Origin of the sequence: Metapseudomonas phytobenefica, assembly GCF_043392685.1 — a bacterium.
Lineage (GTDB): Bacteria > Pseudomonadota > Gammaproteobacteria > Pseudomonadales > Pseudomonadaceae > Metapseudomonas.
On record NZ_JBHZGM010000019.1, the window covers coordinates 1 to 55,343 of the forward strand.

Annotated in this window: 54 protein-coding genes, 5 tRNA genes and 1 pseudogene (1 of these 60 running past the window's edge); 31 read left to right on the forward strand and 29 right to left on the reverse strand. The window is 63.0% G+C overall.

The features are described 5' to 3' along the window. The 8 genes from ACFW0B_RS15700 to ACFW0B_RS15735 form a co-directional block, all read left to right on the forward strand. Positions 1-118 (forward strand): transposase (locus ACFW0B_RS15700; protein ID WP_211168518.1); only part of this gene is annotated, 118 nt, incomplete at its 5' end. 155 nt (positions 119-273) lie between these two features. Further along, positions 274-1,224, forward strand: a complete 951-nt coding sequence (locus ACFW0B_RS15705; RefSeq protein WP_449149669.1) for a TAXI family TRAP transporter solute-binding subunit — start codon at positions 274-276, stop codon at positions 1,222-1,224. Positions 1,225-1,272: 48 nt separating this feature from the next. Next, positions 1,273-3,300, forward strand: a complete 2,028-nt coding sequence (locus ACFW0B_RS15710) for a TRAP transporter permease (RefSeq protein WP_449149671.1) — start codon at positions 1,273-1,275, stop codon at positions 3,298-3,300. After that, the gene (locus ACFW0B_RS15715; protein WP_449149673.1) at positions 3,297-3,707 is read left to right on the forward strand and encodes a DUF1850 domain-containing protein; all 411 of its coding nucleotides are present in this window, start codon (positions 3,297-3,299) and stop codon (positions 3,705-3,707) included. The genes ACFW0B_RS15710 and ACFW0B_RS15715 overlap by 4 nt, the downstream gene beginning before the upstream one ends. 174 nt (positions 3,708-3,881) lie before the next feature. Next, positions 3,882-5,150: a sensor histidine kinase gene (locus ACFW0B_RS15720; protein WP_449149675.1), complete on the forward strand. Its 1,269-nt coding sequence runs from the start codon at positions 3,882-3,884 to the stop codon at positions 5,148-5,150. Between the two features lie 238 nt (positions 5,151-5,388). Beyond that, positions 5,389-6,756 carry a Na+/H+ antiporter NhaA gene (gene nhaA / locus ACFW0B_RS15725; protein ID WP_449149677.1) on the forward strand — a complete coding sequence of 456 codons (1,368 nt, stop codon included), beginning with the start codon at positions 5,389-5,391 and terminating at the stop codon, positions 6,754-6,756. Positions 6,757-6,924: 168 nt separating this feature from the next. Then, entirely contained in the window at positions 6,925-7,254 is a 330-nt protein-coding gene (locus ACFW0B_RS15730; protein WP_449149679.1) for a hypothetical protein, read from the forward strand. A gap of 155 nt (positions 7,255-7,409) precedes the next feature. Beyond that, a complete protein-coding gene (locus ACFW0B_RS15735) occupies positions 7,410-7,886 on the forward strand; it encodes a 2,4'-dihydroxyacetophenone dioxygenase family protein (RefSeq protein ID WP_449149681.1) in 477 nt (158 codons plus the stop codon). Here ACFW0B_RS15735 and ACFW0B_RS15740 read toward each other — a convergent pair. The 6 genes and pseudogenes from ACFW0B_RS15740 to ACFW0B_RS15765 form a co-directional block, all read right to left on the reverse strand. Then, positions 7,884-8,309: pseudogene (locus tag ACFW0B_RS15740) on the reverse strand (tyrosine-type recombinase/integrase); the annotation flags it as partial. The gene ACFW0B_RS15735 and the pseudogene ACFW0B_RS15740 overlap by 3 nt on opposite strands. A gap of 201 nt (positions 8,310-8,510) precedes the next feature. Further along, positions 8,511-8,586: transfer RNA gene (locus ACFW0B_RS15745), tRNA-Gly, on the reverse strand. Positions 8,587-8,603: 17 nt separating this feature from the next. Then, positions 8,604-8,679, reverse strand: a tRNA-Glu gene (locus ACFW0B_RS15750). Positions 8,680-8,685: 6 nt separating this feature from the next. Next, a tRNA-Gly gene (locus ACFW0B_RS15755) sits at positions 8,686-8,761 on the reverse strand. Positions 8,762-8,846: 85 nt separating this feature from the next. Then, a tRNA-Gly gene (locus tag ACFW0B_RS15760) sits at positions 8,847-8,922 on the reverse strand. Between the two features lie 17 nt (positions 8,923-8,939). Continuing rightward, positions 8,940-9,015, reverse strand: a tRNA-Glu gene (locus ACFW0B_RS15765). Between the two features lie 230 nt (positions 9,016-9,245). Here ACFW0B_RS15765 and ACFW0B_RS15770 point away from each other — a divergent pair. Continuing rightward, positions 9,246-10,016, forward strand: a complete 771-nt coding sequence (locus ACFW0B_RS15770; RefSeq protein WP_449149683.1) for a hypothetical protein — start codon at positions 9,246-9,248, stop codon at positions 10,014-10,016. A gap of 23 nt (positions 10,017-10,039) precedes the next feature. Further along, complete coding sequence (locus ACFW0B_RS15775) at positions 10,040-10,702, forward strand: glutathione S-transferase family protein (protein WP_449149685.1); 663 nt, start codon at positions 10,040-10,042, stop codon at positions 10,700-10,702. Between the two features lie 89 nt (positions 10,703-10,791). Here the strand turns inward: ACFW0B_RS15775 and ACFW0B_RS15780 are convergent, their stop codons facing one another. Beyond that, the gene (locus ACFW0B_RS15780) at positions 10,792-11,274 is read right to left on the reverse strand and encodes a GAF domain-containing protein (protein ID WP_449149687.1); all 483 of its coding nucleotides are present in this window, start codon (positions 11,272-11,274) and stop codon (positions 10,792-10,794) included. Then, on the reverse strand, positions 11,271-12,161 hold the full coding sequence (locus tag ACFW0B_RS15785) for an ATP-binding protein (RefSeq protein WP_449149689.1): 891 nt from the start codon (positions 12,159-12,161) through the stop codon (positions 11,271-11,273). Before ACFW0B_RS15785 ends, ACFW0B_RS15780 begins: the two co-directional genes overlap by 4 nt. Positions 12,162-12,217: 56 nt before the next feature. On the opposite strand from ACFW0B_RS15785, the gene ACFW0B_RS15790 reads away from it, so the two are divergent. Beyond that, complete coding sequence (locus tag ACFW0B_RS15790) at positions 12,218-14,590, forward strand: response regulator (RefSeq protein ID WP_449149690.1); 2,373 nt, start codon at positions 12,218-12,220, stop codon at positions 14,588-14,590. On the opposite strand, the gene ACFW0B_RS15795 is transcribed toward ACFW0B_RS15790, so the two are convergent. From ACFW0B_RS15795 to msrB, 3 genes are all read right to left on the reverse strand, one after another. Further along, on the reverse strand, positions 14,571-15,038 hold the full coding sequence (locus tag ACFW0B_RS15795; protein WP_449149692.1) for a MarR family winged helix-turn-helix transcriptional regulator: 468 nt from the start codon (positions 15,036-15,038) through the stop codon (positions 14,571-14,573). The two genes, ACFW0B_RS15790 and ACFW0B_RS15795, sit on opposite strands and share 20 nt — an antisense overlap. Next, positions 15,035-15,520, reverse strand: a complete 486-nt coding sequence (locus ACFW0B_RS15800) for a glutathione peroxidase (protein WP_449149694.1) — start codon at positions 15,518-15,520, stop codon at positions 15,035-15,037. Before ACFW0B_RS15800 ends, ACFW0B_RS15795 begins: the two co-directional genes overlap by 4 nt. A 118-nt stretch (positions 15,521-15,638) precedes the next feature. Beyond that, complete coding sequence (gene msrB, locus ACFW0B_RS15805; protein ID WP_449149696.1) at positions 15,639-16,031, reverse strand: peptide-methionine (R)-S-oxide reductase MsrB; 393 nt, start codon at positions 16,029-16,031, stop codon at positions 15,639-15,641. Between the two features lie 173 nt (positions 16,032-16,204). Between msrB and ACFW0B_RS15810 the strand changes: the two genes are divergently transcribed. The 3 genes from ACFW0B_RS15810 (at position 16,205) to htpX (ending at position 18,835) form a co-directional block, all read left to right on the forward strand. Beyond that, positions 16,205-17,416, forward strand: a complete 1,212-nt coding sequence (locus ACFW0B_RS15810; RefSeq protein WP_449149698.1) for a pyridoxal phosphate-dependent aminotransferase — start codon at positions 16,205-16,207, stop codon at positions 17,414-17,416. Between the two features lie 6 nt (positions 17,417-17,422). Further along, on the forward strand, positions 17,423-17,875 hold the full coding sequence (locus ACFW0B_RS15815) for a hypothetical protein (protein WP_449149700.1): 453 nt from the start codon (positions 17,423-17,425) through the stop codon (positions 17,873-17,875). Between the two features lie 87 nt (positions 17,876-17,962). Next, positions 17,963-18,835, forward strand: coding sequence for a protease HtpX (gene htpX, locus ACFW0B_RS15820; RefSeq protein ID WP_449149702.1), 873 nt, complete (start codon positions 17,963-17,965; stop codon positions 18,833-18,835). Between the two features lie 88 nt (positions 18,836-18,923). Here htpX and ACFW0B_RS15825 read toward each other — a convergent pair whose 3' ends face one another. Continuing rightward, positions 18,924-19,580 carry a thiopurine S-methyltransferase gene (locus ACFW0B_RS15825; RefSeq protein WP_449149704.1) on the reverse strand — a complete coding sequence of 219 codons (657 nt, stop codon included), beginning with the start codon at positions 19,578-19,580 and terminating at the stop codon, positions 18,924-18,926. 99 nt (positions 19,581-19,679) lie between these two features. Between ACFW0B_RS15825 and ACFW0B_RS15830 the strand changes: the two genes are divergently transcribed. After that, complete coding sequence (locus tag ACFW0B_RS15830) at positions 19,680-20,447, forward strand: DODA-type extradiol aromatic ring-opening family dioxygenase (protein ID WP_449149706.1); 768 nt, start codon at positions 19,680-19,682, stop codon at positions 20,445-20,447. A 119-nt stretch (positions 20,448-20,566) separates the two neighbouring features. Here ACFW0B_RS15830 and ACFW0B_RS15835 read toward each other — a convergent pair whose 3' ends face one another. Then, positions 20,567-22,234, reverse strand: coding sequence for a DEAD/DEAH box helicase (locus tag ACFW0B_RS15835; RefSeq protein ID WP_449149708.1), 1,668 nt, complete (start codon positions 22,232-22,234; stop codon positions 20,567-20,569). Between the two features lie 368 nt (positions 22,235-22,602). Between ACFW0B_RS15835 and ACFW0B_RS15840 the strand changes: the two genes are divergently transcribed. Continuing rightward, the gene (locus ACFW0B_RS15840; protein ID WP_449149710.1) at positions 22,603-23,394 is read left to right on the forward strand and encodes a crotonase/enoyl-CoA hydratase family protein; all 792 of its coding nucleotides are present in this window, start codon (positions 22,603-22,605) and stop codon (positions 23,392-23,394) included. 98 nt (positions 23,395-23,492) lie between these two features. Here ACFW0B_RS15840 and ACFW0B_RS15845 read toward each other — a convergent pair whose 3' ends face one another. Next, positions 23,493-24,239: a spermidine synthase gene (locus tag ACFW0B_RS15845; RefSeq protein ID WP_449149712.1), complete on the reverse strand. Its 747-nt coding sequence runs from the start codon at positions 24,237-24,239 to the stop codon at positions 23,493-23,495. 166 nt (positions 24,240-24,405) lie between these two features. Here ACFW0B_RS15845 and ACFW0B_RS15850 point away from each other — a divergent pair, with 166 nt between their 5' ends. The 3 genes from ACFW0B_RS15850 (at position 24,406) to ACFW0B_RS15860 (ending at position 27,873) form a co-directional block, all read left to right on the forward strand. Beyond that, positions 24,406-25,740 (forward strand): flavin-containing monooxygenase, encoded by a 1,335-nt coding sequence (locus tag ACFW0B_RS15850; RefSeq protein ID WP_449149714.1) that lies wholly within the window; start codon positions 24,406-24,408, stop codon positions 25,738-25,740. Continuing rightward, the gene (locus ACFW0B_RS15855) at positions 25,737-26,459 is read left to right on the forward strand and encodes a sulfite exporter TauE/SafE family protein (RefSeq protein ID WP_449149716.1); all 723 of its coding nucleotides are present in this window, start codon (positions 25,737-25,739) and stop codon (positions 26,457-26,459) included. The genes ACFW0B_RS15850 and ACFW0B_RS15855 overlap by 4 nt, the downstream gene beginning before the upstream one ends. Positions 26,460-26,523: 64 nt before the next feature. Further along, entirely contained in the window at positions 26,524-27,873 is a 1,350-nt protein-coding gene (locus ACFW0B_RS15860) for a class II 3-deoxy-7-phosphoheptulonate synthase (protein WP_449149718.1), read from the forward strand. A 244-nt stretch (positions 27,874-28,117) separates the two neighbouring features. Here ACFW0B_RS15860 and ACFW0B_RS15865 read toward each other — a convergent pair whose 3' ends face one another. From ACFW0B_RS15865 to ACFW0B_RS15875, 3 genes are all read right to left on the reverse strand, one after another. Then, entirely contained in the window at positions 28,118-29,326 is a 1,209-nt protein-coding gene (locus ACFW0B_RS15865) for a winged helix-turn-helix domain-containing protein (RefSeq protein WP_449149720.1), read from the reverse strand. Positions 29,327-29,368: 42 nt separating this feature from the next. After that, positions 29,369-29,869 (reverse strand): DUF3291 domain-containing protein, encoded by a 501-nt coding sequence (locus ACFW0B_RS15870; protein ID WP_449149722.1) that lies wholly within the window; start codon positions 29,867-29,869, stop codon positions 29,369-29,371. Positions 29,870-29,945: 76 nt separating this feature from the next. Beyond that, complete coding sequence (locus ACFW0B_RS15875; protein WP_449149724.1) at positions 29,946-30,185, reverse strand: DUF1127 domain-containing protein; 240 nt, start codon at positions 30,183-30,185, stop codon at positions 29,946-29,948. A 97-nt stretch (positions 30,186-30,282) separates the two neighbouring features. Between ACFW0B_RS15875 and ACFW0B_RS15880 the strand changes: the two genes are divergently transcribed. After that, complete coding sequence (locus tag ACFW0B_RS15880) at positions 30,283-31,134, forward strand: LysR substrate-binding domain-containing protein (protein ID WP_449149726.1); 852 nt, start codon at positions 30,283-30,285, stop codon at positions 31,132-31,134. A 48-nt stretch (positions 31,135-31,182) separates the two neighbouring features. Here ACFW0B_RS15880 and ACFW0B_RS15885 read toward each other — a convergent pair whose 3' ends face one another. Then, positions 31,183-31,935, reverse strand: coding sequence for a sulfite exporter TauE/SafE family protein (locus ACFW0B_RS15885; RefSeq protein WP_449149728.1), 753 nt, complete (start codon positions 31,933-31,935; stop codon positions 31,183-31,185). Positions 31,936-32,036: 101 nt separating this feature from the next. Here ACFW0B_RS15885 and ACFW0B_RS15890 point away from each other — a divergent pair, with 101 nt between their 5' ends. Continuing rightward, a complete protein-coding gene (locus tag ACFW0B_RS15890; RefSeq protein WP_449149730.1) occupies positions 32,037-32,990 on the forward strand; it encodes a LysR family transcriptional regulator in 954 nt (317 codons plus the stop codon). Here the strand turns inward: ACFW0B_RS15890 and ACFW0B_RS15895 are convergent, their stop codons facing one another. Next, positions 32,991-33,500 carry an RDD family protein gene (locus ACFW0B_RS15895; RefSeq protein ID WP_449149732.1) on the reverse strand — a complete coding sequence of 170 codons (510 nt, stop codon included), beginning with the start codon at positions 33,498-33,500 and terminating at the stop codon, positions 32,991-32,993. It lies immediately after the preceding gene. A 149-nt stretch (positions 33,501-33,649) separates the two neighbouring features. Between ACFW0B_RS15895 and ACFW0B_RS15900 the strand changes: the two genes are divergently transcribed. Both ACFW0B_RS15900 and ACFW0B_RS15905 read left to right on the forward strand, forming a co-directional pair. Then, positions 33,650-34,096 carry a MarR family winged helix-turn-helix transcriptional regulator gene (locus ACFW0B_RS15900; RefSeq protein ID WP_449149734.1) on the forward strand — a complete coding sequence of 149 codons (447 nt, stop codon included), beginning with the start codon at positions 33,650-33,652 and terminating at the stop codon, positions 34,094-34,096. Between the two features lie 154 nt (positions 34,097-34,250). Next, positions 34,251-35,270, forward strand: a complete 1,020-nt coding sequence (locus tag ACFW0B_RS15905) for an alpha/beta hydrolase (protein ID WP_449149736.1) — start codon at positions 34,251-34,253, stop codon at positions 35,268-35,270. A 58-nt stretch (positions 35,271-35,328) separates the two neighbouring features. Here ACFW0B_RS15905 and efp read toward each other — a convergent pair whose 3' ends face one another. From efp to ACFW0B_RS15920, 3 genes are all read right to left on the reverse strand, one after another. Beyond that, complete coding sequence (gene efp / locus ACFW0B_RS15910) at positions 35,329-35,895, reverse strand: elongation factor P (protein WP_449149738.1); 567 nt, start codon at positions 35,893-35,895, stop codon at positions 35,329-35,331. 43 nt (positions 35,896-35,938) lie between these two features. After that, positions 35,939-37,069 carry an elongation factor P maturation arginine rhamnosyltransferase EarP gene (gene earP / locus ACFW0B_RS15915; protein ID WP_449149931.1) on the reverse strand — a complete coding sequence of 377 codons (1,131 nt, stop codon included), beginning with the start codon at positions 37,067-37,069 and terminating at the stop codon, positions 35,939-35,941. A 119-nt stretch (positions 37,070-37,188) separates the two neighbouring features. Next, positions 37,189-37,398, reverse strand: a complete 210-nt coding sequence (locus ACFW0B_RS15920; RefSeq protein ID WP_449149740.1) for a hypothetical protein — start codon at positions 37,396-37,398, stop codon at positions 37,189-37,191. 426 nt (positions 37,399-37,824) lie between these two features. On the opposite strand from ACFW0B_RS15920, the gene ACFW0B_RS15925 reads away from it, so the two are divergent. Continuing rightward, positions 37,825-38,199, forward strand: coding sequence for a helix-turn-helix domain-containing protein (locus ACFW0B_RS15925; protein ID WP_449149742.1), 375 nt, complete (start codon positions 37,825-37,827; stop codon positions 38,197-38,199). Between the two features lie 479 nt (positions 38,200-38,678). Further along, positions 38,679-39,344 (forward strand): YcbK family protein, encoded by a 666-nt coding sequence (locus ACFW0B_RS15930; RefSeq protein WP_449149744.1) that lies wholly within the window; start codon positions 38,679-38,681, stop codon positions 39,342-39,344. A gap of 2 nt (positions 39,345-39,346) precedes the next feature. On the opposite strand, the gene ACFW0B_RS15935 is transcribed toward ACFW0B_RS15930, so the two are convergent. Both ACFW0B_RS15935 and ACFW0B_RS15940 read right to left on the reverse strand, forming a co-directional pair. Further along, entirely contained in the window at positions 39,347-39,550 is a 204-nt protein-coding gene (locus tag ACFW0B_RS15935; protein WP_449149746.1) for a hypothetical protein, read from the reverse strand. A 256-nt stretch (positions 39,551-39,806) separates the two neighbouring features. Further along, the gene (locus ACFW0B_RS15940) at positions 39,807-40,016 is read right to left on the reverse strand and encodes a cold-shock protein (protein ID WP_449149748.1); all 210 of its coding nucleotides are present in this window, start codon (positions 40,014-40,016) and stop codon (positions 39,807-39,809) included. Between the two features lie 308 nt (positions 40,017-40,324). Between ACFW0B_RS15940 and ACFW0B_RS15945 the strand changes: the two genes are divergently transcribed. Beyond that, positions 40,325-40,492: a hypothetical protein gene (locus ACFW0B_RS15945; protein ID WP_449149750.1), complete on the forward strand. Its 168-nt coding sequence runs from the start codon at positions 40,325-40,327 to the stop codon at positions 40,490-40,492. Positions 40,493-40,614: 122 nt separating this feature from the next. Here ACFW0B_RS15945 and amaA read toward each other — a convergent pair whose 3' ends face one another. Both amaA and amaB read right to left on the reverse strand, forming a co-directional pair. Beyond that, positions 40,615-41,901, reverse strand: a complete 1,287-nt coding sequence (gene amaA, locus ACFW0B_RS15950; protein ID WP_449149752.1) for an L-pipecolate oxidase — start codon at positions 41,899-41,901, stop codon at positions 40,615-40,617. Between the two features lie 564 nt (positions 41,902-42,465). Further along, on the reverse strand, positions 42,466-43,956 hold the full coding sequence (gene amaB / locus ACFW0B_RS15955) for an L-piperidine-6-carboxylate dehydrogenase (RefSeq protein ID WP_449149754.1): 1,491 nt from the start codon (positions 43,954-43,956) through the stop codon (positions 42,466-42,468). A 144-nt stretch (positions 43,957-44,100) separates the two neighbouring features. Here amaB and ACFW0B_RS15960 point away from each other — a divergent pair, with 144 nt between their 5' ends. The 5 genes from ACFW0B_RS15960 to ACFW0B_RS15980 all read left to right on the forward strand — a co-directional run bounded on the left by ACFW0B_RS15960 (position 44,101) and on the right by ACFW0B_RS15980 (position 53,036). After that, positions 44,101-44,997, forward strand: coding sequence for a LysR substrate-binding domain-containing protein (locus ACFW0B_RS15960; protein WP_449149756.1), 897 nt, complete (start codon positions 44,101-44,103; stop codon positions 44,995-44,997). Between the two features lie 243 nt (positions 44,998-45,240). Further along, positions 45,241-46,491 carry a 2-aminoadipate transaminase gene (locus ACFW0B_RS15965; protein ID WP_449149758.1) on the forward strand — a complete coding sequence of 417 codons (1,251 nt, stop codon included), beginning with the start codon at positions 45,241-45,243 and terminating at the stop codon, positions 46,489-46,491. 4 nt (positions 46,492-46,495) lie between these two features. Continuing rightward, positions 46,496-49,540 (forward strand): D-2-hydroxyglutarate dehydrogenase YdiJ, encoded by a 3,045-nt coding sequence (gene ydiJ, locus ACFW0B_RS15970; RefSeq protein WP_449149760.1) that lies wholly within the window; start codon positions 46,496-46,498, stop codon positions 49,538-49,540. A gap of 294 nt (positions 49,541-49,834) precedes the next feature. Further along, positions 49,835-51,232, forward strand: coding sequence for a 2-oxoadipate dioxygenase/decarboxylase HglS (hglS, locus tag ACFW0B_RS15975; RefSeq protein WP_449149762.1), 1,398 nt, complete (start codon positions 49,835-49,837; stop codon positions 51,230-51,232). Positions 51,233-51,347: 115 nt separating this feature from the next. Beyond that, positions 51,348-53,036 (forward strand): thiamine pyrophosphate-binding protein, encoded by a 1,689-nt coding sequence (locus tag ACFW0B_RS15980; protein WP_449149764.1) that lies wholly within the window; start codon positions 51,348-51,350, stop codon positions 53,034-53,036. Here ACFW0B_RS15980 and ACFW0B_RS15985 read toward each other — a convergent pair. From ACFW0B_RS15985 to ACFW0B_RS15995, 3 genes are all read right to left on the reverse strand, one after another. Continuing rightward, a complete protein-coding gene (locus ACFW0B_RS15985; RefSeq protein WP_449149766.1) occupies positions 53,030-53,578 on the reverse strand; it encodes a PIN domain-containing protein in 549 nt (182 codons plus the stop codon). The two genes, ACFW0B_RS15980 and ACFW0B_RS15985, sit on opposite strands and share 7 nt — an antisense overlap. A 950-nt stretch (positions 53,579-54,528) precedes the next feature. Continuing rightward, complete coding sequence (locus ACFW0B_RS15990; protein ID WP_449149768.1) at positions 54,529-54,885, reverse strand: DUF1353 domain-containing protein; 357 nt, start codon at positions 54,883-54,885, stop codon at positions 54,529-54,531. Continuing rightward, positions 54,878-55,343: the 3' portion of a DUF4376 domain-containing protein gene (locus ACFW0B_RS15995; protein WP_449149770.1), read on the reverse strand. The gene runs 47 nt beyond the window's last position; only the last 466 of its 513 coding nucleotides appear in the window; its start codon lies beyond the right edge, outside the window; its stop codon occupies positions 54,878-54,880. The genes ACFW0B_RS15990 and ACFW0B_RS15995 overlap by 8 nt, the downstream gene beginning before the upstream one ends.

Here is a 55,343-nt window from a genome sequence, read left to right on the forward strand (position 1 = left end):
TGTCCTGGAGGGGGTGAACAACCGCATCAAGGTGATCAAACGCATGGCCTATGGCTTTCGGGACTCGGCCTACTTTTTCCTGAAAATCAAGGCCGCCTTCCCCGGGAAAGCGCGATGAACCTTTTTTGTGCCTGTGGGAGTGATTTCAATCGCGAATGAATTCGCCCCCACAGGCGATCCTTGCAGACTTTCGTCTAAATAATCGGGCGGCTCGCGATTTGGCCGTCTAGGTTTAGTCTTTCAGGCAAAACAACAAGATCAGGAGACCAAGCCATGCTTCAACGCACTCGCCTGGCACTGGCAGGCGCTGCCCTCGTCGCCTTCTGTGCCACCGCTCAGGCCGCTACTTTCATCAACATCCTCACCGGCGGCACCAGCGGGGTGTACTACCCGGTAGGCGTTGGCCTGTCGCAGATCTATAGCCACGGCATCGAAGGCAGCAAAACCTCGGTACAGGCCACCAAGGCCTCGGTGGAGAATCTAAATCTGCTGCAATCCGGGCGAGGCGAGCTGGCCCTGGCCCTTGGCGACTCGGTGGCCGATGCCTGGAACGGGGACGCCGAGGCCGGCTTCAAGGCGCCGCTGAAAAAACTGCGGGCCATCGCCGCCACCTACCCGAATTACATCCAGATCGTCGCCAGCAAGGAATCGGGCATTCGTTCACTGGCCGACCTCAAGGGCAAACGCATCTCGGTGGGGGCACCGAAATCCGGCACCGAGCTCAATGCCCGCGCTATTTTCAACGCGGCCGGCCTGACCTACGAGGACATGGGGAAAGTGGAATATCTGCCATTCGCCGAATCGGTGGAGCTGATCAAGAATCGCCAGCTTGACGCCACCTTGCAGTCGTCGGGGCTGGGCCAGGCATCGATCCGCGACCTGTCCGCCACCCTGCCGGTGCTTTTCGTGCCGATTCCCGCCGATGTAGTCGCGAAGATCGGCAACAACGCCTACCAGAGTGCGACCATCCCGGCCAACACCTATGACGGCCAGGACGCCGACGTCCCTACCGCGTCCATCACCAACCTGCTGGTGACTCACGAGGGCGTCAGTGACGATCTGGCCTATCAGATGACCCAGCTGCTGTTCGATAACCTGCCACGGCTGGTCACCGCCCACGCCGCCGTCAAGGACATCAAGCTGGAAAACGCGGCAAGCAACCTGCCGATTCCCCTGCACCCAGGCGCCGAGCGCTTCTACAAGGAAAAAGGTCTGCTTCCCTGAGCCATGGGCCTGCCCGCACCCGGGCAGGCCACCGCAGGAGACCCCCGCATGAATGAAACTTCCCATGGGCTGGGCGTCGAGACCGCGCGCTGGCCTGCCAGTCTGTTCGCAGTCGCCCTGGCATTCTCGGTGTTCCAGGTCGCCACTGCAGCCTTCCCGCTGATTTCCACCCAGATCCTGCGCGCAGTGCATGTGGGCTTCCTGCTGCTGGTGGTCTACCTGTGCTACCCCGCCCGAGGCTATCGACGCCCCTGGCAGCCGCTGGCCTGGCTGCTCGGTCTGGCCGGCATGGCCACAGCGGCCTACCAGTGGATCTTCGAGGGCGAACTGATCCAGCGCTCCGGCGAGCTTACCCAGGGCGACATGGTGGTCGGCGTACTGCTGATCGTGCTGGTATTCGAGGCCGCACGCCGTGTCATGGGTATCGCCCTGCCGATCATCTGCTCGCTGTTCCTGGCCTACGGCCTGCTCGGGGAATACCTGCCAGGTGATCTGGCGCACCGCGGCTACGGCGTCGACCAGATCGTCAACCAGCTGTCGTTCGGCACCGAAGGCCTGTACGGTACGCCCACCTACGTGTCCGCCACCTACATCTACCTGTTCATCCTGTTCGGCGCCTTCCTCGAGCAGGCCGGGATGATTCGCCTGTTCACCGATTTCGCCATGGGCCTGTTCGGTCACCGCAGTGGCGGCCCGGCCAAGGTATCGGTTTTCTCTTCGGCACTGATGGGCACCATTACCGGCTCCGGGGTGGCCAATGTGGTCACCACGGGGCAGTTCACCATCCCCCTGATGAAACGCTTCGGCTACGCGCCGGCCTTCGCCGGTGGCGTCGAGGCCACCTCCAGCATGGGAAGCCAGATCATGCCGCCGGTGATGGGGGCGGTGGCCTTCATCATGGCCGAAACCATCAACGTGCCTTACGCCGAGGTGGCCAAGGCCGCACTGATCCCTGCACTGCTGTATTTCGGCTCGGTGTACTGGATGGTGCACCTGGAGGCGCAGCGCAGCCGTCTGCACGGCCTGCCACGGGAGCAGTGCCCCAGCGCCATGGACGCGCTGCGCCAGCGCTGGTTTCTGCTGATTCCTCTGGTGGTGCTGATCGTCCTGCTGTTCTCCGGACGCACGCCACTGTATTCCGGCATGGTCGGGCTGGCCCTGACCGCCATCGTCATCCTCGGCTCGGCGATCATCCTGCGCGCCAGCAGTACCTGGCTTCGTGTCGCCTTCTGGGTGGCGCTCGGCGTGCTCTGTTCGGGGTTTTTCCGCCTGGGTATCGGGATCATCCTGCTGGTCATCGCCGCCCTCGCCCTGGCCTGCTTTTTCGTTCACGGCGGCCGCGAGACCCTGCGCGCCTGCGTCATGGCCCTGGCCGAGGGCGCGAGGCATGCGGTACCGGTAGGCATCGCCTGCACGCTGGTCGGAGTGATCATCGGCATCATCACGCTGACTGGCGTGGCCACCACCTTCGCCGGCTACATCCTCGACCTTGGCCGGGACAACCTGTTCCTTTCTCTGCTGCTGACCATGCTCACCTGCCTGGTATTGGGCATGGGCATTCCCACCATCCCCAACTACATCATCACCAGTTCCATCGCCGCCCCGGCCCTGCTGGAGCTGGGCGTACCGCTGATCGTTTCACACATGTTCGTGTTCTACTTCGGCATCCTCGCCGACCTCACCCCACCGGTGGCCCTGGCCTGCTTCGCCGCAGCCCCCATCGCCCAGGAGAAAGGGCTGAAGATCAGCTTCTGGGCGGTGCGCATCGCCCTGGCCGGCTTTGTCGTGCCGTTCATGGCGGTGTACGACCCGGCGCTGATGATGCAGGGCGACAGCTGGGCAGACACGCTGTACATGCTGGTCAAGGCGATGCTCGCGGTAGGGCTCTGGGGCATGGCCTCGGTCGGCCACTTCAGAGGCAGCATGCCCTGGTGGGAACGCGGCCTGGCGTTCGCCGCCGGGCTGCTGCTGATCCTCGCCGTGCCTATCAGCGATCAGGCCGGCTTCACCCTGGGTGCGGCGGTGATCGCCTGGCACCTCTGGCGGCATCGCGCGACCTCTGGGCAACCGGCATGACCGGCCTGTGCCTGGGGCTGGCCGGCGTGGTCTGGGCCAGTCTGCCGCTGCAGCAGTTCACCCTGGCGTGGAATCACAGCGTCGAGAAGATCCGTTGGGAGGAGGACTATCGGGTGACACCCGCCGGCCTGGTGCTCGGCGAGGCGCGGATACGCGGCAACGGTGCGGGGATGGAGATACCGGCCGACGCGGTGGCGCGCGACGGCGCCTGGCACTACCGCCGCCAGATGCCGCCCCTGCAGCCGCTGCATGCCGGGCGCACGCCCGAAGCCGGTGACTACGAGATCTGTAGCGCCAATGGCTGCAATACCCTGGCGTACTGGCTGGGCCCACCCACTGCCGCCCAGCCGGCCGTGGACCTGTGGGCCTGCGAAATGGCCTCGTCCGGCACCCGGGCGGCTCGCTGAGCACCAGCCTCCGGCTTGATGTCGCAATCGCCTGCGGGCCGCATCTACTTGCCAACCGTTGATCCTGCCCGAGCAGCACTGCGTCGCGCGGGCGTGCTCACTACGCGGCACGCCCCCGGCTCCGGCCTAAGCTAGGTAACACACCAGAAAGTGTCTGTTGCGTGGTGGCTGCCGATGAACAAACAACAATCGATACGCAGCCGCATGGTCGCTGCCTACATCCTGTTGGCGGCGATCATCGGCGGAGTGTTCGCCGCCTCGGCCTTTTTCGTCATGGCGGAGATCGAATACCAGCTGATCGACAAGCGTATCGCTCACATAGCCGAATTGTGGATCTCAGGCTCGAACAGCGCGGAGCAGCTGCGAGGAAGCAACCTGGATTTCTTCGTCGACCAGGAGATACCGGAGCCGTTGCAGCAACTGACTCCGGGGATCTACGCAATGCGTGTGAACGGTCGGGCGCTGCACACCTTGATCAGTGAGACGGACGGCCAACGCTACGCCGTGGTGGATGACGAGACCGACTACGAGGCGATAAAAGACCGTACCTACATTGCCTTGAGCCTGGCGTTCCTGGGCGGTCTTGCATTGGCTCTGCTGATCGGGCGGGCCAGCGCAAGTCGGGTGATTCTGCCGCTGACCCAGTTGGCCTCTGCCGTTCAGGACGAGCAGCGAGAGGAAACGCTTCCCGGCCTCGATGCAGCCGACGAGATCGGCGTATTGGCCCGCGCGATCGAGGATCGCACCAACCAGCTCAACCGCGCGCTCCAGCGTGAACGCTGGTTCACCGCCGACGTCAGTCATGAGCTGCGTACGCCACTGACGATAATGCTGGCCGCCGCAGAAGTGCTGGAACGGCGGTTGAAGAATCATCCCAGGCTGCTGACGATAACCGGGCGCATCCGGCACAACGCAGCGGATATCTCTCGGCAAATGAGTGCCCTGCTGGAACTGGCACGGGTGCCCGAGAATACCCAACCTTTCCGGGTCGCCCTGCGTCCGCTGATTGAACAGGAGCTGGAGCGTTGGCAAGAGTTGCTGGAAGGGAAACCGCTGGCAATCGAGTTGATCTCCACCGAAGACGTGCAGGTCCCCGCCATTCCGGAACTGGTTGCCATTGCGCTGAACCACCTCATACAAAATGCCTGCGTGCACGCTGAACGGGGCCTGATAACCGTCCATCTGGACGCCAACGGAATTGCAATCGAAGACACCAGATCCGGGAAGCCGGATGCCCTCGACAGGCGTCCCGCCGATCGGCCGGCATGTGCTCATGACAACACCTGCAACGAGCCCGGCTTGAGCCTGTCCATTGTCAAGCGCGTGGCCGATCACTTGGGTTGGGTGGTGCGCCATACATCCTCGACGAGCGGAAGCAGCCAATACATCCTGGAGTTCGACCATAAGCACAGCCGGGCATTCTCGGCGGCGTACGTGAGATGAAATTCTCGATGAGCGGTGGGCAGTCCAGGGCCGGCCTGGCTGCCAAGCCGCCCATCGGTTCTCCGCCGCACTTGAGCCGACGTATGCCGCCTCCACCGCCTTGCCAGACTGCCCGGACGTGGGAAAACTCGATTGCGAAGGGGGTAAGGTGCCTGCCGGGTGTCTAAGCTGTAATCGCAGCCGGACAGGTTTCAACTGTTGGTCGGGCCGCCACACAAGCTGCTGAGTATGAGCGACCATGAACCAAATCCCTTCTCCCAAGGGGGTGCCGGTTGCGCAGCGTATCGCCGACAAGGCAATTTCCGCCCTCGAACGATTCCTTCACATCGAAGCCGTCAGCGGCATCGTCCTGCTGATTGCGGCTGCCGCCGCGCTGATCTGGGCCAACTCCCCCTACGCCAGCAGCTACACGCATTTCTGGCATTTGCCGCTGTCCTTCGGGATCGGCGATCTGGTTATCTCTTACTCGCTGCACTTCTGGATCAACGACATCCTGATGACGGTGTTCTTCCTGGTGGTCGGCATGGAAATCCGCCGGGAGAGCCATGAAGGCGCACTGGCCAATCTCAAGCAGGCTGCCTTGCCGATAGTCGCCGCGTTCGGTGGCGTCATGGCCCCGGCATTGTTGTATCTCACGTTCAACAACACCGATGGACTGCGCCAGGGCTGGGCAATACCGACGGCCACGGACATCGCCTTCGCGGTTGGCGTGCTGGCCTTGCTCGGACGCTCGGTGCCGTCCTCGGTGCGGGTGTTCCTGCTGGCCCTGGCGATCATCGACGACATCGTTGCGGTGCTGATCATTGCGCTGTTCTATTCCGGCGGCCTGGATGCGATGGGTTTCCTGATCGCCGGACTGGGCATCCTGCTGGTGCTCGGCCTGCAATGGATCGGGGCAGGCTCGGCCTATGCGTACCTGCTCCCCGGAGCGCTGCTCTGGTTCGGCCTGCTGAAGACCGGTGCGCACCCGGCCCTGGCCGGCGTGGTACTCGGTCTGATGACACCGGTCCGCCCGGTGAAGGTCATAGAAGCACCGTTGCAACTGGCCACGCAGGCGATCCGGGATTTTGCCGAGCGCGAACGGGCCACCAATGGCGATGCCAACGCCCTGATGGCCCCCATCAAACGGCTTCGATGGGCGCAACGCGAGCTGTTGCCGCCCGTGGCACGTGTGCAACTGACGCTTCACCCCTGGGTCGCCTTTCTGGTGATGCCGCTGTTTGCGCTGGCCAATGCCGGCGTGAATCTCGACGGCGTGGACCTCGGCGGTGGCGCGTCCCTGGCGGTGATGTCCGGGGTGGCGATGGCCCTGTTCCTGGGCAAGCCGGTGGGCATCCTCTGCAGCAGCTGGCTGGTGGTGCGCCTGGGCTGGTGCAGCCTGCCACCGGGCGCAACCTGGCCCTGGATGGCCCTGATCGGCTGCCTGGGGGGGATCGGCTTCACCATGTCGATCTTCATCGCCAATCTCGCCTTCCCCCAACAGGACCTGTTGAGCGCCGCCAAACTGGGCGTACTGGTCGGTTCGGTGACCGCCGGGATTGTCGGGCTGGCCTATGGTCGCGTGCTGGCTGCCCGCGCGCAGTCGGCCGATAAGCCGGTGCGCTAGCCAGATCCTTGAGGCTCATTGAAGGCGACGCACGGGGCTGGCCCTTGCGAACGATGTTGCGCTTCGTGGGCCAGGCGGCCGCATCTGCCACCCGAACGACAAAATGGGAACAGCGATCTCGCCCTATAATTCATGACTCAACAGGGGCCAACCCGAAGAGGGTCAGCCATGCACATCACCAAAGTTCTCTGGCTATTGCCACTCTCTCTGCTGCTTCACCCGGACCTATCGGCGGCGCAAGGCGCTTCAGATACTGACGCGGACCATCAGAAGGCGATCGAAGCGCACATCCGGCACTCCAACCATCAACTCAGCTTGCTCCTGCGATCCGCCTCCATGGCGAATATCGACACAGTGCTCGACTCAATGGATGCAATACGGCAAGGCAATGAGGCTTGCATCCAGCATATGAAGCATTGCCACGGACCTGATGCGTCGACCCATACAGCGGGCGTTTCCGGCTCGATCCCGGCAGCCGGGGCCGACTCGAAGCTTTAGCGATTGGTGCACTTTCCCGGCGCCCCGGGGAACCCTTGCACAAACTGACTGCATCGCTTGATGCCCCCCCGACGGGAGTGGGGCTGACCTCGTCGCGCCTACCCAGAATCGTTCCAGCGACCTGAACAAGATCAACGCACGACAAGGAGCGAGCCATGCACTACGAAAATATCGATACCGCAGCGATCAACGATGAGGATCTGCCCTGGATTCCCTTCAGCCCCTACAGCAATGACGTACTGCTCAAGTACATCAAATGCGACCCAGTGCGCGGCGAAACCATCACCCTGCTCAAGGTGCCGGCAGGTGCCTCGATGCCGAAGCATCATCACTCCGGCACGGTGATCGTCTACACCATCAAGGGCGCCTGGAAATACATCGAGCATGACTGGATCTCCAGGGAAGGCGGCGTGGTCTTCGAAACGGCTGGCACCAGCCACACCCCCATCGCCCTGACCGATCACGGCGATGAGATCATCACCCTGAACATCACCCAGGGCGACCTGCTGTACTTCGACGAGAACGACAACCTCTGCGCCATCGAGAACTGGAAGTCCGGCGTCGAGCGCTACCTGGCCTTCTGCGAAGCGAATGGCATAGAAGCCAAGGACATCACCAGCTTCGCGGCCTGACATCGCGCCCAAGGCCGGCAAAACATCCCTGTCGAAGACGCGCTGGATCTGCGCGAGCGTGCTCTGCCGCCCCTCTTTGAGCTCCAACCTGCGGTGAGCCAGCCACTGCAGATACACCGCCTTGAAGCTGTTCTCTGTCGCCAAACGGACAGCCCAGAGCTTTTGCTTGCGGTCAATTTTGGGGTTGACGCCCTTCGCCAACTGGGCGCGAGCCTCATCGCGCTGCGCACGCGCCTCGCGGAGACTGACCTCCGGATAGGTGCCCAAGGACATCCGCTTCTGCTTGGCCGCCCAGTAGTACCTGAAGTGCCAGGACTTACCGCCGCTGGCGGACTCCGCCAACGACAGGCCATCGAAGTAAGGAAGGGTATAGTCTTTGCCAATGGTCCGGGCCTGCCGGACTGCAACGTCTGTGAGTGCCATGATCGAGTTCCTGCACAGGAGTCAGGACCAGATGCTTGTCTCGCCGGCCTCGCTCCTCCAGCAACAATCCGGCAACCATATCGGACTTGAAAGCCCTGGCAGGGAGTAGATTTCAGGAGAATTCGCTGGAACGAAAAAAGGGCCTTTCGGCCCTTTTTTCAACGACTTACAGACATCAGTGGACATCTGTAGATCATAATTTGGAGCGGGAAACGAGACTCGAACTCGCGACCCCGACCTTGGCAAGGTCGTGCTCTACCAACTGAGCTATTCCCGCGTACAGCATTTACAAAGTGGCGTCCCCTAGGGGACTCGAACCCCTGTTACCGCCGTGAAAGGGCGGTGTCCTAGGCCACTAGACGAAGGGGACTAAAATTGGAGCGGGAAACGAGACTCGAACTCGCGACCCCGACCTTGGCAAGGTCGTGCTCTACCAACTGAGCTATTCCCGCATACAACCTTTACAGCCCGCACTCTAGGTGCGCCCAGCCCCTCATCGGGACCGGACAAGCAAGGCCTTGGCCGTGCTTTTGAATCTGGAGCGGGAAACGAGACTCGAACTCGCGACCCCGACCTTGGCAAGGTCGTGCTCTACCAACTGAGCTATTCCCGCGTACAACATTTACAAATTGGCGTCCCCTAGGGGACTCGAACCCCTGTTACCGCCGTGAAAGGGCGGTGTCCTAGGCCACTAGACGAAGGGGACGCGGCCCGGAACTTACAACAGCTTTCATGCTTTCTTCCGGCTTCTCAGCGCTGTTTGGGCATCGCGTCGAAGTGGCGCGCATTCTAGGGACGCCTCGAACACCCGTCAACCCCCTATCAAAAACTTTTTAAAATCAAACACTTCTGCTCAAAAATTGAACCGCCTCTATGAGCGTGGAAGTCGAGGCTCTAAACTCAGCCGAATCTTACAAGAACCCCGGAGCCCTGCTGATGTCGCCACTCGTGATCACCCTGTTGATCGTCGTCGGTATCGTCATCCTCATTGTCATCGGCTACGTGAACCAGATGGTGGAGAACAGCAAACTGGAGAAGGCCCGACTCAAGGCCGATCTCGGTGACCGCCTCCGCCGCTGCACCGACCTCTCCGAAACCCTCCCCGGCCAGATGGTTTCCCCCGCTCTCAAGCTCCTGCTCACCCGCCTACAAGTACAGCTCGGCGAACGCCTGCTGCAGGTGGACAAGAATGACAACGCCCTCAAGACCCGCCTCGGACAACTCCGCCCGCTGGTCGGCCAGGGCGAATCCATTGCGGTGAACAATCCGCCGCAGAAGATCGCCAGCGAAGCCAAGGCCAAGGAAATCCGCTTCCAGCTGGAAAGCCTCCACGGCCAGATCACCCGCGCCGCCCAGGACGGCCTGTTGCCGGCCGACGAGGCCAAGAGCTGGGTGAAGGAAATCCGCGGCATGCTGGTCCAACTGCATGTGGAGTTCTTCACCAACCTCGGCCTGCAGGCCATGCAGGAGAACCAGCCGCGCCAGGCTCGCCTGGCCTTCGAGCGCGGCGTCCAGTACCTGCAGAAGCAGCCCGAACCCGCCCATTACCAGAATCAGCTGCAACAACTGAAAGCCCAGCTCGACCGCGCCAATGCCCTGGTGCTGGAAAAGGCCCAGCCGAGCGCGGACGAACCGAACGCGCTCACCGAGGGTCTGAAGTCACTGGAAGACGACGACACCTGGAAGAAGAAGAACATCTACGACTGATCCGCTCAGACGAGGACCTCCCGATGAGCCTGACCCTCTACGGCGCCCCGCTGTCCCCCTTTGTGCGCAAGGTGCGCCTCTACCTGCTGGAAAAGGGGCTGGATTACCAGCTGGAAATCGTCTCGCCCTTCAGCCAGCCGAGCTGGTTCCGCGAGCTGAGCCCCCTGGGCCGCATTCCCGCCCTGCGCGACGGCGACGTGACCCTCGCCGACTCCAGCGTGATCTGCCAGTACCTGGAAGAGAAATACCCACAACTCGCCCCGCTCTATGGCCATGGCGCCGAGGAGCGTGCGCGGGTCCGCTGGCTGGAGAAGTATTGCGACTACGAACTGGCCCCGCTGGCCACCTTCGGCGTGTTCCGCAACCGCACCCTGAAGCCGTCCATGGGCCAGCCCTGCGACGAAGCCATCGTCCAGGCGGCCCTGGTGGACAAGCTGCCGCCCCACTTCGACTACCTGGAGAAGACCCTGGGTAGTGCCGACTACTTCGTGGGCGAGTGCCTGACCCTCGCCGACCTCGCCTTCGCCACCCAGTTGATCAATATGGAGCACGGCGGCGAACGCCTCGATGCCAGGCGCTGGCCGCACCTGGCGGCCCACTACGCGCGCATGACCGCCCGTGAATCGGTGCAGGCGGTTCTGCCGGGCGAACACAAGATCCTCGCCAAGCTGGCCGGTCGCACCTGAACCTGCCGCCAGCGCCAGCCCATGAAAAAGCCCGCTCGAACAGCATTACGGACAAGTCCGGGCTTTTTCATTTCCGCTCGATCAGTCGATCAGCAGTCGGTCAGGCGCAGGAAGATCGCTACCAGTTGCTCGATGCCGGCCTGGTCCTCTGCGCTGAAGCGCGCCAGCCTGGGGCTGTCCAGGTCGAGCACGCCGATCAGGCGGCTGTCCTTCACCAGCGGCACCACCAGCTCACTGTTGGACGCGCTGTCGCACGCGATGTGGCCGGGGAATGCGTGCACATCTTCCACCCGCTGGGTTTCCCGGGTGCGCGCCGCAGCGCCGCAGACGCCCTTGCTGAAGGGGATGCGCACGCAGGCGACCTTGCCCTGGAACGGGCCGAGCACCAGCTCCTCGTTGCGATTGAGGTAGAAGCCGGCCCAGTTCAAGTCCGCCAGTTCGTTGAAGATAAAGGCGGAAAACTGCGAGCTGTTGGCGATGAAGTCGCGCTCATCGGCCAGCAGGGATTCCAGCTGGGCCGCCAGCAGCGCGTAGCCGGAGAGGCCCGCCCCGGCCTGTTGCAGATCGATCATTTGGAAGACTCCAGCAAAGCCAGCCCGACCCAGTGGCGGGCGAATTGATAGGCACAGCGGCCGTTGCGATTGCCACGCCCCAGGGCCCAGCGAATCGCCAGTTTTTCCAGTTCCTCGGTCCACTCCCAGTTCAGGCCCGCGGGTTCGGCCAGCACGCCGATCCAGTGACGGACAACGGCGAGGAAGTGGTCCTGGGTGAAGGGATAGAAGGACAGCCAGAGGCCGAAGCGGTCGGACAACGCAATCTTGTCTTCCACCGCCTCGTTGGGATGCAGCTCGCCATCGACCATCTGCCAGTGCTCGTTGTCGCTCTGCTTTTCCGGCACCAGGTGGCGGCGGTTGGAGGTGGCGTAGAGCAGCACATTGTCCGGGGCACGCTCCAGGGAGCCATCCAGCACGCTCTTGAGCACGCGGTAGTCGCCCTCGCCCGCCTCGAAGGACAGGTCGTCGCAGAACAGCACGAAGCGCTGTGGCAGACCGGCCAGTTGCTCCACCACCCGCGGCAGGTCGGCCAGATGGTCGCGCTCGATCTCGATCAGGCGCAGGCCGGCACCGGCATGCTCGGCCAGCAACGCGCGAACCAGGGACGATTTGCCGGTACCCCGGGCGCCCCAGAGCAGCGCATGGTTGGCCGGCAGCCCATCGACGAACTGGCGGGTGTTGCCGGCCAGTTGCTCGCGCTGCTTGTCGACACCGATAAGGTCGGCCAGGGACAGGTCCAGGCTGACCTCCAGCGGTTGCAGGTATCCGCTGCGGCCATCGCGATGCCAGCGGGCGGCCAGGCTTTTCTGCCAGTCGATCACCGGCCGGGGTACCGGCAACAGGGGTTCGAGACGGGCCAGCACCGCATCGGCGCGCTCGAGAAATTCATACAGGCGGGAATCCACGTTCAACTCCTTCTTCAGCCGCAGCCATCAGGCGCTGCCGGCAAACGGGATAGGCTATGCTTGGCAGGCCCTCGGAACAAGGCCAAATCCCAAGCCCCATGGATATTCCGCTGACACAACGGCTGTCGTTCAAGCAGGCCAGCCTCACGGTGCTGGTGGCGTTCCTCCTCGGCACCGTCCTCAGCGCCATCCAGGTCGCCAGCGACTATCTCAACGAAAATGCGTCGATCGACCGCGAGATCCAGGCACTCCTGGAAATCTCCCACAGCCCGGCAGCGCGCATCGCCTACAACATCGACGCCGAACTGGCCCAGGAGCTGGTCCTGGGCCTCCTGCGTTCACCGGCGGTGATCCGCGCGGAGATCATCGACAACAACGGCGCGGTGCTGGCCAGCGTCAGCCGCCCGCGTAGCGAAAGCGACTTCCGCATCTTCAGCGACTACCTGTTCGGCGAGCAGCGCGCATTCGAAGATCCGCTCTACATCATCCACTCTCCCAACGAAGCCCTGGGCGTGCTGCGCCTGGAAGTGGACACCTTCGCCTTCGGCAGCCACTTCCTGCGTCGCGCGATGATCACCCTGCTCAGCGGCTTCGTGCGCAGCCTGCTGCTGTCGCTGATCCTCCTGGTGCTGTTCTACAGCATGCTGACCAAGCCCCTGGTGGGGCTGATCCGCGGAATCAGCGAGCGCGACCCGCGCGCCGCGCCGGATGCCAGGCTGCCCTGCCCGCCTGGCCACGAACAGGACGAGATCGGCGTGCTGGTGGAAGTGATGAACCGCCAGCTGGCCAGCCTGGCCACCGAAATGCACCAACGCCGCGAGGCGGACGAGCGCCTCAACCAGTACCTGGCCGAGCTGGAGAACATCGTTTCGGCGCGCACCGCCGAGCTGAAGGCCGCCAACAGCCGCCTCAGCCGCTACAACCAGGAGCTGGAGGTGGCACGCAGCACCGCACTGGAGATGGCCAAGGCCCGCGCCGCCTTCCTCGCCAACATGAGCCACGAGATCCGCACGCCGCTCAACGGCCTGCTGGGGATGCTCGACCTGGCGCTGGACGGCCCGCTGAGCAGCGAACAGCGGCGCCAGCTGCAGATCGCCCATGATTCCGGCAGCGTGCTGGTGGAACTGCTCAACGACATCCTCGACCTGTCCAAGTTCGAAGCCGGCCAGCTGGAACTGGAGCAGATTCCCTTCGACCTGGGCACGCTGCTGGAAGACACCGCCAACCTGCTGTCGCAGAACACGGCGCCCGGCGTCGAGCTGACCTGCCTGATCGACCCGAAACTGCCATCACTGCTGGTGGGCGACCCGACACGGGTGCGCCAGGTGGTCAGCAACCTGCTGTCCAACGCCCTCAAGTTCACCCGTTCCGGCCGCGTCGACCTGCGCGCGGCACCCAGCCCGGGCGGCGTACTGATCACGGTCCGCGACACCGGCATCGGCATCTCCGCCGAAGCCCTGCCCAAACTGTTCCAGCCCTTCTCCCAGGGCAGCGCCGGCATCACCCGGCAATTCGGCGGAACCGGGCTTGGCCTGGCGCTGACGCGCCACCTGTGCGAAGCCATGCAGGGCCAGCTGGAGGTGAAATCCCAGGAAGGCCTGGGCAGCCTGTTCAGCGCGGAATTGCCGCTGGTGGAGCACAGCCCGGCGCAAGTGCGCGCGGCGATGCAGGGCAAGGTCATCGCCCTGTGCGGCGCCACCAGCGGCCTGGCCGAGATGCTGGGGACCTGGCTGCCGCTGTGGGGGCTGGAATTCGAACGCCGCGACGCGGGCACCGACCTCAGCGGCGTGCAGGCCGACCTGCTGATCAGCGACAACCCGGACTACCTGGAAAACCTGCGACGCACGGCCCACATGCCGATCCTGCTGGTCACCGGTTACGGCAGCTTCCTGCCGCCGCCACGGGTGGCGACCCTGACGCCCCTGCACCAGCTGGCCCGCCCGCTGTCCCGGGCGGCGCTGCACCAGGCCCTGCAGCGGGTGCTGTTGCAACTCCCGGAAGAACCGCCGGCGGCCGCACCGGCAGAAGCGGTCGAACCGCAGCAACGCCATGCACGGGTGCTGCTGGTGGAAGACAACGCGGTGAACCAACTGGTGGCCAAGGGCATGCTGGCCAAACTGGGCTGCGACGTACTGCTGGCGACCCACGGTGCCGAAGCCCTGAGCCGCCTGGAGCAAACGGCGGTCGACCTGGTGCTGATGGACTGCAACATGCCAGTGATGGACGGCTACGAAGCGACCCGGCGCATTCGCCAGAGCGGGCGCTGGCCGGACCTGCCGATCATCGCGCTGACCGCCAATGCCCTGCCGGACGAACGCGAACGCTGCCGCGCCGCCGGCATGGACGACTACCTGGCCAAGCCCTTCCGCCGCGAAGAGCTGGAGACCCTGCTCGATACCTGGCTGCCGGCTACCCAGGCAACCCGATGAGCTGACCCAGCAACTCGCCGAGGCGTGCGCGCAGTTCCGCCATTTCATTTAGATCCAGCCCGCTGGCGCAGATCAGCTCGCTGCGCAGCGGCATCACTCTGTCACGCATGGTGGCGCCCTCTTCCGTCAGCGCCAGGTGCACTTCGCGCTCGTCATGGGCCGCGCGCTTGCGGCGCACCAGGCCGAGCTGCTCCAGGCGCTTCAACAACGGCGTGAGGGTGCCCGAGTCCAGCAGCAGGCGCTCGCCCAGGGCTTTCACCGTAGGCTGCTCCGGCGCCCGCGCGTGCCACTCCCAGAGCACCAGCATGACCAGGTACTGCGGATAGGTCAGGCCAAGGGGCTCCAGCAGCGGCCGATAGCCGCGAATCACCGCGCGGGAGGCGGCGTAGAGCTTGAAACAGAGCTGGTTGTCCAGCAGCAGCTCCGGCTCGATCGATGGCGTATTCATTTCAGCAGGGCTTCGATCTCGGCGGTGATCTCTTCCGGTTTGGTGGTCGGCGCGAAGCGCTTGATGCGCTGGCCGTCCTGGCTGATCAGGAACTTGGTGAAGTTCCATTTGATGCGCTGGCTGCCCAGCAGGCCCGGTGCGCGCTTCTTCAGTTGCACGTAGAGCGGATGGGCCTGCGCGCCGTTGACGTCGATCTTCTTGAACAGCGGGAAGCTGACGCCGAAGTTCAGCTCACAGAACTCGCTGATGGCGCCTTCGTCACCCGGCTCCTGCTTGCCGAACTGGTTACAGGGGAAGCCCAGCACCACCAGGCCCCGCTCCTTGTATCGCTGCCAGAGCTGTTCCAGGCCCTTGTACTGCGGGGTGAAGCCGCATTTGCTGGCAGTGTTGACCACCAGCAGGGCCTTGCCGCCGAAGTCCGCAAGAGTCTTCTGCTCGCCTTTGATGGTGGTCACGGGGATATCGAGAATCTTGTCGCTCATGGTCGGAACCTGTTCGGGGAGGTCAGGCCCGGGAAAATAGCCCTCAATTAAATTGCGCGCAATTTAATTTTTCATAAAAAAGCCCGCCTGCTGGCGGGCCCGAGCGAAAGCTGTGCGCTCAACGCGGCTGGAGCTTGAGCGACACCGAGTTGATGCAGTAACGCAGACCGGTGGGACGCGGGCCGTCCGGGAAGACATGGCCCAGATGGGCGTCGCAGCGGGCGCAGCGCACCTCGATCCGGTGCATGCCGTGGCTGAAATCCTCGCGCTCGGCGATGACCTCCTTGCTCACCGGCTGGAAATAGCTCGGCCAGCCGCTGCCGGAATCGTACTTGGCATCGGAATCGAACAACGCCTCGCCGCAACAGGCGCAGTGGTAGGTGCCCGGCGTCTTGGTGGCGTAGTACTCGCCGGTGAAGGCGCGCTCAGTGCCACCCAGGCGGCAAACGTGGAACTGGGCGTCGGAAAGCTCCTCGCGCCAGCTCTCCAGGGGTTTCTCAAGCTTGTCCATGACAGACCTCGACATTAGTAAAAAAGCCCGGTCCCGACCTTTTCGGACCACCGGGCCGCACGTATCATGCGCGACTCATCAGACGCCAGTCTGGCAGTGGCGTTACAGGCTGCCAAGGCGCATCGCTCCCCGTCGCCTCGCGCGACTCTTTCCACTCGGGACACCCACGTATCATGCAGGTCAGCAAATCGAACAAGCTCGCCAATGTCTGCTACGACATCCGCGGACCGGTGCTCAGGCACGCCAAACGTCTGGAAGAGGAAGGCCATCGCATCCTCAAGCTGAACATCGGCAATCCGGCGCCGTTCGGTTTCGAAGCCCCGGAGGAAATCCTCCAGGATGTGATCCGCAACCTGCCCACCGCCCAGGGCTACAGTGATTCCAAGGGCCTGTTCAGCGCGCGCAAGGCGGTCATGCAGTACTGCCAGCAAAAGCAGATCGAAGGCGTGGGCATCGAGGACATCTACCTCGGTAACGGCGTCTCCGAGCTGATCGTGATGTCCATGCAGGCTCTGCTCAACAACGGCGACGAAGTGCTCATCCCGGCCCCGGACTACCCGCTGTGGACCGCCGCCGTGAGCCTGGCTGGCGGCAAGCCGGTGCACTACCTGTGCGACGAGCAGGCCGACTGGTTCCCCGACCTGGACGACATCAAGGCCAAGATCACCCCGAACACCAAGGCCCTGGTGATCATCAACCCGAACAACCCGACCGGTGCGGTGTACTCCAGGGAGCTGCTGCTGGGCATGCTCGAACTGGCCCGCCAGCACAACCTGGTGGTGTTCTCCGACGAGATCTACGACAAGATCCTCTACGACGGCGCCGTCCACGTCAGCACCGCATCCCTGGCTCCGGACCTGCTCTGCCTGACCTTCAACGGCCTGTCCAAATCCTACCGCGTGGCGGGTTTCCGCTCCGGCTGGCTGATCATCTCCGGGCCCAGGCAGCACGCCCAGAGCTACATCGAAGGCATCGACATGCTGGCCAACATGCGCCTGTGCGCCAACGTCCCGGCCCAGCATGCGATCCAGACTGCCCTGGGGGGCTACCAGAGCATCAATGACCTGGTCCTGCCGCCCGGCCGCCTGCTCGAACAGCGCAACCGCACCTACGAGCTGCTCAACGACATTCCGGGCGTGAGCTGCGTCAAGCCCATGGGCGCGCTGTACGCCTTCCCGAAGATCGACCCGAAAGTCTGCCCGATCCACAACGACGAGAAGTTCGTCCTCGACCTGCTGCTTTCCGAGAAGCTGCTGATCGTCCAGGGCACCGCCTTCAACTGGCCGTGGCCGGACCACTTCCGCGTGGTCACCCTGCCCCGCGTCGACGACCTCGAGCAGGCCATCGGCCGCATCGGCAACTTCCTCAAGTCGTATCGCCAGTAACGGCCAATGGACCTGCAGATCGACGACTTCTACAAGGACTGCGCCGCCGGCCTGCTGCAGCTCTATCAGGCCTTCCCGCGGCGCATTGCGCTCTACGTGGAAGACCTGATCGGCCCGTCCGAACCGGATGAGTTCGGCCTGCCCAGCAAGCGCCACGAAAGCTGCCTGGGCGCCCTGCTCTGGCTTGCCGACGAGGGCTACCTGCGCTTCGACAGCACCATCCATTTCGAAGCGCTGGACCAGGCAATCCTCACCGAGAAGGGCTTCCTGCGGATGTCGCGCACGCTGCCCGGCACACTGGCCAACCCCGAAGCCCTGCCCCCCAGCATCCTGCGGGTCCGCGCCAGCCTGGCGCAGCAACTGCGAGAAGCCCTGCGCAGCGCCGACAGCGAACGCCTCGTGCGCCTGACTCGGCTAATCTTCGATAGCAGTACGGACGCCGTGGGCGACATAGTTTGAAATAGTCCCTGGTTGAATACGCCAGGGGCGCCCCTTATATACCCCGCATACGAAACCGCTTTCCGCCGTGAGGAGACCGTTCCAATCATGATGCGCATTCTGTTGTTCCTGGCCACGAACCTTGCAGTCCTGGTGATTGCCAGCATCACCCTGAAACTGCTGGGCGTAGACCGTTTCACCGGCCAGAACTACGGCAGCCTGCTGGTTTTCTGTGCCGTGTTCGGCTTCGCCGGCTCCCTGGTTTCGCTGTTCATCTCCAAGTGGATGGCGAAGATGAGCACCGGTACCGAGATCATCACCCAGCCCCGCACCCGCCACGAGCAGTGGCTGCTGCAGACCGTCGAGCAACTGTCCCGCGAAGCCGGCATCAAGATGCCGGAAGTCGGCATCTTCCCCGCCTACGAGGCCAACGCCTTCGCCACCGGCTGGAACCGCAACGATGCACTGGTGGCCGTGAGCCAGGGCCTGCTGGAGCGCTTCTCCCCCGATGAAGTGAAAGCCGTGCTGGCCCACGAGATCGGCCACGTGGCCAACGGCGACATGGTCACCCTGGCGTTGATCCAGGGCGTGGTGAACACCTTCGTGATGTTCTTCGCGCGCATCTTCGGCAACTTCGTCGACAAGGTGATCCTGAAGAACGAGGAAGGCCCCGGCATCGGTTACTTCGTCGCGACCATCTTCGCCGAGCTGGTCCTGGGCATCCTCGCCAGCATCATCGTCATGTGGTTCTCGCGCCGCCGCGAATACCGCGCCGACGAAGCCGGCGCCAGCCTGGCCGGCACCAACGCCATGATCGGCGCCCTGCAACGCCTGCGTGCCGAGCAAGGCGTACCGGTGCAGATGCCCGACAGCCTGACCGCCTTCGGCATCAACGGCGGCCTCAAGCACGGCCTCGCCGGCCTGCTGATGAGCCACCCGCCGCTGGAAGACCGCATCGAGGCCCTGCGCCGCCGCGGCTGATACGACTCACACTGACTGGGCGGCCAATTGGCCGCCCTTTTTTTGCATGCGCGAAAGGTCTGGTGATTCGCAGCGAATCGCAGCCCAGCTACTTCCTGCGCAGGCGGAACACCGGCTCATGCAGGGCGTCCAGCCCGCGGGAGGCGAACTTCCAGTTATTCCCCAGCACGTCGTTACGCTCCAGCATCTCTACTTCCCAGCCGGCTTGCAGATGCCTGCACACTTCGGTTTCCGGCACCGAGAACGGCGGGCCGTCCATGCGTGCCTGTTCGTAGTCCAGGGTGACCATCAAACCAACGCAACGGGCCGGCAGAATGCGCTGCAAGTGCGCGACATAGTCATCGCGCATGGGCGGTGGCAGGGCGATCAGCGCAGCGCGGTCATAGAGCGCCTGGCACTGGGCGACATCCGCCGCAGTCACGGCGAAGAAATCACCCTGGAGAATCTCGATGGCACCCGCACTGTAGCGGCGCAGCACACCCTGCTGCGTCACCCGAGGCGTCAGCCCCTGCTCGGCGAAGAAGTCCTGCACCGCGCGCTCGGCCAGCTCCACGCCCAGGACCCGGTGCCCCTGCCCTGCCAGCCAGGCCATGTCCAGGGTCTTGCCACAGAGCGGCACCAGTACCTGGCAACCATGGGGCAGCGCCAGTTGTGGCCAGTAGCGTTGCAGATAGGGATTCACCTCGCTCTGGTGGAATCCGATCTGATTCTCCGCCCACCGCGACCGCCAGAATTGCTCGTCCATCACGCCTCCATGAATTCGATCAAACCGCTCAAATATTTATGCTGGAAATCGATATATACAGCCCGGATGATGCCGGAATCCTAGCGGAGGAATTCCGAAATGCTACCCAGCCTGTTCATCTCCCACGGCTCTCCCATGCTCGCCCTGGAGCCCGGCGCAAGCGGTCCGGCGCTCAGGGCCCTGGCTGACTCGCTGCCGCGTCCCAAGACCATCCTGGTGGTATCCGCCCACTGGGAAAGCCATCAGCTGCAGCTCAGCGGCAGCCCGCATCCGGAAACCTGGCACGACTTCTACGGCTTCCCGCCGCCGCTCTACGCCGTGCAATACCCGGCTCCCGGCGCCCCGCAGCTGGCCGAGGAAATCGCCGGCCTGCTGAACGAAGCCGGCTTTCCCGCCGGGGTCGACCCGGAGCGCCCATTCGACCATGGCACCTGGGTGCCGCTGACGCTGATGTACCCCGAGGCCGATATCCCGGTGGCCCAGCTGTCGCTGCCCAGCCGCCTCGGCCCCGCGTTCCAGACCCGTATCGGCCAGGCCCTGGCCAGCCTGCGTGAGCGCGACATCCTGCTGATCGGCTCGGGCAGCATCACCCACAATCTGGGTGAGCTGGACTGGCGCGCCGGCCCCGAGGTGGTCACCCCCTGGGCCAGGGAATTCCGCGACTGGATGGTGGAACGCCTGCAAGCCGACGACGAAGCCGCCCTGCACGACTATCGCAACCTGGCTCCCCATGCCGCACGCAGCCACCCACGGGATGAACATTTGCTGCCGCTGTACTTCGCCCGCGGCGCCGGCAAGCGTTTCGGCCTGGTGCACAGCGGCTTCACCCTGGGGGCGCTGGGGATGGATATTTACCGCTTCGACTGAAGGCTTGAGGGGGAGAATTCATTCGCGAATGAATTCTCCCCCACACAGCCCCCGACTCCCTTCCTCCAGTCGCAAAAAAGCCCCGACGTGCGGGGCTCTCTTGTTTACGGCATCGCGCTTCAGTCTTCGCGGTAACGGCGCAGTTTGAGCTGCTTGCCGGCCACGCGAGTGTCCTTGAGCTTGCCCAGCAGGCGGTCGAGGCCTTCTTCCGGCAGTTCGATCAGGCTGAAGGTTTCGCGAATCTGGATACGGCCGATGGCATCACGGGCAATGCCGCCCTCGTTGAGGATGGCGCCCAGCAGGTTCTTCGCGGCGATACCGTCGCGGGTACCCAGCGCGGTACGGCAGCGAACACGGCCCTCGGCCAGCGGCATCGGCGCACGGCGCTCGCGGTATTCACCACGCTCGCCACCCTCACGCTCGCGGCGCTCGCGGGGCTGGAAGCTCGGCGCCAGGGGCTGTTCGCGCTCCACGTCCGCCAGGTTCAGGGCCTGGCCGTTGGTGGCGCGCTGCAGCAGCGCAGCAGCCAGGGCGCGCGGGGTGCAACCGATATCGGCCACCAGGCGGTCCAGCAGCTCGCCGTACTTGGCATCGGCCTCGGCCACCAGCGGGGTGAGGCTGGTATTCAGTTTCCTGATGCGCGCGTCCAGCACTTGCTGGGCGTTGGGCAGGCGAACTTCCGCGACCTTCTGGCCGGTTACACGCTCGATCACCTGCAGCATGCGGCGCTCGCGCGGGGTCACCAGCAGCAGCGCACGACCATCGCGACCGGCACGGCCGGTACGGCCGATACGGTGCACGTAGGATTCCGGATCGTAGGGCATGTCCACGTTGAACACGTGGGTGATGCGCGGTACGTCGATACCACGGGCAGCCACGTCGGTGGCGACCACGATATCCAGGCGACCGTCCTTGAGCGACTCGATCACGCGCTCGCGCTGGTTCTGGGCGATGTCGCCGTTCAGCGCGGCGGCCTTGTAGCCCTTGGCTTCCAGGGCGCTGGCCAGGTCCAGGGTGGCCTGCTTGGTACGCACGAAGGCGATCAGCGCATCGAATTCCTCGACTTCCAGCAGACGCAGGACAGCCTGGGTCTTCTGGTCGGCGTGGACCATCAGGTGGGCCTGCTCGATGCGTGCCACGGTCTGGGTCTTGGCAGCGATCTTGACGTGCTGCGGGTTGCGCAGGTGGCGTTCGGCGATCGAGCGGATCGACGGCGGCAGCGTGGCGGAGAACAGCACGCTCTGGCGGCTTTCCGGGAGGGCTTCGAAGATCACTTCGAGGTCGTCCATGAAGCCGAGCTTGAGCATCTCGTCCGCTTCGTCCAGCACTAGTTGCTGCACGGTGGAGAGCATCTTGTCATCGCGACGCAGGTGGTCGCAGAGACGGCCGGGGGTGGCCACGATCACCTGGGCGCCCTGGCGCAGGGCCTTGAGCTGCGGCCCCATGGGCGCGCCGCCGTAAACGGCGACCACGTTCAGGCCGGGCATCTGCTTGGCGTAGGTTTCGAAGGCGGTAGCGACTTGCAGTGCGAGCTCGCGGGTCGGTGCCAGGATCAGCGCCTGCGGCTCTCGTCTGGCCGGATCGATGCGCGACAGGATCGGCAGCGCGAAGGCTGCGGTCTTGCCGGTACCGGTCTGGGCCTGGCCAATCATGTCGTGGCCGGCGAGGATCACCGGAATCGACTGGGCCTGGATGGGGGACGGCTCTTCATAGCCGACCGCAGTGATTGCGGCCAGTACATTGGGATGAATGCCGAGCGCGGCGAAAGTGCCGAGTTCCTGGGTCATGGGTCTGCCTCATGTGCATCCGCAAAGACCCTTGTTCCATGGCTGCACATGCCGTGAAGGACCTTGTGGGTCACCCTGGCAGCCTGGTAGAGAATTTGCGTGATCGCTTTATTGGGAATGGATGAAACGTCAAGGGTAGTCCGCAGGCCGGACTTGCAGCCGAAGGCGAAGCGCCTCGGGAAAACGCAGTACTTGAACGGGGCCGTCAATTGGCCGGCGCGCATAATACAGGAAAAATCCTGCTCGGGTGCAGCTTTTTCGGCGCCCCGGCTTCCTCTCCGCCAGACGGTGCGCGGCAATGGACAAGCCCATTGCGCGGGTCTATATCCCTCCTGCCCTCCTGCCATTGCCACGAAGGAAAGCCATCCATGCCCACCAGTTCCGCCGGTCGCGTCAGCCGTGAATTGCGCGGCCACATCATACTGATCGGCCTCGACCGCACGACCAAGCGCAATGCCTTCGACCAGGCGATGCTGGACGACCTGGTCCTGGCACTGGGCGAGTACGAACGGGACGACAACGCGCGCTGCGCCCTGGTCTTCGCCCACGGCGAGCACTTCACCGCCGGGCTTGACCTGGCCGGCATCGGGGACACCTTCAAACAAGGCTGGGAGATGCCACCCGGCTCCGTGGACCCCTGGCGCACCTTCGGCGGCCCGCATCTGACCAAGCCCTTGATGGTCGCCGTGCAGGGCTACTGCTACACGATCGGCATCGAACTGATGCTGGCGGCAGACATCAACCTCTGCGCCAGTAACACCCGCTTCGCGCAGCTGGAAGTGCAGCGCGGCATCCTCCCCTTCGGTGGCGCCACCCTGCGCCTGCACCAGATCGCCGGCTGGGGCAATGCCATGCGCTGGCTGCTCACCGGGGATGAGTTCGACGCCTATGAAGCCTATCGTCTGGGGCTGGTCCAGGAAGTGCTGCCACCCGAAGAGCTGCTGCCCCGCGCCATCTGGCTGGCAGAACGGGTAGCCGCCCAGGCGCCGCTGGGAGTCCGCGCCACGCTGGCCTCCGCGCGCCAGGCCCTCGACGAAGGCGAAAAGGCCGCTGCCGCAGCCTTGCCGGCCGTGGCCAAACGCCTGATGGAAACCGAGGATGCCAAGGAAGGTCTGCGGGCCATGCTGGAACGGCGCGACGGGCACTTCAAAGGAAAGTGACCAATCACCCAGTACCCAAGCGCTCCCACCGATGGGGCTGCTCCGCAGCCCTTGGCGAATGAATTCGCCCCCACAGGAAAGCGGACATCTGCTCCCCGTTAACTCGCCGGCCGTACCACGTCCAGCAGTGATTGCAGCGAATAGCCCAGCACGGGGGCCAGCGCATCAGCCCTGGCCTTGAGCGTGTCGAGATCCAGTGCCTGGTCGAGGTCCGCCGGGACGAAGAGCACCACGTTGCCCTCCTTCACCGGGCACTCCCAGTAGTGGCGGTGGAACAGCCCGCGCAACAGGGCGGCGCCCAGCGGCTTGCCGTCGTCCGCTGCCCACTGGTTGATCACCAGCCAGCCGCCGGGGCTGAGGCGCTTCTGGCAGGCGCCGAGGAAGTTCCAGGCCAGGTGGCCGACGCCCGGCCCCTGGTCGGTATAAAGATCGACGAAGATCAGGTCCGCAGGCTCGGCGCTGTCGAGCAGTTCCAGGGCGTCGCCAATGCGCACGTACAGCCGCGGGTCGTCGGTCAGCCCCAAGTACTCCATGGCCAGGCGCGGCACATCGGGGCGCAGCTCGATCACCTCCACGTCTTCCAGCGGCAGGAACTTCAGGCACGCCTGGGTCAGGGTGCCGGCGCCCAGGCCGAGGAACAGCGCGTTTTCCGGCGCCTCGTGGCACAGCGCCCCCAGCAGCATGGCGCGGGTGTAGTCGTATTCCAGCCATGCAGGATCGGCCACGAATACGCAGCTCTGCTCCACCGCCTCGCCGAATTCGAGGATGCGATAGGGGCCGACTTCGTAGACGCGGATCACGCCGAAATCATCATGCACTTCCGCGAGCAGGCGCTCCTCGGACATCAAGTCATCACTCCTTCAAGGCCGGCGCTGACATTTCGCACCAACCCGGCGCCGCACAGGCGCCTATTGCCATTGAAGCCGGAGCCTGTGCTCCCGGCATAATCCGATCCGCGCCCCAGGGGCGCAAAAACCGCACAAGAATAACAGCGCAGAGGTCGAATCCAGCATGTACGCCATCATCGGCGCGGGCCCCATGGGCCTGTGCAGTGCCCGCCAGTTGCAGAAACATGGCATTCCCTTCGTCGGCTTCGAGCTGAATGGCGATGTCGGCGGGCTATGGGACATCGACAATCCCCACAGCACCATGTACGACTCGGCGCATCTGATCTCGTCGAAGCGCACCACCGAGTTCAGCGAATTCCCCATGGATGCCGATGTAGCGCCCTACCCGCACCACAGCGAAATGCGCCGCTACTTCCGCGACTACGCCCGGCATTTCGATCTGTACAAGCACTTCCGTTTCAATACCCGGGTGCTGCGCCTGGAACGCCTGGAGCACGGCTGGAAGCTGATCAGCGAGCAGGACGGCCAGCGTCGCGAAGAGCATTTCGACGGGGTGCTGATCGCCAACGGCACCTTGCACACCCCCAATCGGCCCGCCCTGCCCGGCCACTTCGACGGTGAAGTGCTGCACTCGGCGGAATATCGCTCGCCAGCCATATTCGAGGGCAAGCGGGTCCTGCTGGTAGGCTGCGGCAACTCGGCCTGCGACATCGCCGTCGACGCCGTGCATCGCGCGGCCTCCGTGGACCTCTCGGTGCGCCGCGGCTACTACTTCCTGCCCAAGTTCATCCTCGGCCGCCCCACCGACACCTTCGGCGGCGCCGTGAAGCTCCCGCGCCGGCTCAAGCAACTGATCGACGGCCTGCTGGTGCGCGCGCTGGTCGGCAAACCGTCGCAGTACGGCCTTCCCGACCCGGACTACAAGCTCTACGAATCCCACCCGGTGATGAATTCCCTGGTGCTCCATCATCTGGGGCATGGCGACATCAAGGCACGTCCGGACATCAGGCAGGTCGAAGGCCGCCGCGTGACCTTCAGCGATGGCCGCCAGGCCGAGTACGACCTGATCCTCCAGGCCACCGGCTACAAGCTGGACTATCCCTTCATCGACCGCGCCCAGCTGAACTGGCCCGAGCGCGCCGGCGCCCCGCAGCTCTACCTGAACATCTTCCATCCCGAGTACGACGACCTGTTCATGATGGGCATGGTCGAGGCTTCCGGGCTGGGCTGGCAGGGCCGCGCGGAACAGGCGGAACTGGTGGCCCTGTACATCCGCCAGCGGCAAGCGCGCAGCCAGCAGGCCGAACGCTTCCGTGCACTCAAGGCCGAACGCGCCAGCCAGCGCCTCGACGGCGGTTATGCCTACCTGGAGCTGGAACGCATGGCGTACTACGTGCACAAGGACAGTTACCGCGAACAGGTGAAGCAACACATCGCCGAGCTCGGCCAGGGGCTGGAACGCGTCCAGCCATTCGTCGGCGTCCCGGCCAGGACATGAGCGACGCCTGGCTCTGGCTGGGCCTGTTCATCCTCTTCGCCTACACCCTGGAGGCCATCACCGGTTTCGGCAGCACACTGGTCGCCCTGTCGCTGGGCGCCCTGCTGCTGCCGATCCATGATCTGCTGCCGGTGCTGGTACCGCTGAACATCCTCATGAGCGGCGTCCTCGCCTGGCGCAGTCGCCAGTTGGTGCAGTGGCGCCTGTTGCTGGTAACCGTCCTGCCCGGCATGCTCATCGGCACCTCGATCGGCTACGGCCTGCGCCCCTGGCTGGATGACGGCCCGATGAAGCTGGGCTTCGGCCTGCTGATCCTCTGGTTCGCCCTGCGCGAGTTGCTGCGCGACGCGCCCCGTGGCCATACGCCGTCCTGGATGACACGCCTGCAGACCGGTGCAGCGGGCATCAGCCATGGCCTGTTCGCCTCCGGCGGGCCCCTGCTGGTCCATGCCCTGGCCGGTACCACGCTGGACAAGGCGCGCCTGCGCGCCACCCTGCTCTGCGTCTGGTTCGGCCTCAACAGCCTGCTGACCCTGGCCTTCCTTTGTGACGGCAGCCTGGCGCCCGCGCTGCCACGCATCGCCACCTACGCGCCGCTGCTCCTGGTCGGCGCGCTGGGCGGGGAATACCTGCACCGGCACCTGGCCGAAGGACATTTCCGCACCGCCATCCACCTGTTGCTCTGCCTTTGCGGCGTGCTGCTCTGCTGGCGCGCCTAGCGCCGCCTCCGGGCCTTTCGGTTACCATGGTTCATCTACCGCAAGCCGCCGAATCGAGACCCTGATGAGCAGCCAAGAATGGAGCCCTGAAAGCTGGAGGGACAAACCCATCCAGCAACAGCCCGAGTACCCGGACGCCACCAAGCTGGCGCATGTCGAGCAGACCCTGGCGAGCTTCCCGCCCCTGGTGTTCGCCGGCGAGGCGCGCGAGCTTCGCCGCCAGTTCGCTGAAGTCACCGAAGGCCGTGCCTTCCTGCTCCAGGGCGGCGACTGCGCTGAAAGCTTCGCGGAATTCTCCGCCGCCAAGATCCGCGACACCTTCAAGGTGCTGCTGCAGATGGCCATCGTCATGACCTTCGCCGCCGGCTGCCCGGTGGTGAAGGTGGGGCGCATGGCCGGCCAGTTCGCCAAGCCGCGCTCCTCCGGCAACGAAACCCAGGGCGATATCACCCTGCCGGCCTATCGTGGCGATATCGTCAACGGCATCGGCTTCGACGCCGCCAGCCGCGTACCGGACCCGGAGCGCCTGCTACAGGCTTATCACCAGTCCACCGCCAGCCTCAACCTGCTGCGCGCCTTCGCCCAGGGCGGTTTCGCCGACGTGCACCAGGTGCATCAGTGGAACCTGGACTTCATCGCCAACTCGGCACTGACCGAGAAATACAGCCAGCTGGCCAACCGCATCGACGAGGCGCTGGCCTTCATGCGCGCCTGCGGCCTGGACAGCGCACCGCAACTGCGCGAAGCCAGCTTCTTCACCGCCCACGAGGCGCTGCTGCTGAACTACGAACAGGCATTCGTGCGTCGCGACAGCCTCACCGGTGGCTGGTACGACTGCTCCGCCCACATGCTCTGGATCGGCGACCGCACCCGCCAGCTGGATGGCGCCCACGTGGAATTCATGCGCGGTGTCGGCAACCCCATCGGGGTCAAGATCGGACCGACCATGGACAGTGAAGAGCTGATCCGCCTGATCGACATCCTTAACCCGGACAACGACCCGGGCCGCCTCAACCTGATCGTGCGCATGGGCGCCGAAAAGGTCGGCGAGCACCTGCCCCGCCTGATCCGCACCATCGAACGTGAGGGCCGCAAGGTGCTGTGGAGCTCCGATCCCATGCACGGCAACACCATCAAGGCCTCCAGCGGCTACAAGACCCGCGACTTCGCGGCCATCCTCGGCGAAGTGAAGCAGTTCTTCGAGGTGCACAGGGCCGAGGGCACCTATGCCGGCGGCATTCATATCGAAATGACCGGGCAGAACGTCACCGAGTGCATCGGTGGCGCCCGCCCCATCACCGAGGACACCCTGTCCGACCGCTACCACACCCACTGCGACCCGCGCCTGAACGCCGACCAGTCCCTGGAGCTGGCTTTCCTGATCGCCGAAACGCTGAAGCAGATACGCCGCTGACGGTCGTTTCGGTTGTTGTGGGCATTCATTCGCGAAGGTTCCATAGGTTGGTCCGAGGTACGAGGCCCAACGCGCCGTGCAAGTCCGCCTGTGTCAGAGTGGCGCGAAGCCAGATGCGCCGCCGGGACGCTGCTTTTCCTGTGGGGGCGAATTCATTCGCCAAGGGCTGCAAGGCAGCCCCATCGATCTTGCATGGCAAACCTGCGGTTCGCTTAGGCAATGAATTCGCCCCCACAAAACAGCTTCAACTGCCCAGGCACGCCTGCAACCGCACCGTTCCCGGCCGCCTGCAGGTAACCGCGACTTCGCCCAGGCCGAGCCAGTCCGCCATGCTTTGCAGGTTTTCCGCCAGCGCCTGCATTCCGGCTTCGCTCAGGCCGTGCTCCTCCTCATGCAGCGCATGCACCGCCAGGCGGTCCTGGGCACGTTCGGCGCGCAGGTCGACTCGCGCGGAAAGGCGCTCGTCGTGCAGGAAGGGCAGCACGTAGTAACCGTACTGACGCTTGTGCTGGGGCGTGTAGATTTCCAGGCGATAGTGGAAGTCGAACAGGCGTTCCGTGCGCGCCCGCTCCCAGATCAGCGAATCGAAAGGCGACAGCAATGCGCTGGCGCGGACCTTGCGCGGCGCCTTGGGCTCGCCCAGGCAATAGGCCGTCTGCTTCCAGCCATCCACCTGCACGTGCTGCAACGCGCCCTCTTCCACCAGTTCGGCCAGGCGCGCCTGGCTGTCACCGGTATCGAGCCGGTAGTAGTCCCGCAGGTCCCGCTCGGTGGCCACGCCAAGGGCCTGGGCGGCGCGCAGCAGCAACTGGCGCTGGGCATCAGCTTCGGGCATGTCGGGCTGGTTCAAGATGTCAGCGGGGATTACCCGCTCCGGCAGGTCGTAAAGGCGCTCGAAGCCCCGGCGTCCGGCGACCGTCACTTCACCCGCGGCGAACAGCCATTCCAGGGCGTGCTTCTCCGCGCTCCAGTCCCACCAGGGGCCGGCGCGTTGTTCCCTTGTACTCAGAGCACCGGCCGCCAGCGGGCCTTGCTCGCGTACCGCCTGCAGGACACGCCGTATTACCGCCTGCTGCTCGAAGCCAAAGCGCGCCAGCTGCTGGTAGATGCCCTGGCCATTCGCTGCGCGGCGCATGCGCCAGCGCATCAGCGGATACAGAACCAGCGGCAGGAGCGACGCCTCATGCCCCCAGTACTCGAACAGCGCCCGGCGCCGGGGCTTGCCCCAGGCCAGGTCGTCCAGCAGTTCGCGGTCGTAGTTGCCCAGACGGGAGAACGCCGGAAGGTAATGGGAACGCACCAGGGCGTTCACCGAATCGATCTGCACGACGCCCAGCGCATCCAGCTGCGCCAGTAATTGCCGGTGGCGGATGGTACCGCGCGGCGCCCGCGCGAACCCTTGGGCCGCCAGGGCCAGGCGGCGCGCTTCGGGAAGGGAAAGGGTCAGCGTCATGGGGCTCCGTGCCGGCAGGGGGAATGACGCTTCACACTAGCATCAGCCCGCCCGGCTTTCGCACTCTGCGTCGAAGGGACCGAAGGGGATTGCCTGGTCCGGCGCGAGAAAACTCTGGCGGAAGGTGAAGGCCTGCGGCGTGGGGCCATTGGCTTGCAGCAACACCAGACGTTGCGCCGCCTCCCGGACGTCCGGCCGGTGTCCCTTGGGCACCCACCAGAGCACCTGATGCATGCCGGAAACGCGCTCGAACCACTCCTTGCGCCGACGCAGCATCTCGACATGGGCCGAGCGATAGACGAAATCGGTGAGGCTGGCCACGTCGCGCCAGACCGAGAGATTGACCAGCACCTCCGGACCGAAGGGACGGATGGCCGTGGCATCGCCCTCCTCGTCCTGCAGCCGCCAGACGAATCCAGGCGCGCTGTCGGCCAGGGTGTTGACCGGCGCCAGGTTGGCGACGAAGTCGGCCATGACCGGGGAATCCAGGGGTGCCTTCATCGAGGCGATGTTCAGTTGAGCCAGTTCGTGGGCGTTCGGCATGTTGCTGTCCTTTGCATCCGTTCATCGGGGTTGCGGCCCGCCTTGCGCTTCACCGGTGGCGGGCCGCATCCTGGTTTCACTTTTTCAGCGGATCTTCCCAGAAGTGACGTTCGGTCTCCTCCATCACATCGGCACGGGAAAGGCCGATGTCCTTGAGCATTTCATCGCTCATCCGCGCGAGCTGCTCACGCTCATGTGCCAGCTGCTCCCAACGCCTGATCGTGTGCCAGGCGGCGGCAAGCCAGCTTTCGCGCTGATGCACTGCACCAAAACGAGCGTCGTGAGAAGTACCGATAAAACCTTGTTGACCTTTCATCGTATTGCCCTCCCAGTGGGGATGGCGCCAGTTTCCATGGGGAACTAAGATCAATCCAACGAATGTTTCTTATGCAGTACATCTCAGGAATTGATGAATGAACTACCCCGCCATCGATACCGAATTGCTGCGCACCTTCGTCGCCATCGCTGACTACGGCGGCTTCACCCGCGCAGCGGAAATGGTCAACCGTACCCAGTCAGCCGTGAGCATGCAGATGAAGCGGCTGGAAGAAGACGTCCTGCAACGCGCGGTGTTCGAGCGCGACGGCCGCCAGGTCAGGCTCACCGCCGAGGGGCAGATCCTGCTGGGCTATGCGCGGCGCATCCTCAAGCTGCATGGCGAGGTGATGAATACCCTGCGCCAACCGCACATGGTGGGTTCGGTGCGCATCGGCACGCCGGACGACTATGTGATGCGCTTCCTGCCGGGCATCCTTTCGCGCTTCGCCCAGGCCTATCCGCTGGTGCAGGTGGAGGTGCATTGCGAGCCCACGTCCCAACTGTTGCAGCGCCAGGACCTGGACTTGTCCATCGTCACCCGCATGCCGGGCCACGACATCGGCGAACTGCTGCGCCAGGAGCGCTTCGTCTGGGCCGAGGCCATCGGCTATAGCCCGCACGAGCAGTCCCCCATACCGCTGGCCATGTTCAACAGCGACTGCTTCTGTCGCGCCTGGGCCTGCAACGCGCTGGATTCCATGGGGCGCGAGTACCGCATGGCCTACACCAGCCCGAGCCTGTCGGCGCTCATGGCGGTGGTCAGCGCGGGCCTGGCGGTAACCGCGCAACTGCAGAGCCTGATTCCCCCGGAAATGCGCATCCTCGGCGAGGCGGAAGGCCTGCCCCAGTTGCCGCTGTGCAACATCATGCTGCTGCGCAACGAGCGCAATCAGTCGCCGGTGACCGATACCCTGGCCGAACACATCATCGAAGGCTTCCGCCTCTGAGTCCGGCTCCATCGTCGGGTGGCCATCCGCGTGGCGGATGCCCACCCGTCACTCGACTGCCAGCAGCACCGCACAAAGCAGCAGGAAGACGCAGAAGAGCGAGCGCAGCACCCGCTCCGGCAAAGCGTGTGCCAGGCGCACGCCCCAACTGATGCTGAGCAGTCCCCCCAGCGCCAGGGGCAGGCCCATGGCCCAGCTCACATGGCCATGCAGCCCGTAGGTGGCCAGGGTCACGGCGGTGCTCGGTGCGGCCAGGGCCAGGGAAAGCCCTTGCGCCACTACCTGGCTGGTGCCGAAGACACTGGTCAATACCGGCGTGGCGATCACCGCGCCGCCCACCCCGAACAGGCCACCGGCCGCGCCCGCCACGCCTCCCAGCACGCCCAGCCAGGGCCATGGCCGGCGCAGTTCGGCGCTGACCTGGGCCTTGGCCATGAACATCCGCGCGAAGTTATAGGCAGCCAGGGCCAGCAGGAAGCCGACGAAGGCCAGGCGCATGCTCTGGGCATCCACCCGCACCGCGAACAGCGAAGCCAGCCAGGCGAATCCGAAGCTGGTGGCGGCCAGCAGCGTTGCGTAGCGCGGATCGATGCGATTGCGCTGGTGATAACGCCACAGGGCCAGCAGCACGTTGGGCACCACCATCACCAGTGCCGTGCCCTGGGCCAGTTGCTGGTCGAGCCCGAACAGCACGCCCAGGGCGGGAATGGCGATCAACCCGCCGCCGATACCGAAGAGGCCGCCCACAGTGCCGAGCACCGCACCCAGCGCAATGTTCAAAACAAAAGTAACGAGATCCATGACGCCTCCCAATCAGTTGGAGCAATGCTACGCAGCGCCAATTGCCGCGGAAACGCACAGCAACGCACAATGGCTTTGCGAACTTCGCACAGGCAAAGCTGATGAACCCCGATGCCCTGACTGAACAACTGGCGCTCTTCCTCGACGTGCTGGACGCCGGCAGCTTCTCCGCCGCCGCCCGCCGCCACCCACTCACCCCCTCGGCCGTGGCACGGCGTATCGACGCCCTGGAGCGCGCTCTCGGCAGCACGCTGTTCGTGCGCAGCACCCACGCCGTGAAAGCCACCCCGGCGGGCCTTGCCTTTGCCGAACGGGCAAAGCGGGTGCTCACGGAATTGCGCCTGGCCCGCGCGGAAGCGGTGTCCCTGAGCAGCGCGCCGGAGGGACTGATCCGCATCGATGCGCCCAGCCCTTTCGGCCGCCGTCACCTGGCACCGGCCATCGCGGAGTTCCTCGCCAGCTATCCCGGCCTGGACGTGCAATTGCGGCTGATCGACAGTTTCGTCGACATGCAGGGTGAAAGCCTGGGCCAGGTGGACCTGGTGCTGCGTATCGGCCCCCTGGCCGACACCCGTCTGGTCGCCACACCGCTGGCGCCCATGGTGCGCGTCCTCTGCGCCAGCCCCGAGTACCTGCGCCGACGCGGCATCCCCCGCGACCCGCGGGAGTTACCGGAACACGATGGCCTCGACTGGGACGCGCTGGCGCCACCCTTTGCCTGGCGCTTCGAGGTAGGCGGCAAGCTGCAGCACATTCGCCCCGGACGCATGCGCATGACCGCGAACAACGCCGAAACCCTGGTATTCAGTGCCCTGGCCGGACTCGGCATCGCCCACCTGCCAACCTGGCTGATCGGCGAATACCTGGTACGCGGCGAACTGGTGGCGCTGTTCTGCGAAGACGGCCTGCCGGCGCCGGAGCCCAGCGGCATCTATGCCTTGCGCCTGGAGGGGGAAGCCAGTTCGCGAAGCCGGCTGTTGCTGGAGTTCCTGAAGAACCGTTTCGGCCCGGTTCCGCCCTGGGACCTGGCCCTGGGCGGCCTGGGCCGGGCCTGATCAGCGCGGCAGTTGCACCACGCGGGTACCCGCCATCAGGTCATGCAGGCAGCGGCGGTCGGCGCGGAAGATGAACAGGTAATCCACCATCACCAGCAGCACGCCGATCACCGGGACGTACGCCAGCAACCACCAGACCAGGTAGCGCTTGAGCAGCAGGTTACCCAGCTCCGGCACCTGGCCGTCGAGGTTGACGATGGCGATCTTCAGCAGGCGTTTGCCGAGCGTCTGGCCGAAGTTCTTCAGGAAGTGGCCGTTGACCAGCAGGAACACCGCCACGCCTACCACCAGGCCCAGCAATTGCTGGCCCAGGGTCGGCTCGATACCTTGCTGGGCGGCGGTGAAGGCACCGGAGAAGTACGCCACTGGAACCGTCGCCAGGCTCATGATGAGGCCGTCGATCAGGGCCGCGCCGAGGCGGGTCCAGCGTGACGCAAGCAGGGGCTGGGCGGCGCTGTTGATCGTGAGTTCCGCCTGGGGCGCCTGATAGGGGTTTTGCAGGTTGTCCATGATGCAGTCCTTGCAGAGGTTGACCGGGCAATTGTGGTGCCTTGCGCAGGCAATGCAAGATCGCCAGGGTTGGCGTGGGAAACATGAATTTTGCCCGCGAAAGGCTTGCGCGCTAAATTGGTCACCATCACTGCCTCTGGAGACCGTCCATGTCCACCCCCCCGTGCAAGGAGCTGATGCTCGACAACCAGCTCTGCTTCGCCCTGTATTCCACGTCCCTGATGATGACCAAGGTCTACAAGCCCCTGCTTCAGGAGCTGGGCCTGACCTATCCGCAGTACCTCGCGATGATGGTGCTGTGGGAAGGCGACGGCATCACCGTGGGGGAAATCAGCCACCGCATGCTCACCGACCCCGGCTCCCTCACCCCGCTGCTCAAGCGCCTGGAAGCCGAAGGGCTGATCACCCGAACCCGCAGCAGCAAGGACGAGCGCGTGGTGGAGCTGCGTCTTACCCAGCAAGGTCGGGACTTGCAGGAAAAGGCCAGGCGGGTGCCCGCCTGCATCCTCGCTGCCACCGAACGCACCATCGAGCAGCTGGGCGACCTCAGGGAAGAACTGGTGTCCCTGCGCAGCAGTCTGGAAAAGGCCGTCTGACGGCCTTATTCCAGAATCTTCTGATCGATATTCAAAATATTTCCAACAAATATCTTGCGCGCAAAATAAATCGCGAATACCTTCTGCCTCACGCACTTAATTAGCGCGCAAACTTTTTGATGACAAAGCAATTCATAGATTGAGGAAATCCGCCATGAAATCGATCAGCAGCGCAGTCGCAGGCAGCCTTCTCGCCCTCTCCGTGACCCAGGCTTTCGCCGCCGGCAGTCCTGGTGTGGAACGCAATACCCAGGCCTTCCTTGAAGCCCTGGCCGCCGGTGGTGGCAAGCCGCTGGAAACCCTTGCACCGAAAGATGCCCGCGCGGTGCTGGCCGGCGCCCAGGCCAGTGTGAAGCTGGAACTGCCGGCAGCCGACGTCAGCCAGAAAACCATCGAAGCCGACGGCCAGAAAATCGAGCTGACCATCGTCCGCCCCGCTGGCGTGAAAGGCACCCTGCCCGTCTTCATGTTCTTCCACGGTGGCGGCTGGGTGCTGGGCGACTACCCGACCCACGAGCGGTTGATCCGCGACCTGGTGGCCAACTCAGGCGCCGTGGCGGTCTACGTGAACTACACCCCCTCCCCTGAAGCCAAGTACCCGACCGCCATCAACCAGGCCTACGCCGCCACCAAGTGGGTGGCCGAGCACGGCACGGAAATCGGCGTGGATGGCAACCGCCTGGCGGTGGCCGGAAACAGCGTCGGCGGCAACATGGCCGCGGTGGTCAGCCTGATGGCCAAGGACAAGGGCACGCCGAAGATCCGCTTCCAGGCCCTGCTGTGGCCGGTAACCGACTCCAGCTTCAACAATGCGTCCTACAACCAGTTCGAGAACGGCCACTTCCTCACCCGCAACATGATGAAGTGGTTCTGGGACAGCTACACCACCGACCCGCGCCAGCGCGCCGAAATCTACGCCTCGCCGCTGCAGGCTTCGACCGAACAGCTGAAGGGCCTGCCGCCGGCACTGGTGCAGACCGCCGAGTTCGACGTGTTGCGTGACGAGGGCGAAGCCTACGCCCGCAAGCTTGACGCCGCCGGCGTGGAGGTCACTTCGGTGCGCTACAACGGCATGATCCACGACTTCGGCCTGCTCAACGTGCTGGCCAAGGTTCCGGGCACCCGTGCCGCCATGCAGCAGGCCGGCGAAGCGCTGAAGGAACACCTGAAGTAAAGAAGCGGAAACGAAAAAGCCCGGCGCATGCCGGGCTTTTTCTATCTCACAGCAAGACTCAGGCCTTGACGCGGGACTTGTACTCGCCGGTACGGGTGTCGATCTCGATGAAGTCACCGATTTCGCAGAAGGCGGATACTTGCAGCTCGGCGCCGTTGTTCAGGCGAGCCACTTTCATCACCTTGCCGGAGGTGTCGCCACGGACAGCCGGTTCGGTGTAGGCGATCTGGCGAACGATGGTGGTCGGCAGTTCGACGGAGATAACGCGATCGTTGTAGAACACGGCTTCGCAAACGTCGGTCATGCCGTCTTCGATGAAGGTCATGACGCCTTCCAGGTCGGCCTTCTCGATCTCGTACTGGTTGAACTCGGTGTCCATGAACACGTACAGCGGATCGGCGAAGTAGGAGTAGGTCACTTCCTTGCGTTCAAGGATGACCGGCTCCAGCTTGTCGTCGGCCTTGAACACGGTCTCGGTGCCGGCGCCGGTCAGCAGGTTCTTCAGCTTCATCTTGACCACGGCAGCGTTGCGGCCGGATTTGTTGAACTCGGCCTTCTGGATGACCCAGGGAGCGCCATTGATCATTGCAACTTGGCCGGCGCGGAACTCTTGAGCGGTTTTCATACGATTATCCGATTTGGATGGGTGACAAAAAACAGGCCGCGTATCATAGCCGCTTTGTACAAAACTGCACCAGACCCGCTGCAAGGTCGGTGCGGGCTGCCTGTTCCCGGCACCAGCGCTCTGCATGCAGGGAAAGCTCCGGCCACTGCGCCAGCAGGGCATTCCAGGCCGTTCCCATGCCTTCGCCACGATTCCACGCCCGCCAGCCTTCGGTCAGTGCCGCAGCCGCGTCCGGGGACAGATCACGGCAGTAGAGGGCGAGGAACGCCTCCAGCTTGTCCCAATGGGCGCCCTCCTCCTGCTGGTAGATGTGCCAGAGCAGCGGCCGCCCGGCCCACTGGGCACGGATGAAGGAATCCTCGCCGCGCACTGCGTTGAAATCGCAGCACCAGAGAATCCGGTCGTAGTCATCCTGGCTGACGAAAGGCAGGACCTGGATCGCCAGGTTTCCACGACGCAAGCGTGCACCCGCGCTCAGCTTTTCCTCCCCCAGCCAGGCCGCCAGGTCCGCCAGTACGCGACCGACCGGCACCAGCAACTGCACGGGCCGCTCACCGGTCGCCAGGACGTCGAGCCAGCCGGCAAGGGCAGCGTTCTCGTAGGCGAAGAGCGAAATGAGCAAGGCGTCCGCTTCCAGCTCCACCCCCAGCTCCTCGAGGAAGGCCCGGCGCGCTTGTGGATCGGCCTGGAAGGCCTGGCGACGCTCCACCAAGGCGTTTTCCCGCAATAGACCGCCAGTACCCTCGATGAAGCCGGGGAAATAGAACGCCTTCTGCAGGCCATTGGGCTGGAAAGATGGCAGGCCGTGGCAGCCGGCCACCCAGTCTTCGGCGCTGAGGTATTCCAGGTTCAGCCAATGGGGTTTGTCGGTGCGGGCAGCCATGGCCGCGAGGTAAGAGGTAGGCAATTCGCAGGCAAAGGCTTCGATCACCACATCCGCCGGCTCTACCGCCGGCCAGTCCTTGCACCAGTGACGAATCTCCACGCCTTGCTGGTATTGGCTTTCCGCCTCGGGATCGGCCTGTGGGCACAGGGGCGCAAAAACCGCCGGCTCATCCACCCAGAGGCGCACCGCCTGGTCGTGTTCGGCCACCAGTTGGCGAGCCAGGCGCCAGGTCACGCCGATGTCGCCAAAGTTATCGACGACGTTGCAGAAGATGTCCCACTTCACGATGCGGATTCCCGAAGAAAACCGCAGTTTACCCAAGCCCCCGGTACACAAACAAAATGCCCGCCATGAAGGCGGGCCAAGGGGAGCATGGTGCCGAAAAGTGTTTGCGGAAAACCGGTGCCTCAGGCGGCCAGACGGTGCGGGTTGCCTTGGCGGCGGGCCAGTTCCAGCAGCCAGATCGCCCTGCTGGCGCCAGCCGCTTCGCGGTTGGTGAAGGGGCCGGAACGCATCACGCCATCCACGACGACGAACCAGCAGGCCATGTGGCCTTCGGCCCGAAGCGACTCCGGAACCGCGGTACCTACCAGGGACATGACATCGACGTGGGACATCGCCTTACCTCCATCGGTTTGCATGGGGCAAAGACTACGAGGGGCACCTTTTCGGGAGAAATCAGTTGGCTCAATAGTGGCTATACATCGACCTGATGAAGCCCCTGGCCACAGACGCGGGCAGCGGCAGGAGCACGATCTCACCCGGGCGGCCCGGTAGCCCGGCGCCATCTGCAGACCATGGGACAGGCGCGCCACGCCGGATCACGACTTCCGGCGTCAGGATCCTTCACCACCCGGCAGATCGCGCTGCCGGGCGGCCATTGCCCTGGTGGCGAACCTCCCCCGCCCTTGCGGGTTTTCCTCATCATCCTTGAATGCCCTTGGCAATCCGTCGATTGCGGCCTACCATAATCACGTTTCGCTAATAGCGCAAACACGATAAGTGAGCCAAGGACGATTCATTCCGTCATTAAGATTCGCGGCATGAATACGCTTGGATCGCGCATTGCGCACTACAGAAAGCTGAAAGGACTCTCTCAGCAGGCCCTGGCCAACGAGTGCGGGTGGGAATCCCAGTCCCGGGTCGGCAACTACGAGCGGGATACCCGCGAGCCCTCGTTCGAAGACCTCAGGCGCATCGCCAAAGCGCTGGAGGTATCGCTCAACGACCTGCTCAACCCTGTCATGCAGATCGCCGAATCCGAAGAAGGTCGTTACGACCCGGAACAGAACCTCAGCCCCCGCTCACGCCAGGTGCTCGATCGCCTCACGCTTGCCGCCACCGAAGGCCGGCTGGTCGAGCAGGACCTGATCCTGCTGGAACAGATCGCCCGTCGCCTGGAAAAACCCGAAGACTGATTCGAACCGACCCTTTCCTCCGGTTGCCTGTCTCAAGGACATGGGAAAAGCGTTTCCCGCACCTCGAGAGGTACCGCCCATGCTTGCCAATGTCGTGAAAATCGCGCTGCTGGCCGTGGTACTCGCCAACACTGGCGGCTGCATCATCCATCACCATGATCGCGACCATGACCGTGGAGGCTGGGACAGCCACCGGGATCACGATGACCGGGACGGTCACAGACACCGCAGAGGTCATCGCTGAGCAGCAAAAAGCCCCCGTTTGCGGTAATGCACTGGGAAAGCGCCGCAGGAGCCAGCTTGCTGGTGAATGGGTGATGTGCCGGAACGCTTCGCCAGCAAGCTCGCGCCTACCACTCCCGCGGCAACCCCGAACTGAGCTGCATTAGCGTATTTGCCGGGCTTCTTCGCAGATCTTCTGCAAATTTCGCAGCCGGGTGTATAGTCGAACACCTCGTCCTCCCTGCGAGCGGTCGACCATGGCTGCTGCCACTTCCGGACTATCCAGACGCCAGGTACTCCAGGCCATCGCCGCCCTCGGTGCCGCGCTGGTCACAGGTGATGCCCTGGCCTCCCGGATCGACGTGAGCCTGCGCCCGCGCAACCTTCACGCCCGCCTGCTCAACCGCGATCGGCACCTGCGCCTGGAACGTCCGGCATCCGGCGAAGTCGTCACCTTCTGCTATTTCCGCAAGGGCAAGGGCTGGGACCTCGACGGCTACCACCAGGGCTGCCGCATCCTGCGCGACGTGAAGTACAAGCGCACGGTGAAGATCAACGTCAAACTGCTCGACCTGCTGTTCCTTATCCAGGCCTGGCTGCGCATCAACAAACTGCCCACACGCATCCTGGTCAACAGCGGCTATCGCACCCCTCAACACAATGCCACCCTGGAAGGCGCCGCCCGCCACTCCCTGCACATCCGCGGCATGGCTGCCGACATCCGCATTCCCGGCGTGAGCGTCGAGCGACTGGGCAAGCTGGTCCGCGCCATTGGCGCCGGCGGCGTGGGCTTCTATCCGTCGAAGGGATTCATCCACGTCGATGTCGGCCGCGTCAGGACCTGGCGCGTAGCCGCCCTGGTGGAGCCGGGGCAGGAAGAATGGGCGCTGGCCGTGCTCGACCAGGGCGAACACTTCGCCTGAGATCAGTCGAAGTCGGCGCAGTCAGCACAGACGAAATGGCCGCGCCGATCGACGCTCCCGGTCAACTCACCGCAGTACCCACACTCCCCTTCCGATGCATCGAGCGGGTCGAGTTCCTCGTCATCGAAGAACTCGTCGTCCAGGTCATCGTCGTTGTCCAGCAGGTGGTCGTGCTCGGGTTCATGGAGGTCGAGATCTTCATCCATAGCGCGGTACCGTTAGGGGTCGAAAGGTCGCGGACTATAGCGCCGCGCCAGGGCGAGGTCGATATTCGGCCATCGGCTCGCCGGCCATGACAGAAAGCTTCGTAGGTTGGTCCGAGGTACGAGGCCCAACGCTACAAGGCGAGGCCGCTGCGTTGCGGTTTCGCAGGTTCTACCCAATTTCAATCGCGATCGAATTCGCTCCCACCCGAAACAAAAAAGCCCCGCGGATGGCGGGGCTTCTTTTTGGAGCGGGAGGTTACAGGGCGCGAACCTGTTCAGCCTGAGGGCCTTTCGCCCCGGCAGTGACGATGAAGCTCACGCGCTGACCTTCGTCCAGGGACTTATAGCCGTCGCTTTCGATCTGGCGGAAGTGGACGAACACGTCCGGCCCCTGCTCGGGGGTGATGAAGCCGAAGCCTTTCTCGGCGTTGAACCATTTGACGGTACCGTTTTGGCGAGTTGCCATGATGTTATCTCCAAGGTGCGGGAATAGCGGTCAGGCGAAGGCCTGGCCAGGACTGGATGCGAAGTGAAGGGTGCCGAGGAGATGGAACATCGAAAGGACAGAACATCAAAACGGTGCCGCAAGACTGAGCAGGCAGTGGCGGCAGAATACAGGTTCCGGGGAGATTGGAAAGCCCTTTCTGTATCGCCGGCTATTTGAGGGAGCGATTCGGGACGGTCGGTCGATTATCCGGGTCGGAACTGGAGCGAGTCTGTATAGTTCCTGGCGGGCCGTTCCCTCCGGCGGCTCACTACCCCAAAGGTGACTTCATGTCCGATGCAGCAATACGCCGTACACGTTCCGAACTGGACGAGCAGACCAGGGCCTTCCTGTCGAAGGGCGGCGAGATTACGGAAGTGCCCACCGGCAAGAGCGGGTGGAATCCAGGCCGCCAGAAGTCGCAATGGACCAAGGCTCAGGCGAAGAAGCCTGAATAGTGATTCAAGGCGGGCCGCTGGCCCGTTTTTTGTGCCCAATGCACAAGGTCGTCGGGGTGACCCTGTGTATCTCAGTGGAGCGGACAGCCAGGCCTATCCGCTTCCACTGGCTGATGCTCAGGTCAGAGGATCACTCGCAGGCACTGACCGGCGTGGTACAGCGAAAAACCAGCCTCATAGAAGCAGCTGCGCAGCCCTGCAGTTCGCAAGGTTTTCATCCGGGTGAACGGAATGGGTAATGCGTCTGGATTGTCCTGCAGCAGGTAATCCGCCAGTGCCCGGCCCACCACAGTCCCGGTAGTGTTGCCTCGACCGTTGTAGCCGGTCACGGCCACCACACCCGGGGCAGGCTCGAAGAACCGCATCAGGTGGTCCGGAGTGAAGTCAATGCAACCGGTCCAGTGCACTTCCCAGTCGACTTTCCCCAACTGCGGGAAGTAATGCCCCTGAATGCGGTCGGCCCAACTTCGAACGAACCATTCCGGCTTGTTATCAGCCTTGCCCAGGCTGCCCAGCAGGAGCCTCCCGTCAGCATCGCGGCGAATGCTGCTGAGCACGGTACGGGTGTCCCAGGAACCTTGGCCGTGGGGAAGGATGGAGTCGGCAGCTGCACCGGACAGCGGTACCGAAGACACCTGGTAGTAATAACCACGGAAGAAGTTGCGCCGGACCTCTGTCCAGTCCCCCTCGGTGTAGGCCCCCGTAGAGATGACCACTTTGTCGGCGGATACCGAGCCGCGCTCGGTACGGACCAGCCAACCATTGGCCTCCCGTTGCAGCTCGGTCACTGGCGAATGCTGAAAGAGCCTCCCCCCCAACCGAATCACGGCCTCCGCCAATCCCTTGGTGTAGCCCATGGGGTTGATCGTGCCGGCACGCCGGTCCAGCAACGCCCCCGTGATCTTGTCCGTGCCGCAATATTCTTCGCAGCGGGAGCCAGTCAACAGCTCAACGTCCGCACCTCGCCGCTTCCACTGCTCCTCACGCGATTTCAGGTCGGCCAGGCCAGCAGCGTTATGCGCCATGTGGAGGGTGCCATCGTTGCGCGCCTGGCAGTTGATCCCGTAGCGTTTGATTGCTTCAAACACCTTCGCAGGGGCATCACCCAGCACCTTGTTCAGACGCTTGCCGTACTTCTCGCCCAGGGTCGCTTCAACGTCATCAGGCTTGATCCAGGTACCGGCATTGACCAGACCGACGTTACGACCCGAACCGCCATGGCCAACCTCGAATGCCTCCAGCAAGCAGACCTTCTTTCCATCCTCGAGAAGGTGCAGCGCAGCTGAAAGACCGGTTATCCCGCCACCGATGACGCACACATCAACTTTGATATGGCCCGCCAACGCACCGGCTTGAACTTGCGTGGACGTTACCTTCTCCCAGAGACACTTTTGCTGAAAACCGCTCATGGAGCCTTCCTCTTCAAACTTCTTTATTGATTGAGCTTCTGGCGTGCGACTTCTGCTCGCAGCCGTGACTGGATAAGCAGAAACAAATAAAAAGCCCCATGTCAGACCGACGCGGAATGCATGGGGAAGCGTGGTGCGTCGAACATCTCCCGAGCCAGACAAAGATGGTTGCGTGCCTGGCACTCACTGGTTCCAAGGGCTCCAGGCAACCTGCCAATCACGTTTCTCTCCCGCAGCCGGTGATGCGGTTCATTGTCCAGGATCAGTATTGATCCTCTGGCTTGTGCTCAACAAACGACGTTTACGCACCACATCATTCCCTCAAGGAATACTTCTCCGACATATCGTTTAACAGGCAAACGCGAACATTTCACGCAGGCAGATACGCCAGATGCTGGAAAAAGTCTCTGCCGTTGCTTGAACGAAGATGACATGTACCCAAGATCAGGCCGGGTGCCGTCTGTTGTTATTGAACTGGGGCCACTCGAAGCATTGGTCAGCACGCTGAGGAGAATGACGCTCCTCATGAGGACTGCCGGCGGCCTGGCCGCCGGCAGTTTCTGATCAATCGAACACGATGCCCTGTGCCAGGGGCAGTTCACGGGAGTAGTTGACGGTGTTGGTCTGGCGGCGCATGTAAGCCTTCCAGGCGTCGGAGCCGGACTCGCGGCCGCCACCGGTTTCCTTCTCGCCACCAAACGCACCGCCGATCTCGGCACCGCTGGTGCCGATGTTCACGTTGGCGATGCCGCAGTCGCTGCCCGATGCACTCTGGAAGCGCTCGGCTTCACGCACGTCAGTGGTGAAGATGCAAGACGACAGACCCTGGGGAACTTCGTTGTTCAGCTTCAGCGCTTCTTCGAAATCGTCGTACGCGATGACGTAGAGGATCGGCGCGAAGGTCTCGTGGCGCACAACCGAGGTCTGGCCCGGCATCTCAACGATGGCCGGCGCGACGTAGTAGGCGTTCGGGTACTGCTCCTGCAGCCGACGCTCACCGCCGAACACGACGCCACCCTCGTCGCGCGCCCTCACCAGGGCATCCTGCATGGACTGGAACGCATGCTTGTCCATCAGCGGGCCGACCAGATTGTCTTTGCGCGGATCGCCGATACGCACCTTGCCGTAAGCCGCTTGCACACGTGCCATCACTTCATCCTTGATGGAGCGGTGCACGATCAGACGGCGCAGGGTGGTGCAGCGCTGACCGGCAGTACCGACGGCGGCAAACAGGATGCCGCGCACGGCCAGATCGAGGTCGGCGCTGGGGGTGAGGATCATGGCGTTGTTGCCGCCCAGCTCCAGGATGCTTCGGCCGAAGCGGGCAGCCACGCGGGGACCTACCTCGCGGCCCATGCGGGTGCTGCCGGTGGCGCTGATCAGCGGTACGCGCGGATCGTCCACCAGTACTTCGCCGGCGTCGCGCCCACCAACAATCAGTTGGCTCAGTCCTTCCGGAGCCTCGCCGAACTGCTTCAGCGCCTCTTCGAACAGCGCCTGACAAGCAAGGGCGGTGAGCGGGGTTTTCTCGGACGGTTTCCAGATCACCGAGTTGCCGCAGACCAGCGCCAGGCTGGTGTTCCAGGCCCACACCGCGACGGGGAAGTTGAAGGCGCTGATAACACCGACCACGCCCAGCGGGTGCCAGGTTTCACGCATGTGGTGACCAGGGCGCTCAGAAGCGATGGTCAGGCCGTAGAGCTGGCGCGACAGGCCGACGGCGAAGTCGCAAATGTCGATCATTTCCTGCACTTCACCCAGGCCTTCCTGAGTGATCTTGCCGGCTTCGATGGAGACCAGCTCGCCCAGCGTGGCCTTGTTCTTGCGCAGCACTTCGCCGAACAGGCGGACCAACTCACCACGACGCGGCGCCGGCACATCGCGCCAGGCCAGGAAGGCTTTGTGGGCAACATCGATCTTGCCGCGAACAGCTTCCGGACCTTCCAGCGTCACTTGACCGATCTGGCTACCGTCGATGGGGGTGTATACGGCATGGTTGCCCCCCTGGTATGCACTGGCGCTGACACCAAGGCTCTTGAGCAGCTCGTCAACCATGTTTTTCTCCTGCGTCTGGTAAGTGGTTGAAATCATTGACGGGGGTCAGTATTAATCCGCGAACATGGGCTCAACAAACGACGATTACGCACCACGTCATTCCCCCACGGAATCAAGTTCACAACTTTTCCAGACGAGACTTTCATGTCCAAACTATTGCTCCCCACGATGACTGCCCTGCAATGCTTCGAATCCGCGGCCAGGCACCTGAGCTTCACCCGAGCTGCGCAGGAGTTGCATTTGACGCAGAGCGCAGTGAGCAAGCAGGTAGCGCAGCTCGAAGAAATGCTGCGGCACCCACTCTTCCATCGAGTGAGACGCCGACTGCAGCTGGCTCCGGCGGGGGAGCTCTACCTTACGGAGGTGCAAAAGATCCTCACCCAGGTGGACATATCCAGCCGGTACATCCTTTCCTACGGCGGTGAAACCGAAGTGCTCAGGGTTGCGACTCAGCCGACCTTTGGTGCCCGCTGGCTGATCCCGAACCTGAAAGGCTTTTCAAAACGCCACCCCAACATCCATCTCGACATCAAGAATGAGCTGGAGCCGTTCGACCTGGTGCAGGCAAAGGCGGACGTGGCCTTCTTCTACGGCCAGGGCTCCTGGCCCGGCGCAACCTGCATCGAGCTGTTCGGGGAAGATGTGGTCCCGGTGTGTGTTCCAGACATTCTCCCGGAGGAGCCTTTCACCAGTGCGGGCGACCTGGCCAATCTCGTGCTGCTCCAATGCACTTCGAGACCGGAGGCCTGGCACGAGTGGTTCGAGGAGCAGGGAATCAGTACCGAGCACAGCTATCACGGTCCGCGCTTCGATACGTTCTACATGTGCATCCGCGCGGCCCAGTCAGGGTGCGGGGTCGCGCTGGTACCTCGCTTCCTCGTGCAGGACGAACTTGAGGAATCCAAGCTGGTAATCCCGTGGAAGCACGACAAACCAAGCCAGGGGTCCCATTTCATCGCCTTTGCCGAACAGGCTGGAGACATACCCAAGGTGAGGAGCTTCGTCGACTGGGTCCTCGAAAAGGTAAACGGGAAGAACTGATGAAATTGCTGAGGTCCTGAATTTATGGAATGAAGGCCTTATTTTTTTTCGCTTGTGACACTTCAGCGTTCCTCGCTTTGATAAAGGGAAATCCCGATTAAAAGAGGAACGCTCCATGTCATTTCATGCCCTTGTCATGCTTGTAACTGGAGAAGCAGAAAACTCTGCTTCCCAGGCTGAACGCACCCGCAACGCGACTCTCGACCTGCGCGCATGCACCGCCACTCTCATGGCAGGTCGTGTATGAACCAGTCGCATATCAGCGCTTCGATTTCCATCGTCCACCCCCTCACCCTGTCCCATGGGCAGAATGCCCAGGTCTGGGACACCGAAGGTAACGCCTACATCGATTTCGTCGGCGGCATCGGCGTACTGAACCTTGGACACTGCAATCCCGGGGTAGTCGCCGCCATCACCGAGCAGGCCCAGCGTCTGACCCACTCTGCCTTCAACGCCGTCCCTCACCGGGGCTACCGCGATCTGATGAAGGCCCTGGCGGAGTTCATTCCGGTCAGCTATCCGCTGGCAGGCATGCTTACCAACAGTGGTGCAGAAGCCGCGGAAAACGCGTTGAAAATAGTGCGTGCCGCAACCGGACGTACGACGGTGATTGCCTTCGACGGCGGTTTCCACGGCCGCACCTTGGCGACCCTCAACCTCAACGGCAAGGTCGCCCCTTACAAGGAGCGCGTGGGCTCTCTGCCCGGTCCGGTCTATCACGTCCCCTACCCCAGCCCGGACACCGGGGTTACTGCCGAAGACGCCTTCAAGGCCATCGAGCGCCTGTTCAGCGTCGAAGTCGACATCAGCGAAGTCGCCTGTTTCATCTTCGAACCGGTACAAGGCGAAGGCGGCTTCCTGGCCATGGACCCGGACTTTGTCCAGGGCCTGCGCAAGTTCTGCGACGCCAACGGCATCTTCCTGATCGTCGACGAAATCCAGTCGGGCTTCGGCCGCACTGGACAGCGCTTCGCGTTCTCCCGCCTGGGCATCGAGCCGGACCTTTTGCTGCTCGGCAAAAGCATCGCCGGGGGCCTGCCCCTGGGGGCTGTAGTGGGACGCGAGACGCTGATGAACGCCCTGCCGAAAGGAGGCCTGGGCGGCACGTACTCCGGTAATCCGCTGGCCTGCACAGCCGCCCTCGCCAGTCTGAAGCAGATGACTGACGCCAATCTCGCTAACTGGGGCGAAGCCCAAGAGCAGGCCATCCTTCGCCGTTACCAGAGCTGGCTCCAACGCGCAATTTCCCCCTGCCTGGGACGCCTGACCGGTACCGGTGCCATGCGCGGTATCGAACTGGTCACGCCGGAGGGCAAGCCAGGGACCCGGCAACTGGCCGAGCTCCTTGAAGCGGCACGCAACAAAGGTCTGCTGCTGATGCCAAGCGGCAAGCACCGCCATGTGGTGCGACTGCTAGCCCCCCTGACCATCGAACCTGAATTGTTCGAAAGGGGCCTGGACATTTTCGAAGAGTGCCTGGCAGGTATCCGCTGAAGTCATGATCGCCCGAATCGCAACACCGGTAGAGCTCACAAGGCTCTACCGCTCCTTCCTGGAGTCGCTGAAAGGCTGTGGTTTCCAGGGAGAAATTTCTCCCGACCATGGCAACCGAACCGTGCTGGCGACCGACAACTCGATCTACCAGCGCCTGCCACAAGCGGCGCTGTTTCCGCGTCACGCGGAAGACGTTCAGCGCATCGCCACTCTGGCCGCCGAACCGAGGTACAGAGAAATCGTCCTTACGCCTCGCGGAGGGGGCACCGGCACCAATGGCCAGTCCCTGACAAACGGTCTGGTGGTCGATCTCTCGCGACACATGAACGGCATCCTCGAAATCAACGTCGAGGAACGCTGGGTGCGGGTACAGGCCGGCGTGGTGAAGGACCAGCTCAATGCTGCCCTGAAGCCCCACGGTCTGTTCTTCGCGCCGGAACTGTCCACCTCCAACCGCGCCACCATCGGCGGCATGATCAACACCGATGCCAGTGGCCAAGGCAGCTGCACCTATGGCAAGACCCGCGACCACGTCCTCGCCCTGAGCAGCATCCTGCTCGGTGGCGAGCGGCTGCAGACAGGTCCGGTTGCAGAAACGGAATTGAATGAGCACATGGCTCGCCAGAGTCGGGTCGGCGAGATTTATCGGGCCGTTCTGGATGTTCAGCGCAAGCACGCCGAACTGATCGAAAGCAGCTTTCCGAAACTCAACCGCTGCCTGACCGGATATGACCTTGCGCATATCCGAGACGCGGACGGCCAGGTCAATCTCAACAACATCCTCTGCGGTTCGGAAGGTTCTCTCGGCTTCATTGTCGAAGCGAAGCTCAACGTGCTGCCCATCCCGCAGCACGCGGTGCTGGTCAACGTTTCCTATGCCAGCTTCATGGAGGCCTTGCGTGATGCCCAGGCGCTGATGGCGATGGCACCGCTTTCCATCGAAACCGTGGATTCAAAAGTGCTGGGCCTGGCCATGCAGGACATTGTCTGGCACGACGTTGCCGACTACTTCCCGGCCGACCCGGTTACTCCCACTCTGGGCATCAACTTGGTCGAATTCAGTGGCGATGACCTGGAGGCCCTGGACGCCAGGGTCGAGTCCTTCATCAGGCATCTGAAGCAAGACTCCAGCGTCAGAAGGATTGGGCACACCGTCGCCCGTGGCGCTGCGGCGGTATCGCGGGTCTATGCCATGCGCAAACGCGCCGTGGGATTGCTGGGTAACGTGCAAGGCGAGGTTCGACCGCAGCCGTTCGTGGAAGACACAGCCGTCCCGCCTGAGTCCCTCGCGGATTTCATCGCTGAATTCCGTGCCCTGCTGGACGGTTTCAACCTGCAGTACGGCATGTTTGGCCATGTGGATGCCGGTGTGCTGCATGTGCGCCCCGCCCTCGACATGAAGGACCCGGCCCAGACGGCCCTGGTGCGCCCCATCACCGACGCTGTCGCCCAACTGACCCACAAGTACGGCGGCCTCCTCTGGGGCGAGCATGGCAAAGGGGTTCGATCAGAGTATGCGCCGAAGTTCTTTGGTGAGCTTTACCCAGCACTGCAGGCGATAAAGTCCGCCTTCGACCCCTTCAATCAACTAAACCCCGGCAAGATCGCCACCCCGCTGAACTCGCCCGATAAGCTGCTGAAGATCGACGAAGTCACGATACGTGGGGATCTGGATCGTCAGATCGACGAGCGAATCTGGAACAGCTACGAGTCTGCGGTTCACTGCAACGGTAACGGTGCCTGCTACAACTACGACCCGGCCGATGCGATGTGCCCCTCGTGGAAGGCGACCCGCGATCGCACCCAGTCGCCCAAGGGACGAGCATCGCTGATCCGGGAATGGCTTCGCCTGCAGGGGCAGTCTGGCGTCGACGTGCTGCAGGCGGCCAACGACATTCGCAGCGCCTCTCCCCTCCACGGACTGCTGGCCAAGGTCAGGAACACTCTGGACAAACGCCGGGGCGGACAGGACTTTTCCCACGATGTATTCGAAGCCATGTCCGGCTGCCTGGCGTGCAAGTCCTGCGCCGGCCAGTGCCCCATCAAGGTCAATGTTCCCGAGTTCCGTTCGCGCTTCCTGGAGCTTTATCACAGCCGCTATCTGCGCCCGCTCAAGGACTACCTGATCGGTTCGCTGGAGTTCAGCATCCCGTACTTCGCGAAGATTCCCTCGGTGTACAACAGCCTGATGGGGCTGGCGGTGATGAAATGGTTCCTGAAGAACCATGCCGGAATGGTCGACAGCCCCCTGCTCAGCCGCATTGACCTGGAACCTGTGCTGAGGCGCTGGAAGGTTGAAACTGCAAGCCCGGAAAGGCTCCGGAATCTATCGGAACACGAGCGCGCCCGCAGTGTTGTCCTGGTGCAGGATGCGTTCACCCGCTATTTCGAAACCGAGGTATTGGCCGATCTGATCGAGGTCTTTTCACGCCTGGGCTTCAAGGTCCTGCTTGCACCCTACAGGCCGAACGGAAAGCCACTGCACGTGCTCGGTTTCCTCGGAGCTTTCGACAAAGCGGCTCGCAAGAACGCAGCCATGCTCAATGAATTGGGCGCCAATGGCGTGAAGCTTGTTGGCCTGGACCCGGCCATGACCCTGGTATATCGCCAGGAGTACCGTAAACTTCTCGGCGACGAAGCGCCGGAGGTTTTACTGCCTCAGGAATGGCTGATGCAGGTACTGGAGCAGTCCGACGTCGCCACCACTTCCTCGGACGATTACTACCTGTTGGGTCATTGCACCGAGAAAACCAACGCGCCAGCAGCAACGGCGCTGTGGCCAGAGGTTTTCAGGCGGCTTGGCCTGAATCTCAGGATGGTGCCCGTGGGGTGCTGCGGCATGTCCGGCACCTATGGCCACGAGACGATCAACCGGGCGATGTCCGAGAAAATCTACGACCTCTCCTGGCGTCGGATCATCGATACGCAGGGCAAAGACAATCGCCTGCTCGCCAATGGTTACTCATGTCGTAGCCAGGCCAGTCGCCTCAGCGAGGTGAATCTGAGTCACCCTCTCCAGGCGCTGAAACGACACCTGGCTACCTCCTGAAGCCAACCAGTTCATAGCCTTGCTCTGGGCCTCCGGAAAACTTGCCAGGGGCCTTTTTTTGCGTGCGCGAAAGCTCGGGTGAGTGGCAGCAGATCGAAGCCCGGTGTTCATGAACAAGCGTCAGGACCTGGCCCCATTTCAAAACCACAGGAGCAAATCATTCCCTGGAAGAATGAAGTACTGAGGAGATGTCGTTTGTAGGGGGTGCTCAAGCTGAGCAGAATCCAGACCATGCCACCGACGCTTTCGCTCGGTTAGCAGTCCCATAAAAAGCGTCCAGGAGACTTGTAGATCATGAACAACCAGGGGTTCATCGACCCATCCGAAATCCGTGCGCAGTTCTCGCGCGCCATGTCCGACATGTACAAGGCCGAAGTTCCGCTCTACGGCGAACTACTGGACCTGGTCGCGGAAACCAATCGCAAGGTGATGGAAGAATCCCCCGAGGTCGAACAGCAACTGCGCTGGACCGGCGAACTCGGTCGTCTGTCGATGGAGCGGCATGGTGCAATCCGGGTCGGCACGGCGGAAGAGCTGTCCACCATTCGCCGCCTGTTCGCAGTCATGGGCATGCAGCCAGTTGGCTACTACGATCTCAGCCCGGCCGGTGTACCGGTCCACTCCACGGCCTTCCGTGCCGTGCATGAGGACGCCCTGCAGATCAGCCCATTCCGGGTGTTCACGTCCCTGCTTCGCCTCGAACTGATTGATAACCCCGAACTGCGTGAACTCGCCGCCGGCATTCTGACCAATCGCGACATCTTCACGCCTCGGGTGAAGGAGCTGATCAGCAAATTCGAGTCGGAAGGCGGCCTTAACGAAGCGGAGGCCCGCGAGTTCGTGGAGGAAGCCCTGGAAACCTTCCGTTGGCACACCCAGGCAACCGTCACCGCGGCTGAATATGACCAGTTGCACGATCAGCATCGCCTCATCGCTGATGTGGTCGCCTTCAAGGGGCCACATATCAACCACCTGACTCCGCGCACACTGGATATCGACCAGATCCAGGCGGGCATGCCCAAACGTGGCATCACCCCGAAAGCCATTGTGGAAGGCCCTCCTCGCCGCAACTGCCCGATTCTGCTGCGACAGACCAGCTTCAAGGCCCTGCAGGAGAAAGTTGCCTTCGTCGGCCAGAACGGTACCGATGGGAGCCACACTGCGCGCTTCGGTGAGATCGAACAACGCGGTGCCGCCCTGACACCCAAAGGGCGCGAGCTTTACGACAAGCTGCTCAATGCCACTCGTGCCGAGCTGGGAGAGTTCCCCAGCGAACAGAATGCTGAGCGCTACTACGAACTGCTGGAAAGGCAATTCCAGGAGTTCCCTGACGACCATGAAACCATGCGTACCCTGGGCCTGGCGTATTTCCGCTACTTCGCCACCGAAAAGGGACTCGCAGCTCGCAGCGACGAAGTACGTCCGCGCACGCTCAGTGACCTGATCCAGGCTGGGCATGTGCATTACGAACCGCTGGTGTACGAAGACTTCCTGCCAGTCAGCGCCGCCGGGATCTTCCAGTCCAACCTTGGCGATAACGCCCAGGTGAACTATGAGATCAGCTCTAACCAGGCGGATTTCCATGCTGCCCTGGGTAGCTCGATTCTCAATGAGCTGGAGCTGTATGCCGAAACGCAGCGCCGTTCCATTCTCGAGTGCTCTGCCGCACTCAACCTGCCGCCACTCGTCTGACAGCAGGCACTCCCCACCTGGCGGCAAGCGAGGACCTTCGCTTGCCGCCAGACGAGCGTAAAGCCCGCTGCGAACGTACGAATAATTGCATTTATCCCTGCCCGAGGATCGATCGATGAACCAGCTACTCAAGAGTCGCAGCGGAGGCCAGATCCTGGTTGACGCCCTACGCATCAACGGCGTTGAACGGGCTTTCTGTGTTCCTGGAGAGAGCTACCTGGCAGTGCTCGATGCGCTCTATGACGCGCGGGAGCAGATTGACCTGGTCGTCTGCCGCCAGGAAGGCGGCGCAGCCTACATGGCCGAAGCCTACGGCAAGTTGACCGGCAAACCTGGCATCTGCTTCGTCACGCGTGGGCCGGGCGCCACCAACGCCTCGGTGGGCGTGCACACGGCCTTTCAGGATTCGTCGCCGATGATCCTCTTTATCGGCCAGGTAGCCCGTGACCAGCGGGACCGCGAAGCCTTCCAGGAAGTCGATTTCCGCGCCATGTTCGCCCCCCTGGCCAAGTGGGTGGTGCAAATCGAGGATGCGCGCCGCATTCCAGAACTCGTCAGCCAGGCTTTCCACCGCGCCATGAATGGCCGTCCCGGACCTGTGGTGGTGTCCCTGCCCGAGGACATGCTCACCGACGTGGTTGAAGTGACCGATGCAGGCCCCGCCAGAGCCATCGAACCCCATGCCAACGACTCGGACATGCGGGAACTTCGCCAGCTGCTGCAGCGTTCTGAACGTCCGCTGATGATTCTCGGCGGCGGCGGTTGGAATTCGCGGGCGGTTGCAGACATTCGTCGCTTTGCCGAGCACCATGACCTGCCAGTGGCTGCATCCTTTCGCTGCCAGGACCTGATCGACAATACCCACCCCAATTACGTCGGCGACCTTGGCTTTGCCGCAGCTCCAAAGCTGGTTCAGGCCGTGAAAGACGCCGACCTGCTGCTGGTGGTGGGGGCAAGACTTGGCGAGGTTTCCACCAGCGGTTACACCATCGTGGACATCCCGAATCCGCGCCAAGCGTTGGTGCACGTCCATCCCGGAATCGAGGAACTGGGGCGGGTCTATCAACCCACTCTGGGTATCAACAGCGGCATGGCCAGCTTTGCCGCCCTGGCTGCAGAACTGCCTGAAACGGACGGAAAACGTTGCCCGGACTGGCGCTCTGAATTGAACCGCAATTACCAGCAAAACCTTGTCCCCGTCCCATCCCCTGGCGCCGTGCAAATGGCCGAGATCATCGCCTGGCTGCGTAATCGCCTGCCAGCAGACGCCATCCTCACCAATGGTGCGGGCAACTACGCCGTGTGGGTACAGCGCTTCTACCAGTATCGGCAGTTCCGCACTCAACTAGGCCCGACCAACGGCTCCATGGGGTATGGCGTACCCGCAGCAGTGGCCGCCAAGCTTACGCATCCGGAGCGAACAGTGATTGCCTTCGCCGGCGATGGCTGCTTCCTCATGAACGGCCAGGAGATCGCAACGGCAGCCAACTATGGCGCCAATGTGATCTTCATCGTGGTCAATAACGGGATGTACGGGACTATCCGCATGCACCAGGAGCGCAACTATCCCGGCCGGGTCAGCGGTACGGACCTCCACAACCCGGATTTCGCAACGTTGGCGAGAGCTTATGGCCTGCATGGGGAAACTGTGGACAGCACTGAAAGCTTTGCACAGGCCTTCGAACGCTGCGCAGCCGCCAATCGCCCTGCCCTCATCGAAGTGCGCATCGATAGGGAAGCCATTACCCCCAGGCAGTCGTTAAGCCAGATCAGGGAAGAATCGCGAATCAAGCTTTCTCAATAAGTCCTGATCAAGTAGAAGCGCACCCGGACACCGACCCGAAGGGGATGCCAAGCCAATTGGCCATCTCCTTCATCGGCCAGAAGTAACCGTAGGGATCGGTAAAGAAGAAGTGGCATAAAGCCAGATGCTCTAAAGGGAAATATTTCCCGGTTGCCCCACCTACAGGCGGGTTCTACCCCTTTTCGGCCGACCAGATCAGCGATCACCAAGTTAACGTCTGACTCTTTGACTGCCTTCGTTGCTTTCGGAGGGGCCGTCTTCACGGGCTCCAGCTTGGGAGGGGCCGGGGCAACGATCCTGGGTGGCGAGAAGCAAGGCATGCTTTCGATGGTCTCAGAGCGGGCAGCGAAGATGGCTTTCCCTTTGAAGTGCTTGCTCAGCGGATCGAAGCCCTTGTCGCGGGAAATGATGTGGAAGAACGCATCCGGTTCTTCGACGGCCAGCCGGCCCAGGTAGTAGGCAACGTGAAAGTCGAGGGCGTTCTGGCCGGGCGTATCCAGCTGGATGTAATCCGCCCTGTCACCGAAGCGCTGGATGGCCACGGCAAGCTCAGTGGGGAGTTTGGTGTTGTTCGGGGACCGAGGAAGACCCGAATCTTGAAGTGAGGTTGCTGCAGCAGTTCCAAGGACTGGACCTGAACGTTTTCGTAGTCGATGGGAACGTAGTTCGTGCGCATCCTGGACGGCTCTGTCTTCCATGGCGATGGGCCATTCTTGTCCAGGACGAGCCGAAGCAGGAAGGGGGTAGCTGAGACGCCTTCGACACTTTTTCGACACCCGCTTTTTCGCAGGCAAAGAAAAAGCCCCTGATCTCGTTAGAAATCAGGGGCTTATCTATACGGAAAGTGGCGGTGAGGGAGGGATTCGAACCCTTGGCTATATATCTCCACGCCGCTATAGGCCGCATTGAATAAGGATTTCTTGCCCTGGGTCTTGGCGTAAACCGGCGTATAGCGGCCTTGGTTTTGCCCTAAATTTGCCCTAAGCGTTCGCGGCCATCCTGCCTCGTTGCGCACTTGCACCCCATGCAGCGGACCCAAGCCACGTAAGCCCATGATTCTGCAATGGAATCGGTCAAATCCGGGCACCCAAACTACAGCGTTTTCTGTGCTTTCGCAAACGATGCAATGCGGCCTCCAGAGGAGGTTTTGCGCACGCTGTCGCGACATTTCCTTATGATGCCAACAGGGGTCGCAAGGGGTCTACAGGGTAGGAAAATCAGCCATTTGCCACCCGCGACATTCCCCTAAATCCCCTCCTTTCCCCATCGATTGGTACAAAAAGTGGTATTTGCCAATCGACCCCCTCGCCCGTTCTGGGCCATTACACCATCCCCTTCAGCCGGTGCAGCCCCTCGCTGTGCCAACCCCGCCGTTTCCATTCACCTACTCATCCCGCATCAACTATTTGGGCCGACCAACTGGCAGGCAGTTAGTCGAACCATGGGCGCCTCCTGAAATGAGAAACCCCGCCGGAGCGGGGCTGATAGTGGCTCACGGCCGGTACCGCGCCGCGCCGAACAGGCGCACGCCGGCCCACATCAACCAGGAGCGCCAACGGGAATGGCCGCTGGAGCGCAAGGCATTGAGGAAGACTTCGTCAGCCGCCGACCGCGTCAGCGGGCCAGAGTGGTACAGGTGGTCGTGCAGTACGGCCGCCGCGTGGCCATACGCGCCCAGCAGCAGGAATGCCAGGGGCAGGCGCGGGACCGAGGCGAAGTCGGTCTCAAACCCGTCCGGCACCACCAGCAGGCCATAGACAGGGTCCAGATACGAAAACGGCGCCAGGAGGCGCCATTTCTTGCGGTCATGCTGCAGTTCGACCTGTAACGGGAGCGGGAACCTATCCATTGGGCCAGCCCTCGTCGAGCATGCTGTCCGTAAAGGTTCCAGCATCGAGTGCTGCCAGCAGTTCGGCCTCGCGGTCGAAGCAGGCCTGCACATGGGCGCGCACGGTGCGAGCAACAGTTATTACTTGCGCAGCATTCAGATCGACGAATCCTCCTTCAGCCTTCCATCTTAAGACATAATTTGTGTCTAACATTGCCTCTATTGCTGCTCCATTAATCAACAACTTGCTGCGGTCATCAGTGTCTATACTAATGCTGCCGACCGTAACGCCAGCGATTTCTGCCATGTAGCGCCTGGCGGCGATTAACAACGCTAGGCGAACTCTTTCACCCTGTACCGGATCATATGTGGCGAGCGCAGCGTCCAGGGCCTCTTGCGTGACGCCTTGAACGAACAGACACCCGTTTTCGTACCATCGCTGCTCGGGATCGGGCTGGCCGGCTGCAATTGAGATCGCA

Coding starts and splice junctions, on each gene's coding strand:
- ACFW0B_RS15705 (WP_449149669.1), top strand. CDS start 274: ATGCTTCAACGCACTCGCCTGGCACTGGCAGGCGCTGCCCTCGTCGCC.
- ACFW0B_RS15710 (WP_449149671.1), top strand. CDS start 1,273: ATGAATGAAACTTCCCATGGGCTGGGCGTCGAGACCGCGCGCTGGCCT.
- ACFW0B_RS15715 (WP_449149673.1), top strand. CDS start 3,297: ATGACCGGCCTGTGCCTGGGGCTGGCCGGCGTGGTCTGGGCCAGTCTG.
- ACFW0B_RS15720 (WP_449149675.1), top strand. CDS start 3,882: ATGAACAAACAACAATCGATACGCAGCCGCATGGTCGCTGCCTACATC.
- nhaA (WP_449149677.1), top strand. CDS start 5,389: ATGAACCAAATCCCTTCTCCCAAGGGGGTGCCGGTTGCGCAGCGTATC.
- ACFW0B_RS15730 (WP_449149679.1), top strand. CDS start 6,925: ATGCACATCACCAAAGTTCTCTGGCTATTGCCACTCTCTCTGCTGCTT.
- ACFW0B_RS15735 (WP_449149681.1), top strand. CDS start 7,410: ATGCACTACGAAAATATCGATACCGCAGCGATCAACGATGAGGATCTG.
- ACFW0B_RS15770 (WP_449149683.1), top strand. CDS start 9,246: ATGTCGCCACTCGTGATCACCCTGTTGATCGTCGTCGGTATCGTCATC.
- ACFW0B_RS15775 (WP_449149685.1), top strand. CDS start 10,040: ATGAGCCTGACCCTCTACGGCGCCCCGCTGTCCCCCTTTGTGCGCAAG.
- ACFW0B_RS15780 (WP_449149687.1), bottom strand. CDS start 11,274: ATGATCGATCTGCAACAGGCCGGGGCGGGCCTCTCCGGCTACGCGCTG.
- ACFW0B_RS15790 (WP_449149690.1), top strand. CDS start 12,218: ATGCTTGGCAGGCCCTCGGAACAAGGCCAAATCCCAAGCCCCATGGAT.
- ACFW0B_RS15795 (WP_449149692.1), bottom strand. CDS start 15,038: ATGAATACGCCATCGATCGAGCCGGAGCTGCTGCTGGACAACCAGCTC.
- ACFW0B_RS15800 (WP_449149694.1), bottom strand. CDS start 15,520: ATGAGCGACAAGATTCTCGATATCCCCGTGACCACCATCAAAGGCGAG.
- msrB (WP_449149696.1), bottom strand. CDS start 16,031: ATGGACAAGCTTGAGAAACCCCTGGAGAGCTGGCGCGAGGAGCTTTCC.
- ACFW0B_RS15810 (WP_449149698.1), top strand. CDS start 16,205: ATGCAGGTCAGCAAATCGAACAAGCTCGCCAATGTCTGCTACGACATC.
- ACFW0B_RS15815 (WP_449149700.1), top strand. CDS start 17,423: ATGGACCTGCAGATCGACGACTTCTACAAGGACTGCGCCGCCGGCCTG.
- htpX (WP_449149702.1), top strand. CDS start 17,963: ATGATGCGCATTCTGTTGTTCCTGGCCACGAACCTTGCAGTCCTGGTG.
- ACFW0B_RS15825 (WP_449149704.1), bottom strand. CDS start 19,580: ATGGACGAGCAATTCTGGCGGTCGCGGTGGGCGGAGAATCAGATCGGA.
- ACFW0B_RS15830 (WP_449149706.1), top strand. CDS start 19,680: ATGCTACCCAGCCTGTTCATCTCCCACGGCTCTCCCATGCTCGCCCTG.
- ACFW0B_RS15835 (WP_449149708.1), bottom strand. CDS start 22,234: ATGACCCAGGAACTCGGCACTTTCGCCGCGCTCGGCATTCATCCCAAT.
- ACFW0B_RS15840 (WP_449149710.1), top strand. CDS start 22,603: ATGCCCACCAGTTCCGCCGGTCGCGTCAGCCGTGAATTGCGCGGCCAC.
- ACFW0B_RS15845 (WP_449149712.1), bottom strand. CDS start 24,239: ATGTCCGAGGAGCGCCTGCTCGCGGAAGTGCATGATGATTTCGGCGTG.
- ACFW0B_RS15850 (WP_449149714.1), top strand. CDS start 24,406: ATGTACGCCATCATCGGCGCGGGCCCCATGGGCCTGTGCAGTGCCCGC.
- ACFW0B_RS15855 (WP_449149716.1), top strand. CDS start 25,737: ATGAGCGACGCCTGGCTCTGGCTGGGCCTGTTCATCCTCTTCGCCTAC.
- ACFW0B_RS15860 (WP_449149718.1), top strand. CDS start 26,524: ATGAGCAGCCAAGAATGGAGCCCTGAAAGCTGGAGGGACAAACCCATC.
- ACFW0B_RS15865 (WP_449149720.1), bottom strand. CDS start 29,326: ATGACGCTGACCCTTTCCCTTCCCGAAGCGCGCCGCCTGGCCCTGGCG.
- ACFW0B_RS15870 (WP_449149722.1), bottom strand. CDS start 29,869: ATGCCGAACGCCCACGAACTGGCTCAACTGAACATCGCCTCGATGAAG.
- ACFW0B_RS15875 (WP_449149724.1), bottom strand. CDS start 30,185: ATGAAAGGTCAACAAGGTTTTATCGGTACTTCTCACGACGCTCGTTTT.
- ACFW0B_RS15880 (WP_449149726.1), top strand. CDS start 30,283: ATGAACTACCCCGCCATCGATACCGAATTGCTGCGCACCTTCGTCGCC.
- ACFW0B_RS15885 (WP_449149728.1), bottom strand. CDS start 31,935: ATGGATCTCGTTACTTTTGTTTTGAACATTGCGCTGGGTGCGGTGCTC.
- ACFW0B_RS15890 (WP_449149730.1), top strand. CDS start 32,037: ATGAACCCCGATGCCCTGACTGAACAACTGGCGCTCTTCCTCGACGTG.
- ACFW0B_RS15895 (WP_449149732.1), bottom strand. CDS start 33,500: ATGGACAACCTGCAAAACCCCTATCAGGCGCCCCAGGCGGAACTCACG.
- ACFW0B_RS15900 (WP_449149734.1), top strand. CDS start 33,650: ATGTCCACCCCCCCGTGCAAGGAGCTGATGCTCGACAACCAGCTCTGC.
- ACFW0B_RS15905 (WP_449149736.1), top strand. CDS start 34,251: ATGAAATCGATCAGCAGCGCAGTCGCAGGCAGCCTTCTCGCCCTCTCC.
- efp (WP_449149738.1), bottom strand. CDS start 35,895: ATGAAAACCGCTCAAGAGTTCCGCGCCGGCCAAGTTGCAATGATCAAT.
- ACFW0B_RS15920 (WP_449149740.1), bottom strand. CDS start 37,398: ATGTCCCACGTCGATGTCATGTCCCTGGTAGGTACCGCGGTTCCGGAG.
- ACFW0B_RS15925 (WP_449149742.1), top strand. CDS start 37,825: ATGAATACGCTTGGATCGCGCATTGCGCACTACAGAAAGCTGAAAGGA.
- ACFW0B_RS15930 (WP_449149744.1), top strand. CDS start 38,679: ATGGCTGCTGCCACTTCCGGACTATCCAGACGCCAGGTACTCCAGGCC.
- ACFW0B_RS15935 (WP_449149746.1), bottom strand. CDS start 39,550: ATGGATGAAGATCTCGACCTCCATGAACCCGAGCACGACCACCTGCTG.
- ACFW0B_RS15940 (WP_449149748.1), bottom strand. CDS start 40,016: ATGGCAACTCGCCAAAACGGTACCGTCAAATGGTTCAACGCCGAGAAA.
- ACFW0B_RS15945 (WP_449149750.1), top strand. CDS start 40,325: ATGTCCGATGCAGCAATACGCCGTACACGTTCCGAACTGGACGAGCAG.
- amaA (WP_449149752.1), bottom strand. CDS start 41,901: ATGAGCGGTTTTCAGCAAAAGTGTCTCTGGGAGAAGGTAACGTCCACG.
- amaB (WP_449149754.1), bottom strand. CDS start 43,956: ATGGTTGACGAGCTGCTCAAGAGCCTTGGTGTCAGCGCCAGTGCATAC.
- ACFW0B_RS15960 (WP_449149756.1), top strand. CDS start 44,101: ATGTCCAAACTATTGCTCCCCACGATGACTGCCCTGCAATGCTTCGAA.
- ACFW0B_RS15965 (WP_449149758.1), top strand. CDS start 45,241: ATGAACCAGTCGCATATCAGCGCTTCGATTTCCATCGTCCACCCCCTC.
- ydiJ (WP_449149760.1), top strand. CDS start 46,496: ATGATCGCCCGAATCGCAACACCGGTAGAGCTCACAAGGCTCTACCGC.
- hglS (WP_449149762.1), top strand. CDS start 49,835: ATGAACAACCAGGGGTTCATCGACCCATCCGAAATCCGTGCGCAGTTC.
- ACFW0B_RS15980 (WP_449149764.1), top strand. CDS start 51,348: ATGAACCAGCTACTCAAGAGTCGCAGCGGAGGCCAGATCCTGGTTGAC.
- ACFW0B_RS15990 (WP_449149768.1), bottom strand. CDS start 54,885: ATGGATAGGTTCCCGCTCCCGTTACAGGTCGAACTGCAGCATGACCGC.